At 69.1% G+C, this 54,745-nt stretch carries 53 protein-coding genes and 1 pseudogene (2 of these 54 only partly in view); 26 read left to right on the top strand and 28 right to left on the bottom strand.

Annotated elements, in window-relative coordinates; genetic code table 11:
- Positions 1 to 1,475 carry the 5' portion of a polyamine aminopropyltransferase gene (locus GQ57_RS12515; RefSeq protein ID WP_031400228.1) on the bottom strand. 40 nt of this gene lie to the left of the window's left edge, so the window shows 1,475 of its 1,515 coding nt (coding positions 1-1,475); its start codon is at positions 1,473 to 1,475; the stop codon falls past the left edge of the window.
- Positions 1,476 to 1,596: 121 nt separating this feature from the next.
- Here GQ57_RS12515 and GQ57_RS12510 point away from each other — a divergent pair, with 121 nt between their 5' ends.
- The 6 genes from GQ57_RS12510 to GQ57_RS12490 are packed head-to-tail and all read left to right on the top strand — an operon-like array spanning position 1,597 to position 5,499.
- Positions 1,597 to 1,983, top strand: coding sequence for a DUF350 domain-containing protein (locus tag GQ57_RS12510; RefSeq protein ID WP_031400227.1), 387 nt, complete (start codon positions 1,597 to 1,599; stop codon positions 1,981 to 1,983).
- 27 nt (positions 1,984 to 2,010) lie between these two features.
- Positions 2,011 to 3,045 (top strand): SPFH domain-containing protein, encoded by a 1,035-nt coding sequence (locus tag GQ57_RS12505; protein ID WP_031400226.1) that lies wholly within the window; start codon positions 2,011 to 2,013, stop codon positions 3,043 to 3,045.
- Between the two features lie 9 nt (positions 3,046 to 3,054).
- Positions 3,055 to 4,566, top strand: coding sequence for a DUF4178 domain-containing protein (locus GQ57_RS12500; protein ID WP_034198010.1), 1,512 nt, complete (start codon positions 3,055 to 3,057; stop codon positions 4,564 to 4,566).
- Complete coding sequence (locus GQ57_RS43050) at positions 4,563 to 4,712, top strand: hypothetical protein (RefSeq protein WP_160257521.1); 150 nt, start codon at positions 4,563 to 4,565, stop codon at positions 4,710 to 4,712. Before GQ57_RS12500 ends, GQ57_RS43050 begins: the two co-directional genes overlap by 4 nt.
- Positions 4,709 to 5,092: an adenosylmethionine decarboxylase gene (gene speD, locus GQ57_RS12495; RefSeq protein WP_034198009.1), complete on the top strand. Its 384-nt coding sequence runs from the start codon at positions 4,709 to 4,711 to the stop codon at positions 5,090 to 5,092. Before GQ57_RS43050 ends, speD begins: the two co-directional genes overlap by 4 nt.
- A gap of 26 nt (positions 5,093 to 5,118) precedes the next feature.
- Entirely contained in the window at positions 5,119 to 5,499 is a 381-nt protein-coding gene (locus tag GQ57_RS12490; RefSeq protein ID WP_031400223.1) for a hypothetical protein, read from the top strand.
- On the opposite strand, the gene GQ57_RS38155 is transcribed toward GQ57_RS12490, so the two are convergent.
- From GQ57_RS38155 to GQ57_RS12475, 3 genes are all read right to left on the bottom strand, one after another.
- Entirely contained in the window at positions 5,496 to 6,284 is a 789-nt protein-coding gene (locus tag GQ57_RS38155; protein WP_052001281.1) for a lysozyme inhibitor LprI family protein, read from the bottom strand. The genes GQ57_RS12490 and GQ57_RS38155 overlap by 4 nt on opposite strands.
- A 116-nt stretch (positions 6,285 to 6,400) precedes the next feature.
- Entirely contained in the window at positions 6,401 to 7,288 is an 888-nt protein-coding gene (locus GQ57_RS12480) for a DUF4261 domain-containing protein (RefSeq protein WP_031400221.1), read from the bottom strand.
- 210 nt (positions 7,289 to 7,498) lie between these two features.
- Positions 7,499 to 7,951 carry a type II toxin-antitoxin system RatA family toxin gene (locus GQ57_RS12475; protein ID WP_031400220.1) on the bottom strand — a complete coding sequence of 151 codons (453 nt, stop codon included), beginning with the start codon at positions 7,949 to 7,951 and terminating at the stop codon, positions 7,499 to 7,501.
- Between the two features lie 179 nt (positions 7,952 to 8,130).
- Here GQ57_RS12475 and GQ57_RS12470 point away from each other — a divergent pair, with 179 nt between their 5' ends.
- Positions 8,131 to 9,171, top strand: a complete 1,041-nt coding sequence (locus GQ57_RS12470; protein WP_031400219.1) for a bifunctional nicotinamide-nucleotide adenylyltransferase/Nudix hydroxylase — start codon at positions 8,131 to 8,133, stop codon at positions 9,169 to 9,171.
- A 74-nt stretch (positions 9,172 to 9,245) separates the two neighbouring features.
- Positions 9,246 to 10,679 (top strand): nicotinate phosphoribosyltransferase, encoded by a 1,434-nt coding sequence (locus GQ57_RS12465; protein ID WP_034198008.1) that lies wholly within the window; start codon positions 9,246 to 9,248, stop codon positions 10,677 to 10,679.
- Positions 10,680 to 10,793: 114 nt separating this feature from the next.
- On the opposite strand, the gene GQ57_RS12460 is transcribed toward GQ57_RS12465, so the two are convergent.
- Positions 10,794 to 11,591, bottom strand: coding sequence for a hypothetical protein (locus tag GQ57_RS12460; protein ID WP_152603243.1), 798 nt, complete (start codon positions 11,589 to 11,591; stop codon positions 10,794 to 10,796).
- Complete coding sequence (locus tag GQ57_RS12455) at positions 11,578 to 13,089, bottom strand: aminotransferase-like domain-containing protein (RefSeq protein WP_052001279.1); 1,512 nt, start codon at positions 13,087 to 13,089, stop codon at positions 11,578 to 11,580. The genes GQ57_RS12460 and GQ57_RS12455 overlap by 14 nt, the downstream gene beginning before the upstream one ends.
- Before the next feature lie 126 nt (positions 13,090 to 13,215).
- Between GQ57_RS12455 and GQ57_RS12450 the strand changes: the two genes are divergently transcribed.
- A complete protein-coding gene (locus GQ57_RS12450) occupies positions 13,216 to 14,103 on the top strand; it encodes a DMT family transporter (protein WP_034198006.1) in 888 nt (295 codons plus the stop codon).
- Positions 14,104 to 14,155: 52 nt separating this feature from the next.
- Here GQ57_RS12450 and GQ57_RS12445 read toward each other — a convergent pair whose 3' ends face one another.
- Positions 14,156 to 14,524: a VOC family protein gene (locus GQ57_RS12445; protein WP_031400214.1), complete on the bottom strand. Its 369-nt coding sequence runs from the start codon at positions 14,522 to 14,524 to the stop codon at positions 14,156 to 14,158.
- 77 nt (positions 14,525 to 14,601) lie between these two features.
- On the opposite strand from GQ57_RS12445, the gene GQ57_RS12440 reads away from it, so the two are divergent.
- Positions 14,602 to 15,303: a helix-turn-helix transcriptional regulator gene (locus tag GQ57_RS12440; RefSeq protein WP_031400213.1), complete on the top strand. Its 702-nt coding sequence runs from the start codon at positions 14,602 to 14,604 to the stop codon at positions 15,301 to 15,303.
- Positions 15,304 to 15,341: 38 nt separating this feature from the next.
- Here GQ57_RS12440 and lysA read toward each other — a convergent pair whose 3' ends face one another.
- The gene (gene lysA, locus GQ57_RS12435; RefSeq protein WP_031400212.1) at positions 15,342 to 16,580 is read right to left on the bottom strand and encodes a diaminopimelate decarboxylase; all 1,239 of its coding nucleotides are present in this window, start codon (positions 16,578 to 16,580) and stop codon (positions 15,342 to 15,344) included.
- A gap of 109 nt (positions 16,581 to 16,689) precedes the next feature.
- Here lysA and GQ57_RS12430 point away from each other — a divergent pair, with 109 nt between their 5' ends.
- Together GQ57_RS12430 and GQ57_RS12425 are read left to right on the top strand one after the other, a co-directional pair.
- On the top strand, positions 16,690 to 17,604 hold the full coding sequence (locus GQ57_RS12430; RefSeq protein WP_031400211.1) for a LysR family transcriptional regulator: 915 nt from the start codon (positions 16,690 to 16,692) through the stop codon (positions 17,602 to 17,604).
- Between the two features lie 56 nt (positions 17,605 to 17,660).
- The gene (locus tag GQ57_RS12425) at positions 17,661 to 18,260 is read left to right on the top strand and encodes a GNAT family N-acetyltransferase (protein ID WP_031400210.1); all 600 of its coding nucleotides are present in this window, start codon (positions 17,661 to 17,663) and stop codon (positions 18,258 to 18,260) included.
- Between the two features lie 86 nt (positions 18,261 to 18,346).
- On the opposite strand, the gene GQ57_RS12420 is transcribed toward GQ57_RS12425, so the two are convergent.
- The 3 genes from GQ57_RS12420 to GQ57_RS12410 form a co-directional block, all read right to left on the bottom strand.
- The gene (locus GQ57_RS12420; protein WP_034198005.1) at positions 18,347 to 18,922 is read right to left on the bottom strand and encodes a DUF4142 domain-containing protein; all 576 of its coding nucleotides are present in this window, start codon (positions 18,920 to 18,922) and stop codon (positions 18,347 to 18,349) included.
- A gap of 385 nt (positions 18,923 to 19,307) precedes the next feature.
- Positions 19,308 to 19,931, bottom strand: coding sequence for an HAD hydrolase-like protein (locus GQ57_RS12415; RefSeq protein WP_031400208.1), 624 nt, complete (start codon positions 19,929 to 19,931; stop codon positions 19,308 to 19,310).
- A gap of 17 nt (positions 19,932 to 19,948) precedes the next feature.
- On the bottom strand, positions 19,949 to 20,779 hold the full coding sequence (locus GQ57_RS12410) for a substrate-binding domain-containing protein (RefSeq protein WP_034198004.1): 831 nt from the start codon (positions 20,777 to 20,779) through the stop codon (positions 19,949 to 19,951).
- A 254-nt stretch (positions 20,780 to 21,033) separates the two neighbouring features.
- Here GQ57_RS12410 and GQ57_RS12405 point away from each other — a divergent pair, with 254 nt between their 5' ends.
- The 3 genes from GQ57_RS12405 (at position 21,034) to GQ57_RS12395 (ending at position 22,304) form a co-directional block, all read left to right on the top strand.
- Complete coding sequence (locus GQ57_RS12405; RefSeq protein WP_081894927.1) at positions 21,034 to 21,414, top strand: DUF4087 domain-containing protein; 381 nt, start codon at positions 21,034 to 21,036, stop codon at positions 21,412 to 21,414.
- 138 nt (positions 21,415 to 21,552) lie between these two features.
- Positions 21,553 to 22,029, top strand: a complete 477-nt coding sequence (locus GQ57_RS12400; protein ID WP_081896647.1) for a GNAT family N-acetyltransferase — start codon at positions 21,553 to 21,555, stop codon at positions 22,027 to 22,029.
- Positions 22,030 to 22,082: 53 nt separating this feature from the next.
- A complete protein-coding gene (locus GQ57_RS12395; RefSeq protein ID WP_031400204.1) occupies positions 22,083 to 22,304 on the top strand; it encodes a DUF1653 domain-containing protein in 222 nt (73 codons plus the stop codon).
- A 21-nt stretch (positions 22,305 to 22,325) separates the two neighbouring features.
- Here GQ57_RS12395 and atpC read toward each other — a convergent pair whose 3' ends face one another.
- Both atpC and atpG read right to left on the bottom strand, forming a co-directional pair.
- Positions 22,326 to 22,784 (bottom strand): ATP synthase F1 subunit epsilon, encoded by a 459-nt coding sequence (gene atpC / locus GQ57_RS12390; protein WP_031400203.1) that lies wholly within the window; start codon positions 22,782 to 22,784, stop codon positions 22,326 to 22,328.
- Between the two features lie 11 nt (positions 22,785 to 22,795).
- Positions 22,796 to 23,665, bottom strand: coding sequence for an ATP synthase F1 subunit gamma (gene atpG, locus GQ57_RS12385; RefSeq protein WP_034198029.1), 870 nt, complete (start codon positions 23,663 to 23,665; stop codon positions 22,796 to 22,798).
- Between the two features lie 204 nt (positions 23,666 to 23,869).
- On the opposite strand from atpG, the gene GQ57_RS12380 reads away from it, so the two are divergent.
- The 3 genes from GQ57_RS12380 (at position 23,870) to GQ57_RS12370 (ending at position 27,233) form a co-directional block, all read left to right on the top strand.
- Positions 23,870 to 24,838: a phosphate acetyltransferase gene (locus GQ57_RS12380; RefSeq protein WP_034198002.1), complete on the top strand. Its 969-nt coding sequence runs from the start codon at positions 23,870 to 23,872 to the stop codon at positions 24,836 to 24,838.
- A gap of 11 nt (positions 24,839 to 24,849) precedes the next feature.
- A complete protein-coding gene (locus GQ57_RS12375) occupies positions 24,850 to 26,067 on the top strand; it encodes an acetate/propionate family kinase (protein WP_034198001.1) in 1,218 nt (405 codons plus the stop codon).
- Between the two features lie 107 nt (positions 26,068 to 26,174).
- Positions 26,175 to 27,233, top strand: a complete 1,059-nt coding sequence (locus tag GQ57_RS12370) for an alpha/beta fold hydrolase (protein WP_031400199.1) — start codon at positions 26,175 to 26,177, stop codon at positions 27,231 to 27,233.
- A 24-nt stretch (positions 27,234 to 27,257) separates the two neighbouring features.
- Here GQ57_RS12370 and GQ57_RS12365 read toward each other — a convergent pair whose 3' ends face one another.
- The 3 genes from GQ57_RS12365 to GQ57_RS43325 form a co-directional block, all read right to left on the bottom strand.
- Positions 27,258 to 28,469, bottom strand: coding sequence for a winged helix-turn-helix domain-containing protein (locus GQ57_RS12365; RefSeq protein ID WP_034198000.1), 1,212 nt, complete (start codon positions 28,467 to 28,469; stop codon positions 27,258 to 27,260).
- A gap of 484 nt (positions 28,470 to 28,953) precedes the next feature.
- A complete protein-coding gene (locus GQ57_RS12360; protein WP_031400197.1) occupies positions 28,954 to 30,342 on the bottom strand; it encodes an MFS transporter in 1,389 nt (462 codons plus the stop codon).
- A 96-nt stretch (positions 30,343 to 30,438) separates the two neighbouring features.
- Positions 30,439 to 30,870, bottom strand: coding sequence for a darcynin family protein (locus tag GQ57_RS43325; RefSeq protein ID WP_081896646.1), 432 nt, complete (start codon positions 30,868 to 30,870; stop codon positions 30,439 to 30,441).
- A 78-nt stretch (positions 30,871 to 30,948) separates the two neighbouring features.
- On the opposite strand from GQ57_RS43325, the gene GQ57_RS12350 reads away from it, so the two are divergent.
- Complete coding sequence (locus GQ57_RS12350; RefSeq protein ID WP_034197998.1) at positions 30,949 to 31,578, top strand: TetR/AcrR family transcriptional regulator; 630 nt, start codon at positions 30,949 to 30,951, stop codon at positions 31,576 to 31,578.
- A 135-nt stretch (positions 31,579 to 31,713) separates the two neighbouring features.
- Positions 31,714 to 33,444 carry an alpha,alpha-trehalase TreA gene (treA, locus tag GQ57_RS12345; protein WP_034197997.1) on the top strand — a complete coding sequence of 577 codons (1,731 nt, stop codon included), beginning with the start codon at positions 31,714 to 31,716 and terminating at the stop codon, positions 33,442 to 33,444.
- Between the two features lie 49 nt (positions 33,445 to 33,493).
- Here treA and GQ57_RS12340 read toward each other — a convergent pair whose 3' ends face one another.
- Together GQ57_RS12340 and GQ57_RS12335 are read right to left on the bottom strand one after the other, a co-directional pair.
- Positions 33,494 to 34,978, bottom strand: coding sequence for a carbohydrate porin (locus GQ57_RS12340; RefSeq protein ID WP_034197996.1), 1,485 nt, complete (start codon positions 34,976 to 34,978; stop codon positions 33,494 to 33,496).
- 120 nt (positions 34,979 to 35,098) lie between these two features.
- On the bottom strand, positions 35,099 to 35,368 hold the full coding sequence (locus tag GQ57_RS12335; protein ID WP_031400193.1) for a hypothetical protein: 270 nt from the start codon (positions 35,366 to 35,368) through the stop codon (positions 35,099 to 35,101).
- 1,070 nt (positions 35,369 to 36,438) lie between these two features.
- Here GQ57_RS12335 and GQ57_RS43320 point away from each other — a divergent pair.
- A complete protein-coding gene (locus tag GQ57_RS43320) occupies positions 36,439 to 36,576 on the top strand; it encodes a hypothetical protein (protein ID WP_162836105.1) in 138 nt (45 codons plus the stop codon).
- Positions 36,577 to 36,695: 119 nt separating this feature from the next.
- On the top strand, positions 36,696 to 38,342 hold the full coding sequence (locus GQ57_RS12330; RefSeq protein WP_031400192.1) for an NRAMP family divalent metal transporter: 1,647 nt from the start codon (positions 36,696 to 36,698) through the stop codon (positions 38,340 to 38,342).
- A gap of 118 nt (positions 38,343 to 38,460) precedes the next feature.
- Here the strand turns inward: GQ57_RS12330 and GQ57_RS12325 are convergent, their stop codons facing one another.
- Positions 38,461 to 39,366 carry a helix-turn-helix transcriptional regulator gene (locus tag GQ57_RS12325; protein ID WP_034198027.1) on the bottom strand — a complete coding sequence of 302 codons (906 nt, stop codon included), beginning with the start codon at positions 39,364 to 39,366 and terminating at the stop codon, positions 38,461 to 38,463.
- A gap of 294 nt (positions 39,367 to 39,660) precedes the next feature.
- Here GQ57_RS12325 and GQ57_RS12320 point away from each other — a divergent pair, with 294 nt between their 5' ends.
- Positions 39,661 to 40,494 carry a helix-turn-helix transcriptional regulator gene (locus GQ57_RS12320; protein WP_034197995.1) on the top strand — a complete coding sequence of 278 codons (834 nt, stop codon included), beginning with the start codon at positions 39,661 to 39,663 and terminating at the stop codon, positions 40,492 to 40,494.
- 220 nt (positions 40,495 to 40,714) lie between these two features.
- On the top strand, positions 40,715 to 42,682 hold the full coding sequence (gene asnB, locus GQ57_RS12315) for an asparagine synthase (glutamine-hydrolyzing) (protein WP_034197994.1): 1,968 nt from the start codon (positions 40,715 to 40,717) through the stop codon (positions 42,680 to 42,682).
- 19 nt (positions 42,683 to 42,701) lie between these two features.
- Here the strand turns inward: asnB and GQ57_RS39245 are convergent.
- The 4 genes and pseudogenes from GQ57_RS39245 to GQ57_RS12295 form a co-directional block, all read right to left on the bottom strand.
- Positions 42,702 to 42,884: pseudogene (locus GQ57_RS39245) on the bottom strand (lytic transglycosylase); the annotation flags it as partial.
- 501 nt (positions 42,885 to 43,385) lie between these two features.
- Positions 43,386 to 43,784 carry a winged helix-turn-helix domain-containing protein gene (locus GQ57_RS12305; protein WP_031400187.1) on the bottom strand — a complete coding sequence of 133 codons (399 nt, stop codon included), beginning with the start codon at positions 43,782 to 43,784 and terminating at the stop codon, positions 43,386 to 43,388.
- Positions 43,785 to 44,282: 498 nt separating this feature from the next.
- Entirely contained in the window at positions 44,283 to 46,493 is a 2,211-nt protein-coding gene (locus GQ57_RS12300; protein ID WP_031400186.1) for a xanthine dehydrogenase family protein molybdopterin-binding subunit, read from the bottom strand.
- A 2-nt stretch (positions 46,494 to 46,495) separates the two neighbouring features.
- Positions 46,496 to 46,957 (bottom strand): (2Fe-2S)-binding protein, encoded by a 462-nt coding sequence (locus GQ57_RS12295; RefSeq protein WP_031400185.1) that lies wholly within the window; start codon positions 46,955 to 46,957, stop codon positions 46,496 to 46,498.
- Between the two features lie 180 nt (positions 46,958 to 47,137).
- Here GQ57_RS12295 and GQ57_RS12290 point away from each other — a divergent pair, with 180 nt between their 5' ends.
- Positions 47,138 to 48,061: an AraC family transcriptional regulator gene (locus GQ57_RS12290; RefSeq protein ID WP_034197993.1), complete on the top strand. Its 924-nt coding sequence runs from the start codon at positions 47,138 to 47,140 to the stop codon at positions 48,059 to 48,061.
- A 66-nt stretch (positions 48,062 to 48,127) separates the two neighbouring features.
- On the opposite strand, the gene GQ57_RS12285 is transcribed toward GQ57_RS12290, so the two are convergent.
- Genes GQ57_RS12285 through GQ57_RS43690 form a run of 5 tightly spaced genes read right to left on the bottom strand, consistent with a single transcriptional unit; the run spans position 48,128 to position 54,450 of the window.
- On the bottom strand, positions 48,128 to 50,770 hold the full coding sequence (locus tag GQ57_RS12285) for a glycosyltransferase (protein ID WP_034197992.1): 2,643 nt from the start codon (positions 50,768 to 50,770) through the stop codon (positions 48,128 to 48,130).
- 26 nt (positions 50,771 to 50,796) lie between these two features.
- The gene (locus GQ57_RS12280) at positions 50,797 to 52,200 is read right to left on the bottom strand and encodes a UDP-glucose dehydrogenase family protein (RefSeq protein WP_034197991.1); all 1,404 of its coding nucleotides are present in this window, start codon (positions 52,198 to 52,200) and stop codon (positions 50,797 to 50,799) included.
- A gap of 39 nt (positions 52,201 to 52,239) precedes the next feature.
- A complete protein-coding gene (gene galE / locus GQ57_RS12275) occupies positions 52,240 to 53,229 on the bottom strand; it encodes a UDP-glucose 4-epimerase GalE (protein WP_034197990.1) in 990 nt (329 codons plus the stop codon).
- Positions 53,226 to 54,233 (bottom strand): UDP-glucuronic acid decarboxylase family protein, encoded by a 1,008-nt coding sequence (locus GQ57_RS12270; RefSeq protein ID WP_034197989.1) that lies wholly within the window; start codon positions 54,231 to 54,233, stop codon positions 53,226 to 53,228. The genes galE and GQ57_RS12270 overlap by 4 nt, the downstream gene beginning before the upstream one ends.
- A complete protein-coding gene (locus tag GQ57_RS43690; RefSeq protein ID WP_235215053.1) occupies positions 54,226 to 54,450 on the bottom strand; it encodes a hypothetical protein in 225 nt (74 codons plus the stop codon). The genes GQ57_RS12270 and GQ57_RS43690 overlap by 8 nt, the downstream gene beginning before the upstream one ends.
- Before the next feature lie 22 nt (positions 54,451 to 54,472).
- On the opposite strand from GQ57_RS43690, the gene GQ57_RS43685 reads away from it, so the two are divergent.
- Positions 54,473 to 54,745: the 5' portion of a hypothetical protein gene (locus GQ57_RS43685; protein WP_235215052.1), read on the top strand. It continues 60 nt past the right edge of the window; 273 of the gene's 333 nt are visible here — the first part of the coding sequence; the start codon lies at positions 54,473 to 54,475; its stop codon lies beyond the right edge, outside the window.

The following is a 54,745-nucleotide window of genomic DNA, read 5'->3' as shown; positions in this document are numbered from 1 at the left end:
ACGAGCGGCTGGTCGTTGAGTTCGTTCGGCGACATCGGCAGCGCCGGCATGTCGGCCGGGAAGTGGAACATCTCGACGGCCGTCTGCGCGTCGAGCCAGCGCGTCGGCACCGAGTAGTGCGTCGGGATCGTGAAATCGCGGCGCTTGCCGGCGATCACGAAGCCCCAGTCGCCGAACGACGGCACGTAGCAGTGGTACGGCCAGGTGTTGAGCCCGGCTTCGTGCAGCGTCGCAATGATGGTCCAGTACGCGTGCGGCGCGAAATACGGCGACGTCGACTGGATCACCGCATAGCCGTTCTCCGACAGGTGGCGTGCGAGCAGCCGGAACACGGGTACCGAATACAGCCGGCCGAGCCCGAAGTTGGTCGGATCGGGGAAGTCCACGACGATCGCGTCGTACACGTCGGCGTTCGATTCGAGCCAGCGCACCGCGTCGTCGTTGATCACGTGCACGCGCGGGTCCTTCAGCGAGCCCTGGTTCAGCCTGACGAGCGGCGCGGACGTCGAGAACAGCTTCGTCATCGCGGGATCGAGATCGACGAGCGTGATCTGCTCGAGGTTGCGGTGCTTGAGCAGCTCGCGCACCGCGAGACCGTCGCCGCCGCCGAGCACGAGCACGCGCCGCGCCCACGGCAGCGCCTCGATCGTCGGATGGATCAGCGCCTCGTGATAGCGGTGCTCGTCGCGCGTCGAGAACTGCAGGTTGCCGTTCAGGTACAGCCGCATGTCGTCGTGCCACTGCGTGAGCACGATGCGCTGGTACGGCGTCGTTTCGGAATAGATCGTCTCGTCGCCGTACACGCCGTGCTCGGCCCAGTGCGTGATGCGGTCGGAGAGCGCGAAGCCGGCGACCAGCAGCCCGATCACGAGCGACGCGCGCATCAGCTTGCCGCGCACGTTGCGGATCTCGTCGCGGAACAGGTGGGTCGTCCACAGGGCGACGAATGCGTTCAGGAGGCCGAACAGGAAGCTGGTGCGCAGCAGGCCGAGCCGCGGCGCGAGCACCAGCGGGAAGATCAGCGACACGGCGAGCGAGCCGAGATAGTCGAAGGTCAGCACTTCGCTGACGGTGTGGCGGAAGGCCTGGCGCCGCTGCTGGAACGCGCGCATCACGAGCGGGATCTCCATCCCGATCAGCATGCCGAGCGCCAGCACGAGCGCATAGAGCGCCGCGCGGAACGGCGCGGCGAGCCACGCGAACACCGCGAACAGCAGCGCGGCCGATACGCCGCCGAGCAGCCCGACGAGCAGCTCGATGTCGACGAAGCGGTCGAGCACGTCGTCGTCCTCGACGAACTTCGCGAGCCACGAGCCGATCCCCATCGCGAACAGGTAGCAGCCGATCACCGACGAGAACTGCAGGATCGAATCGCCGAGCAGGTAGCTCGACAGCGCGCTGCTGATCAGTTCGTAGCCGAGCCCGCACGACGCGAGCACGAGAATCGACAGGACGAGCGCGCGCCTATGCAGCATGGCGGGTCCGTTGTGCGGTGCTCGGCAATGTGGATATACTGGCGCGGAATTTTGTCCGTGGGCCCGGTGCGGGTCGGCCGGCGGCGGGGCGGCGAACCGAGCACAAAACCCGAGGGAAAGAATGAATAGTGCCTATCTTTATGCGGTTCATTTACTGTCGGCGTTCGTGCTGCTTCTCGTGTTCGCGGCAGTGTACCTGAAGGTCACGCCGTTCGACGAGCTGGCGCTGATCCGCGACGGCAACACGGCCGCGACGCTGTCGTTCGGCGGCGCGCTGATCGGCTTCTGCCTGACGCTCGCGTCCAGCATCGCGCACAACTCGACGCTCGGCGAGGTCGTGATCTGGGCCGTCGGCGCGATGGCCGTGCAGCTGATCACGTATGCGGCGCTGACCCGCCTGATGCCGGGCATGAATCACGCGATCGAGGATCGCAACGTGGCGATGGGCGGCCTGATGGGCACCGCGTCGCTTGTCGTCGGCATCATCAATGCCGCCTGCCTGACCTGACGCGCCACGCGCTTCGAGGAGACCGACATGAGTCTGGGATCGTTTATCCGCAAGCAGTTCGTCGACGTCCTGCAATGGACGGAAGACACCGACGGCGTGCTGGCCTGGCGCTATCCGATGGAAGACCAGGAAATCCGCTACGGCGCCAAGCTGACCGTGCGCGAGACGCAGGTCGCGATCTTCGTCAACGAGGGCAAGGTCGCCGACATCTTCCAGCCGGGGCTGTTCACGCTGGAAACGCAGACGCTGCCGGTGCTCACCTACCTGAAGAACTGGGACAAACTCTTTCAGTCGCCTTTCAAGTCGGACGTCTATTTCTTCAGCACGCGGCTGCAGCTCGGCCGGCGCTGGGGCACCGCGCAGCCGGTGACGATCCGCGACCGCGAGTTCGGCATCGTGCAGCTGCGCGCGTTCGGCATCTACTCGTACCGGATCGTCGACGCGGGCGCGTTTCATCGCGAGGTCAGCGGCACGCGCGCGCAGTACACGGTCGACGATCTCGAACAGCAACTGCGCAACCTGGTCGTCACCGCGATGAGCACGACGTTCGGCTCGTCCGACGTGCCGTTCGTCGACATGGCCGCGAACCAGTCGCTGCTGTCGCAGCGCATCGCCGAGGCGCTGGCGCCGGTGTTCACGCGCTACGGCCTCGCGCTCGACGCGTTCGCGGTCGAGAGCGTGTCGCTGCCGGCGGAGCTGCAGAAGGCGCTCGACCTGCGGATCGGCGCGGGGATGGCCGGCGATCTCGCACGGGCCACGCAGTACCAGACCGCGCAGGCGATTCCGCTCGCCGCGCAGAATCCGGGCGGCCTCGCGGGCGTCGGCGCGGGGCTTGCCGCGGGCGCGGCGATCGGGCAGGCGATGGCCGGCCAGATCGCGGGCGCCGCGCAACCGGCGCCGGCGGCCCAGCCCGCGCCCGCCGCGCAGCCCGCCGCGCCGGCCGACGGCACCGACTACGTGCAGCGGCTCGAGCAGTTGAAGGCGCTGTTCGACAAGGGGCTCGTGACCGAAGACGAATATTCGCGCGCGAAGGCCGAGATCCTCGCCAAGCTCACCCGGTAAGCGTCGCGCATGTTCAGTACTTCGTGTCCCCAGTGCGGCGCGCAGGTCGAGTTCCGCTCGGCGGCGGCCGTGATGGCCGTCTGTGCGTTCTGCCGCAGCACGCTGCTCAAGCGCGGCACCGACGTCGAGCGGATCGGCGAGCTGGCCGCGGTGCTCGACGATGCGTCGCCGATCCAGATCGGCACGGCCGGGCGCTACGGCAAGCGTACGTTCACGGTGCTCGGGCGCATCCAGATGACCTACGACGCCGGCGCGTGGAGCGAGTGGTATGTCGTGTTCGACGACGGCGCGTTCGGCTGGCTGTCGGATGCGTCGGGCCAGTACGCGGTCACGGTGCGCGAGCCGGACGACACGTCCGGCGGCGCGTGGCCGGCGTTCGGCACGCTGGAGCCGGGCATGCGGATCGACCACGGCGGCCGCGCGTTTCTCGTGTCCGACGTCCGCACCGCACGCTGCACGGGCGGCGACGGCGAACTGCCGTTCCGCGTCGATGCCGGCTGGGAGGCGCGGGTCGTCGATCTGCGGACCGGCAGCGCATTTGCGACCTACGACTATTCCGACGCGGACGCGAACGGCGGGAGCCCGGTCGTCTATTCGGGCGAGGCGCTGGCTTTCGACGCGCTCGCCTTCACGGGGCTGCGCGATACCGACGCCGATACGCGCGAGAAGCGCGGCGCGGAGATGGTGCCGTTCGCATGCCCGAGCTGCGGTGCGCCGCTGTCGTATGCGCCGAACCTGGCCGACTACGTCGTGTGCGGCAGTTGCCATGCGGGCGTGCAGTGCACGGCCGAACAGCAGACGGTGTTCGCCGCGCAGCGCAGGCTCGATGCGGTGAAGGGCGCGCTGGCGCTCGGTGCGACCGGCGCGTTCGACGGCGTGAAGTACACGGTGATCGGCATGATGCGCTGCCGCGTGCCGGGCGATGCCGAGACGTGGGACGAATACCTGTTGCTGAACCCGAAGCGCGGCTTACTGTGGCTCGTGCAGAGCGAAGGGCGCTGGGAGCGCGTGCAGGTGCTCGACGCATGGCCGACGATCGGCGGCGAGGCCGACGTGACCGACGGCGGCAAGACCTACCGGCAGCGCGAGGCATACGACTCGGAGGTCGTGTACGTGGTCGGCGCGTTCAACTGGCGCGTGCAGGTCGGCGATCGCACGCAGATCGTCGACTACGGCTGGCAGAAGGACAAGCTGACGCGCGAGCGCAGCGACGCGGAGATCGTCTGGTCGCGCGCACGGCCGCTGTCGGCCGGCACGCTCGCCGAACGCTTCGGCACGCCGGCGCTCGCGACGGCCGCGGTGGCGACCGGCGCCGCCGCGTCGACGGGCCTGTTCGGCCGGAAAGGCCCGCACAGTTTCGCGCCGCTGCCGCTCGTGTTCAGCGCGTTGCTCGTGATCCTGAACATGGGCGCGCTGTTCTCGTTCAGCGGCCGCTCCGTCTTCGTGCTGATCGGCCTGCTGGTGCTGTGGCTGCCTGAATGGCTGTGGAAGGGCTTTGCGTCGGACGGAGGGAGCACGTGATCCGCTACGTCCTCTACGGCATCTACGGGCTGATCGTCGTCACGCTGTTCAGCTGCGCGTCGATCGGCGGCAGCGGATCGGGCGGCAGCGGCTGGGGCAGTTCATCGGCCCGCAGCGGCTACTCGTCGTACGGGTCGCACAAATGACCGCGCGCGACGGGATCGCGCCGCCGCGCGCGGCGCTCGGCTCGCACGTGCTGGCCGACCTGGCCGGCGTCGACCCGGCGCTGCTGCGCGACGCCGCGCGGCTTGAGGCGATCCTCGCCGACGCGGCGCAACGGGCCGGCGCGCGCGTGATCGGCGCGCATTTTCATCATTTCGGCGGCGAGCACGGCGTGACGGGTGTCGTGCTGCTTGCCGAGTCGCACATCACGATCCATACGTGGCCCGAGCATCGCTTCGCGGCCGTCGACGCATTCATGTGCGGCGCGGCCCGCGCGGCCGATGCGGTCGACGCGATCGCCGCCGCGCTCGGCGCGCGGGCGCAGGTCCGGCAGCAGGTCGAGCGCGGCGGCGCGCCGGCGTGAGCGCGCATTTCACTTCCCCTACCGATATGCACAACAGAATACGATTCACCGCGTTGCTCGGCTTCGCGCTGCTGGCCGGCAATGCTGCCGCCGACGTGCCGCCGAAGCCGCCGGGGCCGGTCGTGACGGTCCACTTCGATTACGACGAGAAGGACGATGCGCGCCTTCATGCGCTGGAACGCCGGCTGGATCGGGCGGTGAAGCAGGCGGGCGCCGGCGAGCTGGGCGAGACCGAGCTGCATCGCGACGGCAACGACGGCTATCTGTACCTGTACGGCGCGAGCGCCGACCGGCTGTACGCGGTGGCGCGCCCGATCCTGAAATCGTCAGGATGGCTGACCGGCATGGAGGTCACGCTGCGCCGTTCGTCCGGCGCGGAAACCTTCCCGCTGCGACGTTCCCGCTAGCGGTCGAACCGGAACGTCGACACGCTGTGCATCGTGGCGTCGTCGGTGCCGATGACGCCCTCCGTATTGACGACGGCTGCCCGCCTGCCGTTGCTCAGCACGGCCCAGTAGCAATCGCCGCCGGCGGCGTGAAAGCCGGAGTCCGGGTCGCTGATGCCGCACGTGATCGTCGCGCGCATGCCGCGCCAGCCGGCGCCGGCGAAGCGCTCGACCGTCTGCGGGATGCCGGGGCCGTTGGTGGTCGTCCAGGAGCCGTCGTCCTGCCGTTCGAAGCCGGCCTTCTGTTCCGCGACCGGCTCCAGCGCGCCGTCGACGATCTCGAACGCGATGAGGTAGTCGCTGCCGTTCATGTTGCGGCCGACGATCGCCACGCAGCGGTCGCCGCCTAGCACGGGGCACGGCTTCTTCACCTGCCGGTTCGCGAGATATTCGAACGAGATGCCGAGCGCCGGATCGCGGTAGGTGTTCCAGCCGGCGTGCTTCACCTGCTTCAGCGCCGCGGTGCGGTCGCGGTAGGCGGTCGAGATGCATGCGGCGTCGGCGCACGCGTCGCGCCGTGCGAGCCATGCGCGTTGCGACCGGATCACGGCCGGCGGATCGGCGGCGAGGGCGAGCGTGTCGTCGTAGGCGCCCGACAGCGCGTTGTCGGTCGATACGAGCGCCTTGTCGGCGCAGATCAGGTGCTCGGTGCGCGTCCTGGCGCGCGTGCAATCGATGCCGCCGGCGTGGGCCGGCAACGCCAGGCCGAGCGCGGCCAGCACGAGACAAAGGCGAATGCCGAACATCGGCGGCTCCTCATCGGGTTCGAACGGCGGCCGTCGCGCGGCCGCAAGGCGATGCCGCGGCGCACGCGGTGCAGGCCGCGTCGCGCACCGGGGCGATGCGGCGCGGCCGGGCGCGATCAGCGATTGATCTCGTCCGCCGAGATCAGCTCGGCCACCAGCACCGGCGCGGGCCCCTGCAGGTAGTACTCGTGCTCGAGCGGTTCCCGCAGCCTCATGAACGTTTCCGCGCCGATCTGCATCGTTTCGCCCGCATGCATGCGGGCGCCGCTTTCCAGCAGGTAGTGCATCACGTTGTTGAAGATGCCCGAATAGCGTTCGCCTTCGTGATGGCCCTGCGCGAGCGCGGCGAAATCGGGCAGGCCGAACACGTCGGCGCCGTAGGTGCGCATCCACACGCCCTCGACGCCTTCCACGTCGTACTTCACGAAGCCGCAGAAGAACAGGTTCAGCGGGATCGCGCGCAGCACTTCGAGGCTTTCCTCGCCGAGTTCCTTCGCGTTGAAGATGCCGGCCGGCAGCGACGTATGCGCGTGCTCGTTCAGCACCGCGAGGCCGTTCTGTTCGGCGAGCGCGCCGGCCACCGCCGCCAGCGCGACGTACTGGTCGAGCGGGTTCGCTTCGTGGCCGGCGTAGTAGAGGATCACGTGGCTGCGGCTCGCGCGCACCTGCTGCTTCAGGTCCTGCCCGTAGTGGGCGGGCGCGACGCACGCCTCCAGCGCTTCGGCCGGATAGGGCGCATCGAAGCCGACCAGCCGGACGACATGGTTGCCCCAGCCGGCGAGGCCGAATACCTGCTCCAGCGTCGGCTCGGTTTCGACGCGCGCCTGCTTCATGCTCGGATGGTAGGCGCGCAGCGCGGCGGTCAGCGATGCGATATCGACCTGCAGCGGGCCGTCGAAGACGACCGTCACGCTCAGCGGGTGTTCGATGTCGGATGCCGCGACCAGCGCGGCGGTGTTGTCGGGTTCTTCCTTGCGGCCGAAGAATCGGGAAATCAGGCTCATGGGATCGTGTTGGTGTCGAAGCCGGTCAGGGGGCGTGCCCCGTTCTCTCGGTCGGGGCCGGCCGTCGGGGTGACGGCCGCCGCTAGTTTCCACGGGTTCGGCGAATCTGGCAAATGCGCGGCGCGCGCCCGACGGTGCGTTCGGGCGGCATTCGGGCCGCATTCGTGCAGCGGCGTCGGCACGCGGGCGCATGCCTCGCGGCAGCGCCGGTCAGCGCGGCAGGGCTTCGGTTTCGGCCCAGCGCTTGAACGAGTCGAGACGCCGGCGCGTCTGCACGAGATAGAACGCGCCGATCAGCGGTTCGAGCAGCCAGCGCAGCCACGCCGGCTGCACGCGGAAGTTGTACGTGAACTTCACCTCGGTCGTGCCCGGCGTGTGCTCGGTGAAGTTCCAGCTGCCGCTGAAGCGTTCGAGCACTTTCGGCCCGTCGACCATTTCGACGGCGGCGACTTGCGGCGGACGGTACGAGATGTAGCGCGACACCATCGTCGCGCCCGACTGGCTGCGACAGAACGCATCGACGCCGACATCGGCCGTCATCCCGTCGAGCAGGTAGGCGTCGGCGAGGAAGCTGTCCCACACGAGCCGCCGCGCGTAGTCCTGCGACCACGTGAAGAGGCGCCTGCGATCGACGCCGACGGTCCGGCTGACTGAGATCCTCATGATGGCGGGCGCATGCGCGGATTGGGATGCCGTCGAGTGTAACCCGCGCGGGCCGTGCATTTCGTCAGACTTGGTCAAGTCGGGCGCGGGCCCGGTTGACGCCCTCCGGGATTTCCCCTAGGATTCTCGTCAATCCTTCGGGAAAGACCCGAAGCGTTTCCATCTCTTGAGGGAGCCTCATGAGTACGCAACAGAACCGGCGCTTCGACGCGCTCGTTTTCATTGGTCGTTTCCAGCCTCCGCATCGTGGTCACCTGAACGTGCTGAAGTCGGCACTGAGCCGGGCCGAGCGCGTGTGCGTGCTGATCGGCTCGACCGACAAGCCCCGCACCGTCAAGGATCCGTTCTCGTTCGACGAGCGCCGCCAGATGCTGGCTTCGCTGCTCGACGCGCCCGAACGCGGCCGCGTGACGATCGCGCCGTTGCAGGATTCGACCTACAACGACGGCGACTGGGTGCGCTGGGTGCAGGATGCCGTCGCGTCCGCGCTCGGCGACGTCGCGCAGCGCAAGGTCGGGATGATCGGCCACGAGAAGGACGCCACCTCGTATTACCTGCGGATGTTCCCGCAATGGGAATTCGTCGATGTCGACGCGACGGAAGACATTTCCGCCACCGAGATCCGCGACCAGTATTTCGCCGAGCGTTCGAACAGCTTCGTGCAGTGGGCCGTGCCGGAGCCGGTATACGGCTGGCTCGAGCGCTTCCGCACGCAGCCGGAATTCGCGCAGCTGAAGTCGGAAGCCGAGTTCATCGCCGCGTATCGCAAGGCATGGGCGGCCGCACCGTATCCCGTCACGTTCGTGACGGTCGACGCCGTGGTCGTGCACTCGGGGCACATCCTGCTCGTGCGCCGCCGCAGCGAACCGGGCCGCGGCCTGTGGGCGCTGCCGGGCGGGTTCGTGAACCAGGACGAGCGGCTCGACGCGGCCTGCATTCGCGAGCTGCGCGAGGAAACCGGCCTGAAGCTGCCGGAGCCCGTGCTGCGCGGGTCGATCAAGGATCGCCAGGTGTTCGATCACCCGACGCGCTCGCTGCGCGGCCGCACGATCACGCATGCGTGCCTGTTCAACTTCCCGACCGGCGAGCTGCCGCGCGTGAAGGGCAGCGACGACGCGGACAAGGCGCGCTGGGTGCCGCTGAACGAATTCGCGCAGATGCGCAACGTGATGTTCGAGGATCACTTCGACATCGCGTATCACTTCCTGGGGAAGCTGTAATCCGCTGATTCCCCGCATTCCGGTCCGCCGCGACAGACGCGGCGGCATTCCAACGGCCTAGAGGAGCTCTAGCCATGCAACACGATTCCGGCAGTTTCGCCGCGGTTCTCGCCAATCCGATCCTCAACACGGATTCGTACAAGGCTTCCCACTTCCTGCAATATCCGCCCGACGCATCGGCGATGTTCTCGTACGTCGAATCGCGTGGCGGCCGCTACGACCGCACGCTGTTCTTCGGCCTGCAGATGCTGCTGAAGACGTATCTGAACACGCCGGTCACGCACGCGATGGTCGACGACGCGCGCGATTTCTTCACGGTGCACGGCGAGCCGTTCAACGAGGCCGGCTGGCGCTACATCGTCGAGCGCTACGACGGCCGTCTGCCGGTGAAGATCCGCGCGGTGCCCGAGGGGTCGGTCGTGCCGGTGCACAACGTGCTGATGACGGTCGAGTGCGACGATCCGCAGGTGTTCTGGCTCGCGTCGTATCTCGAGACGATGCTGCTGCGCGTGTGGTATCCGGTGACGGTCGCGACGCGCAGCTGGCACCTGCGCCAGACGATCCGCCGCTTTCTCGAGCGGACCGACGACGATCTCGCGCAACTGCCGTTCAAGCTGCACGACTTCGGCGCGCGCGGCGTGTCGAGCGCGGAATCGGCCGCGATCGGCGGCGCGGCGCACCTGGTGAGCTTCATGGGTTCGGACACGGTGCTCGGCGTACTGGCCGCGAACCGCTTCTATCGCGAGCCGATGGCCGCGTACTCGGTGCCGGCGGCCGAGCACAGCACGATCACGTCGTGGGGGCGCGAGGGCGAGGCCGACGCGTACCGGAACATGATCCGGCGCTTCGGCTTGCCGGGCGCGATCGTGTCGGTCGTGTCGGACTCCTACGATCTGTTCGCGGCGCTCAACCTGTGGGGCGGCGAGCTGCGGCAGGCCGTGCTCGATTCGGGCGCGACGCTGGTCGTGCGCCCCGATTCGGGCGACCCGGTGACGATCGTGCTGCAGACCGTGCGCGCGCTCGACGCGTCGTTCGGCTCGACCGTGAACGGCAAGGGGCGGCGCGTGCTGAATCGCGTGCGCGTGATCCAGGGCGACGGCGTCGACGAGCTGTCGATCGAGGCGATCCTGTCCGCGCTCGACGACGCGGGCTATGCGGCCGGCAACGTCGTGTTCGGGATGGGCGGCGCGCTGCTGCAGCAGGTGAATCGCGATACGCAGCGCTTCGCGATGAAGTGCTCGGCGATCCGGCGCGGCGGCGTGTGGCACGACGTCCGCAAGGACCCGGTCACCGATCAGGGCAAGCGGTCGAAGAAGGGGCGGCTCACGTTGCTGCGCAATCGCCGCACCGGCGAGTATCGGACCGTGACGCTGCCGGTTGCGTGGGACGACCGGATGGTCGAGGGCGAGTGGGACGAGGCGCTCGAAACGGTGTTCGATACGGGGCGCCTGCTCGTCGATACGTCGTTCGCGGACGTGCGGGCGAGGGCGCACGCCGGGGAGCGGTGATCCGCCGCCGGGCGCGGCGCGGCGGCAGGTGCCGTGCTCCGGCGAGGCGGGCGTTCGGTCGCGACGCCGCGCGCGATTCGCGCGAGCGGCGCGCGCCGGACGCCGTCGCGCCGATCAGCCGCCCGGCAGGCCGCAACTGCCCTTGCAGAACATCAGCCCGAACGGCGCAATCGCATGCCGGACGGATTCGCCTGCCCGGTTGAACGGCGCTTTCATCGTCTTGATCGCCTTTCCGGTCGCGGTGTCCGGAACCCGGACGATCACGTTGCTGGTGGTGGTCTGGCCGATCGAGAAGGGATCCATGCCGTCCCGCTTCGCGCGCGCATCGAGCGCGGCGTCGTCCAGCGGCGCTTCTCTCGTGCCGTTCATCGGCACGTTCTTGCACAGGATGTCGTCGCCGGAGGCGGCCGAAAACCCCGCGCCGTGCAACGCCTGCCGTTCGTTCGATGAAAGCCCGGGATCGAGGTGTCCGAAGCAGATCACCAGGTGGGTGCTGAACGAGGTTGCGGTTGCATCGGCCTGGATGTCGGAAACATAGGGCCGCCAGGCCATGTCCGGGTTGCCGATCGCCCGCAGGTCGGGGGTCACGCTGTTCGCGCTTCGAAACGTGTAGGTATGCGAATAAGTGCTCATCAGCAACGTCTTGCCGTCATGGCCGAGGAAGGTGGGCCCTCGTGCCTCCTCGACATATTCGTTGTGGTCCGGGTATTCGATGACGTTCTCGGCGATCGCGTGCGAGGCCGGGATCAGGGCGGCCAGCAGCAGGAGTGTCTTGACGGGATTCAGTGGCATTGTTCGTACCTTCCGATGCGGGCAGGCGGCATCGTGCGATGGGTGGTTTCGGCCCGCACGTCCAGGGTGCGGGCCCGCAGCGCGACAGGACGGGCGGCGCGCCGTCCTAGGTCGCGCCATGCGGATCGAATGCGAACGCGTCGCCCCGACCGGGCAAGGTTCCCTCGTCCGGCGAAACAGGCCGAGGCGCATCGGTCGACGCCCGTGCCGCCTCCATCGCCCGCGCCAGTGCGTCGAACACCGCCGGCCCCTTGCAGCGCGACACGTTGAAGCGCAGGTACGACGTCGCGCTGCGCGACGCGCTGAACACGTTGCCGGGCGCCAGCACCACTTCGTGATCGAGCGCGTGGCGCGCGACGCGCGCGGCGTCCAGCCCGTCGGGCAGCTCGGCCCACACGAACAGCCCGCCGCGCGGCTCCGTCCAGACCCGGAGCCCGGCGCGTGCGATGCGCCGGATCGTTTCGCCCATTGCGTCCGCGAGACGCGTGCGCAGGCTGTCGACGTGGCGCCGGTAAGTGCCGTCGACCAGCAGCCGGTGCACGACGTTCGCGCCGATCTGCGCGTGGCCGAACGACGTCGCGAGCTTCAGGTCGACGAGCGCGTCGATCCATTCCGGGCGCGCGGCGACGTAGCCGCAACGGATCGCGGCCGACAGCGTCTTCGAGAAGCTGCCGATCGACACGACGCGCGACAGCCCGTCGAAGGCGGCGAGGCGCGGTGCGGGCGTGCTCTCGAAATCCGCGAAGATGTCGTCCTCGACGATCAGCAGGCCGTGCTCGGCCGCGAGCGTCAGCAGCCGGTGCGCGACGGGCGCCGCGAGCGTCGCGCCGGTCGGGTTGTGCAGCGCCGAGTTGGTGATGTACAGGCGCGGCCGATGCTCGGCGAGCACCTGCTGGAAGCGTGCGAGATCGGGGCCGTTCGGCGTGTACGGCACGCTGACGATCCGCGCGCGGTGCGCGCGCAGCAGCGCCTGGAAGTTGAAGTAGCACGGATCGTCGAGCACGACCGTGTCGCCCGGCTCCAGCAGCAGGCGGCAGACGAGATCGAGCGCGTGCGAGCCGCCGTCGGTCACCATGATCTGCGCGGGTTCGGCCTGGACGCCGTGCTGCGCGAGCCGCCATGCGAGCTGCTGGCGCAGCGCGGGCAGGCCGAGCGGCGTCGCGTAGTCGGTCAGCGCGTCGGGTTCGTCGCGCGACACGGCGCGCAGCGCGCGGCGCAGGCTCTCGTCCGGCAGCCACGACGGCGGCAGCCATCCGCAGCCGGGTTTCACCGACGTCGGCGCCGCCTCGAGCGACTGGCGCGACAGCCACAGCGGATCGAGCTCGCGATCGAGGCGCGGGCCGAGCGAGGCGAGCGTGAGCGGCGGCGCGTGGCCCGACACATAGAAACCCGAGCCGCGCCGCGCGACGAGCACGCCTTCGCTCGCGAGCCGCTCGTATGCGTCGACGACCGTCGATTTGGACACGCCCAGCCCGTCGGCCATCATCCGGATCGACGGCACGCGCGCGCCGGGCATCAGCGCGCGGCTCGCGATCCGCGCACGCAGGGTATCCATCACGGTTTCCACGCGCGTGCGCGACGCGGCGGGCGGAACGGGGGGCGGGGCGGCCTGGCTCATGGTGAAGAATGAACTGTACGGCCGGTTGTCCAGTACAGTTTGTCCGAATTGTATTGGGCTGTAGCTTACGCGCTTTTCGCGGGCGGCGGATCATCGGTGATCCCCTTTCCCCGTTCAGGAATTCCCGTGCAAAAGACGACCGACGGATGGCTCAGCGGCCTGCTGGGCGTGATCATCTTCAGTGGCTCGCTGCCCGCGACGCGTGTCGCGGTGCAGGGGCTCGACCCGCTGTTCCTCACGTTCGCGCGTGCGACGATCGCCGGCGTGCTCGGCCTGCTGTTGCTGGTCGCGCTGAAGCAGCGGCGGCCGACGCTGGCCGAGGCCGTGTCGCTGGTCATCGTCGCGCTCGGGGTCGTGGTCGGGTTTCCGCTGCTGACGGCGCTCGCGCTGAAGCACGTGACCTCCGCGCACGCGATCGTATTCGTCGGGCTGCTGCCGCTTTCGACCGCGCTGTTCGGCGTGTGGCGCGGCGGTGAACGGCCGCGGTTGCCGTTCTGGATCTTCTCGATCGTCGGCAGCGGCGCGGTGGCCGCGTTTGCGCTGCGCAACGGCGGCCAGGCGTCGGTGGCCGGCGACGCGCTGATGCTGGCCGCGATCGTCGCGTGCGGGCTGGGCTACGCGGAGGGCGCGCGCCTGTCGCGCCAGCTCGGCGGCTGGCAGGTGATCTCGTGGGCGCTCGTGCTGTCCCTGCCGCTGATGCTGCCGCTCACGGCGCTCACGTGGCCCGCGTCGTTCGCCGGCGTCGACGCCGGGGCGCTGTGGGGGCTCGCGTACGTGTCGCTGTTCAGCATGCTGATCGGCTTCGTGTTCTGGTACCGCGGGCTCGCGCTCGGCGGGATCGCGGGTGTCGGCCAGTTGCAGCTGCTGCAGCCGTTCTTCGGCCTGCTGCTGGCGGCCGGGCTGCTGCACGAGACGGTGCCGCCGTCGATGGTCGCGGTGACGGTCGTGGTGGTCGGCTGCGTGGCGGGCGCGAAGTACTTCTCGAAGATGGTGCCCGTGCAGCGCACGGGGTGACGTGCCGCACGGGGCGGCGGGCGGGCGCCGTCGCCGGCCCGCCGCGCCGGGCTCATTCGTCGGGCGTGCACACCCGCAACCGGTGGCCGTCCGGATCGAGCGCGACGAACGTCAGCCCGAACACCGCCGCCGTCGGCGCCTGTTCGAACGGCACGCCGAGCGCGCGCCATGCGTCGTACAGGCGCTGCACGTCGCGATCGTCGTCGACGATGAATGCCAGCTCCGACCGGTGGCCGGCGCCGCCCGATACGAAATCGCGTGCATGGGTCGACCACAGCCCCAGCGTCAGCCCGCTGTCGAACGTGAATGCCGCATAGGTCGGAAACGCGGCGACGGGCGGGCGTTCGAACAGGCGCTCGTAGAACCGCGCGCTGCGCGTCGGGTCCTCGACATACAGAAGAACGAGATTCGGGGAGATCATGCGGGGCCGTCCTGGTATCGATTAAGATGCGTTCCATTCTACGAACGGATGCTGTCAGAAAATGGCAGCATGGAACGATGACGCGTGCCGAACGATTGCTCTCGCTGCTGCAGGTGCTGCGGCGTCACCGCCGCCCGGTGAGCGGGCGCGTGCTGGCCGGGGAACTCGGCATCAGTCTCCGTACGGTCTATCGCGACATCGCGTCGCTGCAGGCGCAGGGCGCGGATATCGAGGGCGAGCCGGGCGTCGGCTATGTGCTGCATGCCGGGTTCATGCTGCCGCCGCTGATGTTCTCGCAACCGGAACTGGAGGCGCTGATGCTGGGCTTTCGCTGGGTCGGGAAGTTCGCGGATGCGCAGCTCACGGCGGCCGCCGCCGACGCGCTCGCGAAGATTTCCGCGGTGCTGCCGGCCGACCTGCGCCGGGAGATGGAATGCATGACGTTGCTCGTCGGCCCGCGCACCGTCGAGGATCGGGAAACCGTCGACCTGGGCGGCGTGCGCACGGCCATCCGTACCGAAAGCAAGATCCGGATCCGCTATGCGGGCGAGGGCCGGCGCAAGGCCGACGAACGGATCGTCTGGCCGTTCGCGCTCGGCTATTTCAATGACGTGCGGATTCTGGCCGCGTGGTGCGAGCGCCGGAACGATTTCCGGCATTTCCGCACGGATCGGATCGTCGCGCTCGAGCGGCTGGATGTGCGCTACCCGCGGCGGCGCGCGGCGTTGCTGAAGGCGTGGCGCGCGGCGGGCGCCGATGTGCGGGTGGCGGTGAGGTAGCGCGAACGGGGCGCGCGCCCCGTTTCACGCTGCACGCGTTACTCGAACGTCTCGAGCGCGAGCAGTTCCGCGATCGTCTGCCGGCGGCGAATCAGCCGCGGCGTGCCGCGATCGACGAGCACTTCCGGCGCGAGCGGCCGGCTGTTGTAGTTCGACGACATCGATGCGCCGTACGCGCCCGCGTCGTGCAGGAACAGCAGGTCGCCGATCTGCGGCTGCGCCAGCGTGCGGTGCGTGACCACGCCGCCCGCGTCCTGCGTGAACACGTCGCCCGATTCGCACAGCGGCCCCGCGATCGCGAGATCGACCATCGGCCGGCCGGCGGGCAGCGAGCCGTCGTGCGCGTGCACGGACACCGCGTGGTAGCTGCCGTACATCGACGGACGCATCAGGTCGTTGAAGCCCGCGTCGATCAGCACGAAATCGTGCTTCGGGCGGCGGTTGACGGCCTGCACTTCGGTGACGAGCGTGCCCGCCTCGGCGACGAGGAAGCGGCCCGGTTCGATCTCGATGCGCACCGGGTGGCCGAGATGCCGCTCGATCCGCTTGCGCGCCGCGTCCCACTGGCTGAAATAGTGGCCGACGTCCACGCGCGGCTCGCCGTCGCGATACGGGATCGACAGGCCGCCGCCGGCCGAGATCGCGTCGATGTCATGGCCGAGCGACGTGACGAGATCGACCATCGCGTCGCACACCTGCGACAGGTGGCCGTAGTCGACGCCGGAGCCGATATGCATGTGGATGCCGACGAGCTTCAGCCCGTACTGGCGCACGATCTCGATCGCGCGCGGCACGTCGTCGATCCAGATGCCGTGCTTGCTCTGCGGGCCGCCGGTATTGGTCTTGTTGCTGTGGCCGTGGCCGAAGCCGGGATTGACGCGCAGCCACACACGGTGGCCCGGCGCATGCTCGCCGATGCGCGCGAGCATGTCGAGCGAGCCGGCGTTCACGGTCACGCCGTGCGCGAGCACGGCCGCGAGCGTCGGGCGGTCGATCAGGTCGGCCGTGAACACGACGCCTTCCGGCTCGCCGGCCGGGCTGAACCCGGCCGCGAGGCTGCGCTCGATCTCGCCGAGCGACACGGCGTCGACGCACGCGCCTTCCTCGCGCATCAGCTTCAGGATATGGATGTTCGAATTCGCCTTCTGCGCATAGCGGATCACGTCGAACTGGCGCAGTTGGGCGATGCGGTCGCGGATGACGTCGGCGTCGTACACCCACAGCGGGGTGCCGTATTGCTGCGCGAGCGCCGCGAGCTGGCGGGAATCGAGGGACATGGCGGATGAGTCGGGTCGAATGAACGGATGACGTGAATGATGCGCCTGATCCGCTATACAGTAAAATGCCTGGTTGTCTGGATTCTATTCATATCTGATATAGCCGATCATGCTCACGCACCGCCATATCGAGGTCTTTCGCGCGCTGATGGTCACCGGCAGCACGACGCGCGCGGCCGAGATGCTCTACACGTCGCAGCCGACGATCAGCCGCGAGCTTGCGCGGATGGAGCAGGTCGTCGGCTTCGCGCTGTTCGAGCGCACGCACGGCCGGCTGCGGCCGACGATGGCCGCGCTCACGCTGTTCGACGACGTGCGGCTCGCGTATGTGGGGCTCGAGCGCGTCGCGGCAACCGCCGCGCGGCTGCGCGAGTTTCGCGACGGACAACTGTCGGTGATCGCGCTGCCGGCGTTTGCGCATGCGATCCTGCCCGGCGCGTGCCGGCGGTTTCTCGGCGCGCACGCGGGCGCCAGCGTGTCGGTGGCGACACAGGAGTCGCCGGTGATCGAAGAGTGGCTGACCGCGCAGCGTTACGACCTCGGGCTGACCGAGCGCGACGTCGCGCCGGCCGGCACCGTGCTCGCGCCGCTGCTCGAAGTGGACGAAGTCTGCGTGCTGCCCGACGGCCATCCGTTGCTCGCGCGGGACGCGATCGACCTGCTGGATCTCGCCGATCGCCCGTTCGTGAGCCTGTCGTTGAACGATCCGTACCGCATCCTGATCGACGAGGCGTTCGCGCAGCTCGGCGTGGCGCCGCGCTCGGTCGTCGACACGCCGTCGGCCGTGTCGGTGTGCGCATTCGTGCGGCAGGGGCTTGGCGCCGCGATCGTCAATCCGTTGACCGCGCTCGATTTCGTCGGGCGCGACCTGCACGTGCGGCCGCTCACGCGGTCGTTTCCGTACCGCGTCAGCATGATCGTGCCCGAGCATCGGCCGAAGAGCCTGCTCATCGATGCGTTCGCCGACGCGCTGCGCGGTGAGGCAAAGGCGATCCGCCGCCGTCTCGCCGCCCACCTCGGGTAGCGGCACCGTATGATGGGCGTTTCGCTGCCAACGCCGTCACTTTCCGGACTTCCGCCATGACCGACGCCTCGCCTTTCCCCGAACAACCGACCCTCGCGGGGGAGCGCATCGAACTGCGGCCGCTCGATGCGTCCGACCGGCAGGCATTGCTCGATGCCGCCGCGGACGGCGAGCTGTGGAACCTGAAGGTCACGGCCGTGCCGGACGCGGAGACGATCGACGCGTATATCGATACCGCGTTGCAGGGGCGTGTGGCGGGCACCGTGATGCCGTTTTCGATCGTCGACCGGGCATCGGGCCGCGTGATCGGCAGCACGCGTTTCTGGAAGATCGATCTCAGGAACCGCAAGCTCGAGATCGGCCATACGTGGCTGAGCGAATCGGCGCAGCGCACGCGTGCGAACACGGAAGCGAAGTGGCTGCTGCTGACCTATGCGTTCGACACGCTGCGTTGCGTGCGCGTGCAGTTCACGACCGACGAGCTGAACGAAAAATCGCGCGCGGCGATCCTGCGGCTCGGTGCGAAGCAGGAAGGCATCGTGCGTCACGAACGGATCATGCCGGACGGTCGCAAGCGCAATTCGGTGCGCTTCAGCATCATCGACGACGAGTGGCCGGAGGTGCGTGCACGGCTGGCGGCGAAGCTGGCGACCTGAACCGTGACGCGTGGCGTGCGCCGCGCGGCCGGAAGGCGCGCGGCGACGGACGCCACGCCGCGCACCACGCGCGACGCCGCAGCCGTTTACTGCGCCGATGCGAGGTGGTGGCGTTCCGCGAGTGTCTGCGCGTCGGCGTAGTGCTTCTGCAGGATCGGCAGCGACCGGCGCGCGACTTCCTTCAGCTGCGTGTCGCGGCCCGATGCGATTTCGGCCTGGAATGCCGAGATCGCCTTCTGCTGGCCGGCGAGCGCCACCTGCTCGATATAGGCCTTGTCGAACTCGGCGCCGCGCAGGCGCTTGATGCCGTCCAGCACGGCGGCGTCGGGGTCGTTGGCCGGCACGTCGACGCCGCGCGGGCTCGCCGCGCGCAGCGCCTGGATGATCCTTTCATCGTCGGCCGACACGCGTTGCGCGAACGCCTTGACCTGGCTGTCCGACGTGCGCGAATCGGCGATGCGCGCCGCGTCGTGCTGCGTCGACACGGTTTTCGTGCCGTCGGCGACGAAGGCCTGGTCGGCTTCGTGGAGGCGCGTCGCGGCGGCCGGCGCCGGTTGTGCGGTTTGCGCAGTTTGCGCAGTTTGCGCGGTCGCCGTCACGGCGACGAGAAGCAGGCCGGCAGCAGACAGCGCAAGGCGCGAGACATGGGGAAAGCGGTGCATGGGACCTCCTTTCGATCGGGGCTCGGGTTGAACGGCGGATCGGGCGATCCGCCGCCGGGCGGAAAACCGGGCGTGCCCGGGCCGGATTCGACCGCCGCGCTGCCGCGGAGCCGGTCGAAGTGCGTTCCGGTCCGACCGATTCTAGGAGCGCGTTCAGGCAGCAGGTGCAACCGTGCTGTGGCTTGTGTAACGATTGGTAAGACGAATCGATGCGCCCGCTCGCCGACAGGTATCGGGTACCGGTCGCCCACGGGATGGCGGAAATTCTTGCGTGCGTGCCTGCGCCGGGCGCGACGCGCGCATGCGTCATCCGCGCTTCATCGCGTTGCCGCCGCGTCGTGAGAAGAAGCGGAGCGCCCGTGCGGGGAAAATGCGGACGAACGCGTCACACGCGCTCGAGCAATGCGTCGAGGGAGGGCAGCAACGGCGTCGCGCAATGCGCCTGCAGCGCGTCGGGCGCGGTGTAGCCCCATGCGACACCCTGGAATGCGATGCGCGCGCGGCGTGCCGCGTCGGCGTCGCGGATTTCGTCGCCGACATACAGCACTTCGTCGCCGCGCACGCCGGCCTCGCGCACGAGCGCGCGCAGGCGGCGCGCCTTGCCGAACAGCGGAATGCCGCACGCGAAGGTATCGACGCGGCCGCTGGCGCGCGGGCCGAGCCGGTCGCGCACGATCTCCTCGGTATTCGACGTCGCGATCGCGATGCGGATGCCGCGCGCAGCGAGCGCGTCGAAGGTTTCGCCGACGCCGGGAAACAGCCGCACCTGGGCGACGCGCGGCCGCATCAGGCGGCGCATGTCGATCGTCACGCGCGGCACTTTCCACATCGGCACCTCGAGCGCGCGAATGATGTCGCGCGCCGACATGCCGCGCAGCGCCGGGCGCAGCTCGGGCGTCGCGTCGCGAAAGCCGTGCAGGCGCGACGCCTCCGACAGCGCCGCGAGAAAGCTGTCGAGCGAATCGGCGAGCGTGCCGTCGAAGTCGAAGGCGACAAGGCGGTAAGGCATGACGGGGCGCGGCGGGTTCATGGGGTGGGCGAGGTCGGCACCGGATCGAGGCCCGTCGCCTGCACGGCCGGCTGCGCCTGCGGCGACGCGAGATAGTCGAGCAGCTTCTTCGCCTGCGCCGGATGCTCGGCGCCGACCGGAATCCCGCCCGCGAAGCGCGTGACCGACTGCACGGATTCCGGCACCTTGCCCGCATACGTGACGCCCGGCACCGGCAGCAGCTCGCTGACCTGCTGGAAGCCGATCTCGTAGTCGCCGTTCGCGACGACCGATGCAACCGGAATGCGCGGCACCTTCGTCGCCTTCGGCTTCACCTGGGCCTCGACGCCGAGCTTCCGGAACATTTCCTGCTCGATGTAGACGCCGCTCGCGCTGTCCGAATACGCGACCGATTTCGCGCGCAGCAGCACGTCCCGCAACTGGTCGACCGTACCGATGTCGGGCTTCGGCGCGCCGGCGCGCACGACCATGCCGATCCGCGAATCGGCAAGCTCGACGCGCGAGGCGGGAATCACCTTGCCTTCCTTGACGAGCCGGTCGAGCGCGTAGCCGACCATGATCAGCACGTCGGCTTTCTCGCCGTTTGCGAGGCGGTTCGGAATCGCTTCCTTCGACTGTCCCATCGACGGGCCGGAGATCGTGTCGAGCGTGTCGCCGGTGGCGGCCGTGTAGGCGGGGCCGAGCTGCGTGTAGGCGGCCGTGAAGCCGCCGGAGATCATCACGCGCAGTTCGGTTGCCGCGGCCGGCAGCGCGACGCACACGAGCGAGACGGCGGCAAGCCGGAGCGCGGCGCGGCGCGCGCGGCGAAGGCGGGGGGCAGGGGCGGCGAGGGCGGCTCGGTCGCGCATCGGGGTGTCTCCTTGGGGGCGGTCGTGGTCGGGGTGCGCGCTGCGGCGCTGTCGGCGCGCACGGGCTACATGATCCACCGAAATGCGGATGCGGGTAAGCGGGCCAGCACGCCGTGCCGGAATCCGGCGGCGCGCGCCTCGTGCGCCGCGTTCGCGGGACCGGGCGGCGCGCGACGTGCGGACGAAAGCCCGGTATGCTGTCCGGCGCCCGCGATCGCGGTTTGCCGACTTCTCTTCCTGTCCGGATCGATGCAATGAAAATCACGCGTGCCGCTTGTGCGATGTGGATGCTGGGCGCGGCCCTGGCGCTGACGGCCGCGACGAACGCGGCGGCCGCGCCGGAGCGGCGCTGCGGCTGGCTCGAGAATCCGACGCCGGCCAACTGGTGGCTGGACGACAAGGACAGCAGCTGGACGCTGTCGACCATGGGCAACCCGCCGGTGCCGGGCCTCGACGAGATGCCCGACATGTCGACGAAGGGATGGGTCGTCACCAACGCAGGCGGGCACGGCTACGGCTGCGCCTGTCTCGACCTCGAAATCGATCCGCGTACGCACGAGGTGACGCGGATCGTGGCGGCCCGGCCGCTGCCGCTCAAGCGCTGCAAGGCGGACCGGGCGCTGCGGGCGCCGTGAGCCGGGGCGGGCCCGGGCGGCGGGCTCGCGGCGTTGCACGACGGTCCGGCGGCGCGACGCCTGCCCGCCAGGTGCCGACGGGCGCGTGGCGCCGCTTGTAGCCGGGCGCGCGGCGCGGTATCGTCGACGCTTCGACCGATGCGACCCCAACCGGAGACCGACGTGCCCGCCGACACCCCCGCCACCCCCGCCACGCTCAGATTTTCCACCGACAAGCGCGAACTCGACGTCGATGTGATCTTCGACTTCCTGCATCGCGATGCGTACTGGTCGCAGGGTATTCCGCGCGAGGTGGTCGAGCGGGCGATCGAGGGCTCGCTGTGCTTCGGCGCGTATGTCGGCAACCGGTTCGTCGGGTTCGCGCGGCTCGTCACCGATCACGCGACGTTCGCGTATCTGTGCGACGTGTTCGTGCTGCCGGCCGAGCGCGGCAACGGCTACGGCCGCGCGCTGATCGACCACGTGTTCGAGCAGGAGATGGTGCAGGGCCTGCGTCGCATCATGCTCGTGACGACCGATGCGCACGCGCTTTACCGGCCGGTCGGTTTCGGGCCGTCCGCGAATCCCGAGCGGCTGATGGAGATCCGCCGTCCCGACATCTACGCGAAACGCTGACGCACAGCGCGTACAATGCGCGCTTTCCGTTTTTTGCCGTAGAGAAGCGCATCATGACCGAACAGGAAGCCGAACAGCTCGCAACGCATCGCCACTACAAGGGCGGGCTGTATCGTTACATCGGCGTTGCCCGTCATTCGGAAACCGGTGAATCCGTGGTCGCGTACGAGCACCTGTGGCCGCATGTGCGCGGGCTGTGGGTGCGTCCGGAAGCGATGTTCAACGGCAACCTCGAAGACGGCACGCCGCGCTTCCGGAAGCTGCGCGGCGACTGACCGCGCGCGGGCGGCACGGCCCTAGCCGGCGCCGCCCGGCGTATCGCGCGTAGTGTGCTGCCGCATCGCCATCGCGAAGAAACGCCGGATCTCGTCCATCAGCTCCGTGCGGGCCGACGCGAAATCGAATGCGCGCCGGTGCTCGGGCGCATGTTCGCGGCGCCAGTCGTCGGCCGCGCGTCGCGCCTCGCGCGCCCGCAGGTCGTCGAGCTCGGGCGTGCGCAGCGCATGATCGGCGATCAGCGTCACGCCGTCGCGGCTCACCTCCAGCAGGCCGCCCGCGACGAGGAGGCGGCGATGCGGGCCGCCCGGCGCCTCGACCACCGTCACGACGCCCGGCCGCAACCGCGTGAGCAGCGGCGCGTGGTGCGGGTAGATCCCCAGCTCGCCGCTTTCCCCCGGCGCGACGACGAAATGCGCGTCGCCGGAGAACAGCACATCCTCCACGCTCAGGATGTCGAGTTTCATCGACGTTTCCACGATTCCCTCCGTCAGACGGCCGCCGCGCCGGCGACGATCTCGCACAGCTCGGTGGTGATCTGCGCCTGCCGCGTCTTCTGGTACAGGTGGCGCAGGTCGCGCAGCACGCGATCGGCGTTCTCCGTCGCGGTCTGCATGCTGAACATGCGCGCGCATTGTTCGCACGCGTAGTTTTCCACGACGGCCTGGTAGAGCGTCGCCTCGACATGGCGCAGCAGCAGCGTGTCCACGGCCGGTTTCGGCGCGGGCTCGTACAGGTAGTCGGACGCCTCGGCGTCGCCGGCCGGCGCGCCGGGATCGAGCCCCGCGAGCGGCAGCATCGCGTCGATGCGCGGTTCGTAGGCGAGCGGGCTCGTCAGGCGGTTGTAGGCAATGTGCACCTCGTCGAGCTCGCCGTTGACGAACCCCGTGAGCGGCACGAGCAGCGCGCCGAGCAGCGGCTCGAAATGCGGTTCGGCGGCCAGGCCGCTCGCGCGCGCCGTGACGGTCGCCCCGTGGCGCATCAGCGGCGCGAGGCCGCGCGCGCCGATCACGCTCAGCTCGCAGGCCACGCCGGCCTGGTCCCAGCGCGCCAGCGCATCCACGCATTCGACCAGCAGCCGCGTATTGAGCGGGCCGCACAGCCCGCGATCGGTGCTGACGACGATCAGGCCGACGCGGCGCACCGGCGCGCGCCGCGCCATCAGCGCGGACAGGTGGTCGGGCCGGTCGCGCAGCACGCGTTCGACGATGTCCCGGATGCGGGTCGCGTAGGGCCGGAAATCGCGCGCGCGCCGCTGCGCGCTCGCCATCTTGGTGCGGGCCATCATCTCCATCGCTTTCGTGATCTTGCGCGTGGACGACGTACTGGCGATTTTCGAGCGGATTTCTCGTATGTGCATGGCAGGCCGGCGAAGCGGGGCGCCCGGGTCGCCGGCGCGACGGCGGCGCGACGGGCGGCCGGGCGTGTGGTCCGCGGCCATCGAAGTGTCATCGCGCGATTTCATGCTATCGGGACTTCACCTGAAACGATTGACGAGGGTCAAACGATGGCCTTCCGTCACGCATGAGAATCCGTTCACGTAATCCTTTCGAAGGGGCGTTCGATGACCGAGGTCCGTCAGCATCAGAAATACGACGCGCTGATTGCGCGTTGCCGTGCGCTGCGTCCGGTGACGGTCGCGGTCGCGCATCCGTGCGACGAGGTATCGCTGCGGGCGGCGGTCGACGCGGCCCGGGCCGGCCTCGTCGTGCCCGTGCTGGTCGGCCCCGCGGCGCGGATCGCGGCGCTGGCCGCGACGCTCGACATCGACCTGTCGGGCTACCGGCTCGTCGATGCGCCGCACAGCCACGCGGCGGCGGCGCTGGCCGTCGGGCTGGTGCGCGCGGGCGATGCGCAGGCGCTGATGAAGGGCAGCCTGCATACCGACGAGCTGCTCGAGGAAGTCGTGCGCGCCGATACGGGGCTGCGCACCGCGCGGCGCCTGAGCCACGTGTTCATCATGGACGTGCCGACCTACCGCAAGCCGCTGTTCATCACCGACGCGGCCGTCAACATCCACCCGACGCTGGAGCAGAAGGCCGACATCGTGCAGAACGCGATCGATCTCGCGCACGCGCTCGGCATCGACCGGCCGAAGGTCGCGATCCTGTCGGCGGTCGAGACGGTCAGCTCGAAACTGCCGTCGACGCTCGACGCGGCCGCGCTGTGCAAGATGGCCGAACGCGGCCAGATCACCGGCGGGCTGCTCGACGGGCCGCTCGCGTTCGACAACGCGATCAGCCCCGAGGCGGCGCGGCTCAAGCATCTCGGCTCGGCCGTCGCGGGCGACGCCGACGTCCTCGTCGCTCCCGATCTCGAGGCCGGCAACATGCTCGCGAAGGAGCTGACGTTTCTCGCGAACGCCGATGCGGCCGGAATCGTGCTCGGCGCGCGCGTGCCGGTAATCCTGACGAGCCGCGCGGACAGCGAGCGCACCCGCCTCGCGAGCTGCGCGGTCGCGCTGCTCGTCGCGGAGGCGGCGCGTACCGGGGGCGTGCCGGCGCAGGCTGCCGCCGCCGCGAACGCACAGTGACGGGGGCCGCGATGCGACATCCCGTTCTCGTGCTGAATGCCGGCTCGTCGAGCCTCAAGTTCTCGGTGTACGACACATGCGCGGACCGCTCGCTCGACGCGGGCGTGCACGGGCAGATCGAAAGCCTGCATGCCGCGCCGCATCTGTTCGTGGCCGACGCGCACGGTGCGACGCTGGCCGATTGCCCGGTGGCCCGGCCGGGGCATCATGGCGCGATCGAGGCGCTGCACGCATGGTTCGCGGACCACGTCGGGCGCGAGGCCGCGTTCGACGGCGTCGGGCACCGGGTTGTGCATGGCGGCCCGTATTTCACCGCGCCGGTGCGGATCGACGCGCAGGTGCTCGAACGGATCGCATCGCTGTCGCCGCTCGCGCCGCTGCACCAGCCGCATCATGTCGACGCGATCCGCGCGGTGAGTGCGGTGGCGCCCGATCTGCCGCAGGTCGCGTGCTTCGACACCGCGTTCCATGCGACGATGCCGGCGCTCGAACGCGAATTCGCGCTGCCGCGCGCGCTGACCGAACAAGGGATCGTGCGCTACGGCTTTCATGGGTTGTCCTACGAATACATCGCGACGGCGCTCGGCGCGCTCGATCCGGCATGGACACAGCGCAGGACGGTGGTCGCGCATCTCGGCAACGGCGCGAGCCTGTGCGCGCTCGCTCAGGGCCGCAGCGTCGCCACGACGATGGGCTTCACGGCCGTCGACGGCCTGCCGATGGGGACGCGCACCGGGGCGCTGGACCCCGGCGTGATCCTGTACCTGCAGCGTCACGACGGGCGTTCGCTCGACGAGGTCGAGCAGCTGATCTATGCGGAATCTGGCCTGCTTGGCGTGTCGGGCGTGTCGAGCGACATGCGCACGCTGCTTGCGAGTGACGCGCCGGCGGCCGCGCATGCGGTCGAACTGTTCGCGTATCGCGTGGCCCGCGAGCTCGCCGCGCTCGCCGGTACGCTCGGCGGGCTCGATACGCTGGTGTTTACCGCCGGCATCGGCGAGCACGCGCCGCGCGTGCGCGAGCTGATCTGCCGCCGGGCGGCGTGGCTCGGCATCGCACTCGACGACGCGGCGAACGCCGCGAACGCCGCGAACCGCGCGGTGATTTCGGGCGATGCGTCGCGCGTGACGGTGCGCGTGATCGCGACCGACGAGAACCTGATGATCGCGCGACACACGCGGCGCGTGCTGGACGACGCGACGCTTCCCGCCCTGTCTCCCACCCTGTGAGCCTTTCGATGAAATCGAGCGACCTGTCCACGCAATCCACGCAATCCACGCCGTCCACACCCTCGACCCCGTCCGACCGCGCCCCCGCGTTGCCGATCTTCTGGCCGATGGCGGCGGCCACCGCGATGTTCCAGCTCGGCTCCGAAATCGCCGCGCGCAACCTGCGCTTCCTCGCCGAAGAGGAAAAGCTCCATATCGAGCCGCATCCGGCGCTGGCGTCGGCGAATCGTCCGCTGCTGGAATTGCGGACGATGACGTTCCGCGATTACTCGGTCGAGCCGGCGCACGGGCTGCCGACGATCGTCGACGCGCCGTACGCGGGGCACAGCGCGATGATCGCCGACTACCAGCCGGGGCAGAGCCTGATGCAGACGCTGCGCGAGCACGGCGTGACGCGCCTGTACCTGACCGACTGGCGCTCGGCAACCGAGGACATGAAGGATCTCGAGATCGACCAGTACCTGGCCGAACTGAACGTCTGCGTCGACGAGCTGGGCGGCCGCGTGAATCTCGTCGGCCTTTGCCAGGGCGGCTGGATGTCCGCGATGTACGCGGCGCGTTTCCCGCACAAGGTCGCCAGCCTCGTGCTCGCGGGTTCGCCGATCGACACCGATGCCGGCGACGGCCCGATCAAGCGGATGGCGCACGCGTATCCGACGTCGTTCTACGAGGAGCTCGTGAAGATGGGCGGCGGGCTGATGCGCGGACGCTTCATGCTGCGCGGCTGGAAGAACATGCATCCCGACCAGCACTACCTCGCCGAGCACGTCGACCTGTACGAACACATCGACGATCCCGACTACCTGCGCAAGCGCGAAGCGTTCGCGAACTGGTACGAAAGCCCGATCGACCTGCCGGGGCGCTGGTACCTGCAGGCGATCGTGCAGATCTTCAAGGAGAACCGCTTCGCGAAGGGCGCGTTCGTCGCGCTCGGCCGCACGCTCGACCTGAAGAACGTCACGTGCCCGGTCTACCTGCTGGCCGGCGAGACCGACGACATCACGACGCCGGAGCAGGTATTCGGCGCGCAGGATCTGGTCGGGACGCCGAAGCAGCAAATCACGCGGCAACTGGTGCCGGGCGGGCACATCGGGCTGTTCATGGGGTCGCGCACGCTGCGCGATGCGTGGCCGGGCATCGCGGACTGGATCGCCGCACGGCGGTAGCGCGCGGCACCCGCCGGCCGGCGCCTACGCGCCGGCCAGCGCTTGTTCCAGCGCGGGCGGCGCATGCGTGACCGCGACTTCAGGCGTGCCGTGCCACGCCGCGAGCTTCTTCACGGCCTTCGCGACGTCGGCCGCGAGCCCCGTGCCGAACCGCACGCCCGGCTCCACGTGCACGGCCTTCAGTTCGAACGTGCCGAGCGAGCGGTGCGCCTTCGCATCGATGCGGCCGACCAGCCGGCCGCGATGCAGCACGGGCAGGCAGAAATACCCGTAGCGCCGCTTCGGGCCGGGCGTATAGCACTCGATCGTGTAGTCGAAACCGAACAGCGTCGACGCGCGCCGCCGGTCCCAGACGACCGGGTCGAACGGCGACAGCAATGTCGTGACCGTCGAGCGCAGCGTGTCGGCTCCGGCGGCCGGCAGCCACGCCGCGAGCGAGCGATGCACGTAGGCCGGCTCCTTCCAGTCGTCGACCGCCACCGGGATCAGGTCGCCCGCGTCCGCGAGCTGCTCGAGTTCCGCGCGGTACGAGCGGCGCGGCAGCCGGTAGTAGTCGGCCACCCAGTCCGCGCGCACGACGCCGAGCGCGCGGCACGTATGGTCGAGCAGCGTCGGCAGCACGGCGCTGCGCGGCGGCAGGTCGCGCGCGTCGTCCCAGCCCGGCAGCACGCGCTCGCGCACGTCGTACACGCGCTGGAAGTTGCGGCGTTCCGACACCATCAGGTCGCCGGTCGTGAACAGCACCTCCAGGTGCCGCTTCTCGGGCTTGCGATCCCACCAGCCGTTGCCTTTCGCGCCGTCCTCGCGGGCGAAATCGGCCGATCGCACGGGGCCTTCGTCGCGAATCCGCGCGAGCAGCCGCTCGATGTCGGGACGGTTCCGTTCATGCCAGTCGGCCGCGTATTTCCAGCCCATCCCCGACGGGTCGAGCATCTTGTAGCGCATCAGGCCGAACTGCTCGACCGGCAGGAAGCACGCTTCGTGCGACCAGTATTCGAACAGGCGCGCCTCGGCGAGATGTTCGTCGAGCCACTGCGGCGCGAACGCGCCGAGACGGCTGAACAGCACGAGATACGGGCTGCGCGCGACGACGTGAATGGTATCGATCTGCAACTGCGCCATCCGGCGGATCGTGTCGAGCACGTCGGCCTTGGTGGCCTTGCGGCGGGGCGGCGTCAGCAGGCCCTGCGCGGCGAGATGCAGCGCGCGGGCGGCGGCGGGCGAGAGCGTAAGCATCGGAGGGCGGGCGGGAGTGATGGTCGGGAACCACTTTAGCGCGAAAGCGGCCGATGTGCCGGCGCAACGTGTCTGACAATGGTTGACAGATGCGTTGCGCAAGTTTCCCTATAGTTCACTCCATGGCGCGACGAACTGAGCGCGCAACGATTCCGCTTCCGACGCACATACGTCCATGGCACGCACGAAGCGAATCCGGGATTCTCAACCCCCATCGGGAGACCCGGAGCCCTGAGCGGACATCCATGCGGCTGTGCACCGGCCCCGTGTGGATGTCCGCTGATTTTTTTGTTTTTCCGGTCATTCCCCCGCCGCTGCACGGCACGTCATGCCGTCTTCCTTTCCCGATCCCGTTGCGCCCGATACCGATGCCGATGCCGCCAGCCCGGCGTGATGCGTCGAGCGAGCCGGCCGCGGCTGCCCGTCCGGGCGGCGCAACCGGCCGGCGAGACGGCGAAAACGATGCCCGCCGCGCGGGCACATCTTATTGCCGCTTGCCGCGCGCGACTTCGTCGCCGGCGCCGGGCGGCAGCCGCCGCGTGATCGGGATCGACGCGAACGAGCACAGTCCGACCACGACGAACGCGGGCCAGAAATCCGACCACACCATCGTCTGGTGGCCCTGCAGCCAGTGCGACACGTGCAGCACGAGGCCGGCCACCGTCACGCCGAGGCCGAGCGACATCTGCTGCACGACGCTGCCGAGGCTGGTCGCGCGGCCCGCGTCGCGCGGCGAGATGTCCGCGTAGATCATCGAGTTCAGGCTCGTGAACTGCAGCGCGGGGAAGATGCCGCCGACGAGCACGACCAGCCAGATCGCCCAGGTCGCCATGCCCGGATGGAACACGCCGTACGCGGCGATCGCGAGCCCGGCGAACGCCGCGTTGTAGATCAGCACGGTGCGAAAGCCGAAGCGGCGCAGCGTATGCGTGGCGGTCGAGCGGCTCACCGCGCCGCCGAGCGCGGACGCGCACGTGATGAGCCCCGAATGGAACGCGGTCATGCCGAGGCCTTCCTGCAGCGCGAGCGGCAGCAGGAACGGCACCGCGCCGAGGCCGATCCGGAACAGCGACCCGCCGACGACGCTCGCGTGGTAGGTCGGGATCTTCAGGAAACTGAGGTCGAGCACCGGGCGCGTCTTGCGGCGCGCGTACGGCACGTACAGTGCGAGCAGGACGGCGCCGGCCACGCACATCAGCAGGGCGTTCGAGCGCGACGTGAGCGCGCCGTCGATCAGCGTGAGGCCCATCAGCAGCAGCGCCGCGCCGCTTGCCGACAGCAGGAAGCCGAACCAGTCGAGCGGGCCCGGGTCGGGCTCGTGCGTGTTCGCGATGTGCTTGCTCGCGAGATAGATCCCGTAGAGGCCGATCGGCACGTTGATGAAGAAGATCATCCGCCAGTGCAGGTAGGTCGTGATGAAGCCGCCGACGAGCGGCCCGACCGTGGGCCCGAACAGCGCGGGAATCGCGAGGTAGTTCATTGCGCGCACGAGATCCGAACGCGGCACCGCGCGGAAGATGATGATGCGGCCGACGGGCACCATCATCGCGCCGCCGACGCCCTGGATGAAGCGTGCGAACGTGAGTACGCCGAGGGAGCTGGACGCCGCGCACATCAGCGAGCCGACGACGAAGATGCCGATCGCGGTGCGGAACACGGCGCGTGCGCTGAAGCGGTCGGCCAGCCAGCCGCAGATCGGGATGAACACGCCGAGCCCGACCACGTAGGCCGTGATCGCAATGTTCAACGTGACGGGGCTGTGCCCGAAGTCCCTCGCCATCGCGGGCAACGCGGTGACGATGATGTTGGCGTCGACGCTTTCCATGAACAACGCACAGGCAACGATGAGCGGTGCTAGAAAGACGGGCGACATGGGCTGGGCGCGCGGTAAAGGCGTCATTATGCCCACAATGTGACCGTTGCGTCACGCGTGACAACAGTTGTTCCGCATGTTGCAACAGTCGTCCTTTCAAGCGGCGGCGTGAAAGGAACGACTGCGCAGTCGCAGCTCATGAACCGCGTCTGCATGCCGAGTGGGCCTGGCCGGCGGACAGCGCGGCCAGGCCGTCGTTGCGCGCGCGGGCGTCCTCTCCTCGACGTCCGGCAGGATCTCGGCGATGTCGACGTAGCGATCCCGGAACGGCGTCTCGCGCAGTGTCTCGACCACGCGTTCGGACGTGTGGTGATCCTGCTCATCCCGGACCCAGAGGTCGGTCAGGCACGCCGAGTAGAACCTGGTGTCGCGGAAGCGCAGCGACACGCACTCGCCATGCGTCTTGAGGATCGGCTCGACGTGTTCGCGCAGTTGCCGGAAGCGCTCCGGCACGGGGAGGCCGAGCCATTCGGGGCGCATGTCCACGCGCATGAAACGGTGAGCAGGGGGCGAAGCTTGTCGAGTCACGTGGATTTCTTTTGACGGTGTGGAGAGGCGTTTCTAGAATATGAGCGCTTGCTCATGTTTGAGGCCGGCATTCCCGCCATGACCGAATCGTCTTCGCGAATTCCGCTTTCCCCCCGCAAGGCGCCGCGCCAGCGCCGCTCGGCGGCTACCGTCGACGCGATCGTCGAGGCGGCGGCCCGCGTTCTGGAGCGCGACGGCTTCGACGGTTACACGACGAACGCGGTCGCGGCGCTGGCCGGCGTGAGCATCGGCTCGCTCTATCAATACTTCCCGAATCGCGATGCGTTGACGGTTGCGCTCGTCGAGCGCGAGAGCGCGCACCTGCTCGACGACGTCGGGCATGCGGCCGCGCTGTCGTCGTGCGGCGACGCGCTGCGTGCACTGGTGCGCGCGGCCGTCGCACACCAGATGCGCCGGCCGGTGCTCGCGCGGCTGATCGACTTCGAAGAAGCGCGGCTGCCGCTCGGCGCGCGCACCGCGCGCGTCACCGATCGTATTCACGCGACACTGCGGCATGTGCTCGCGCTGCACGATGCACCGCGCGTCGTCGCGCCCGACATCGTCGCGCACGACCTGCTCGCGATCGTGAAAGGGATGGTCGACGCGGCGGGCGCGCGCGGCGAGACCGATGCCGATGCGCTCGAGGCGCGCACATGGCGGGCCGTGCGCGGTTATCTGCGCGAGTCGCGCGCGCCGAAACTTGCCTGATGCGCGGATTTCGTGCGACAGTCGGAGCCACTTGCACCATGACATGACGCGTATCGATCGAGGGCCATCGAGACGAACGCGCGCGCGAACGGGACCTCGTGCCATCCACTCGTCGTCGAAAGGAGGGGACACGTCATGACGTCACGTCGTGCCGCATCGATCGCATCGTGCTTTCCGGCTCGCTTCCCGATTCGTCCCGCGCGGCTCGCGCCATGTGTGCGCCGGGCCGCTGCGCTGGCCGTCGCGTGGCTCGCGCTGGCCGGCTGCGCCGCGCGGGCCGATGATGTCCGTCAGGCGGCGGACCGGCCGGCTGTTCAGGCGGCCGCCGCGACGGCCGCGTTGGCACCCGCCGCCCCGGCGTCGGGCGCGCTGCTGCCGCCGCCGAGCCGGCTCTACGGCGACCTGTTCGTCGCGGTACAGGCCGCGCGGATCAATCCCGACCAGAAGACCTTCGTCGACGCGATGCCCGATACCGATCCGGCGACGCTCGTCCGGCTGTATCGGCAACAGGCATCGCAGCCGGGCTTCTCGCTGAAGACGTTCGTCGGCCGGCATTTCACGCCGCCCCCGGAGGGCGGCGTGACGCCGCCGCCGAACCAGACGCTGCGCGAGCACATCGACTGGCTGTGGCCGCGGCTCACGCGCACGAGCGCGACGGTGCCGCCCTTCGATTCGCTGATTCCGTTGCCGAAACCGTACGTCGTGCCGGGCGGCCGCTTCCGCGAAGGCTACTACTGGGATACCTATTTCACGATGCTCGGGCTGCAGGTGGCGGGGCGCGAGGATCTCGTCGACGACATGCTCGACAACTTCGCCCACCTGATCGACACGATCGGGCACATCCCGAACGGCAACCGCACGTACTATGCGAGCCGCTCGCAGCCGCCGTTCTTCGCGTACATGGTCGCGCTCGCCGCGCAGGCCGAAGGCGACGGCGTCTACCGGACCTACCTGCCGGCGCTGCGCAAGGAACACGCGTACTGGATGCAGGGCGAAACCACGACGCCGCGCGGGCAGGCCGCGCGTCACGTGGTCGCGATGCCCGACGGCGCGATCCTGAACCGCTACTGGGATGCGAGCGACACGCCGCGCGACGAGTCGTATCTCGAGGACGTGACGACCGCGCAGTCGGCGCCGGGGCGCGCGGCGAGCGACGTATACCGCGACCTGCGCGCGGGCGCGGAGAGCGGCTGGGACTACAGCTCGCGCTGGTTCGGCGACGGCAGGACGCTCGCGACGATCCGCACGACGTCGATCGTGCCGGTCGACCTGAACAGCCTGATGTTCCATCTCGAGACGACGATCGCGAAGGGCTGCGCGATCGCGCGTGACGCGGCATGCGTGACCGATTTTTCGGGGCGCGCGGCGCGGCGTGCGGCCGCGATCAACCGCTATCTGTGGAACCGCGGCGGCTACTACGGCGACTACGACTGGACGTTGCGCAAGCCGCGCGACGGCATGACGGCGGCCGCGCTGTATCCGCTGTTCGCGGGCGTCGCGTGGCCGGCGCGCGCGAAGGCGACCGCGCGCGCGGTGCGCGGGACGCTGCTGCGGCCGGGCGGCCTCGCGACGACGACCGCGAACACCGGGCAGCAATGGGATGCGCCGAACGGCTGGGCGCCGCTGCAATGGATCGCGATCGAAGGGCTGCGCCGTTACGGCGAACCGGCGCTCGCGAAGGAGATCGGCACGCGCTTCCTGGCCGGCGTGCAGCATGTGTACGCAACCGAAGGCAAGCTCGTCGAGAAGTACGTGGTCGAGGGCGCCGGCATGGGCGGCGGCGGGGGCGGCGAATATCCGCTGCAGGACGGCTTCGGCTGGACCAACGGCGTCACGCTGAAACTGCTCGAACGCGACGGCGAGTGACGCGCGAGCACGCACGGGCCGTGCGGCCCGTGCGTGCTCGCGGCTTGCGTCAGAACGTGATCGTCGTGCGCACGCCGACCACCGTTTCGTCGCCGATGCGCGCGCCGGCCGCGTTCGGGTTCGGGATGCCGCCGCCCGGACGGAAGAAGTGCTGCAGGTCGGCCTGCAGTTGCCACCACGGCGTGACCTGGTACTGGTAGGTCGCCTCGACGACCGTCTCCGCGCGGCGCACCGGATAGCCGGGCGTCGTGTAGACGCCGGTATCGCCGTCGAGGCCGCGGGCATGCGAGCCGATCTTCGCGTAGCCGACCGCGAGGCCCGCGACGTCGTTGTCGCGTCCGGCGAACGGCGCCTTCAGCGTCACGCCGGCATTGGCCGCGAAATCGACGGTATTGCGATCGCCCGGCGCGCCCATCACGCGCGCGAACACGCCGACCGAGCGCGGGCTGTCGGCCGACGGCCGCCACACCATCTGATCCGCGACCGCATAGAAACTGTAGTTGCCGCGATGCGTCGCCGGAATGCCGTTGCTCGCCGGATTCGCGAGCGACAGGCCGTCGGTGCCGTAACGCGGATCGTTCGTGTTCTGCGACTGATACCAGAAGCCGAGCTTGTAGGTGCCCGGCAGGCCGGCCGGCTGCGGCGCCTTCGGATCGGCGGGCGGCGCGTTCAGCGCGTACTGCACTTCGCCGATCACGAATGCGCCGCTGCGCAGGTTGAAGTTGGTGCCGTGCGCATTCAGCGCCTGCGCGTCGCCGTCGGTGCGGCCGGCCGGGTTGCCGTCGAACACGCCGACCAGCGCGGTCCACGCGTCGGCCGGCTTGACCCGCAGCCGAACGCCGAGCGACGACAGCGGATACGCGGGGCCGCCGGCCGGCAGGTCGGTCGACGGCAGCACCGGCCAGCCGAATGTGGCGTTCATGAACGTCGCCGCGTTCTGGCTCACCACGAATTCCTGGTCGACGCTCTGCTGGCCGACCTTCACGTCGACCTTGCCGTCGAGCAGCGACTGCTGGTACCAGAGTTCCCACAGGCGCGTGGTCGAATTCGCCTCGATGCCGGTGGCGGTCTGCAGCGTCTGCAGATTGCGCTGCGTGAGGTTGGTGCCGTGAATCTGCAGCCCCGACACGTTGAACGTGCCGCCCGGCAGGCCGACCGCCTTGCCCGTGTCGACGTTGAAGCCGAACTGCGTGAGCCCCTGGTAGGCGCCGCCGCGATGCGTGCCGCCCGACGTGTTGTACAGGTACTCGCTGGTTTCCTGCAGGCTCAGCGTGATGCCGTGATCGCCCAGCACGTCGCGCAGGCCGCCCATGTTGCCGAGCAGATTCGAGCGCTCCCAGAAGCCGGTGGGGGCGGGCGCGGCAGCATCGGCGGCCTGTTGTGCGGGCGCGGCGGCGTCGCTCGCGCCGGCCGCCGGCGCGGTTGCGGCCGACGACGACTGGGCGAACGCGGGCGCGGCGGCGAGCGACAGCAGGACCGTCGCGAGTGCATCGAGGCGGAGCTTGCGCGGGACGGGTTCGAGGTAGTTCTTCATGTGGGTTCCGTGGGTGGTTTATTTAGTTAAGCTAACGAAACAGAAACGTGGGACGGACGGTACGGCGGGGAGATCGCGCGGCGGCGCCTGGCGCGTGGCGCCGCCGCGCGAGAGGGAGGCTTACGGCAGCCAGCCGCCGATGCGCCACACCTGCGCGAAGCCGAGGCGCGGCGCGGCCGAGCAGAGTAGCGCGACGAGCGCGACCGCGGCCGCCATCGCGGCGACCAGCAGGCAGTCGAGCGGGCGGGGCGCGGCCGGCACGTGGGCGAGTGTCGCGCCGCGCCAGTTGCTGAGCGCATGGGCGAGCGGCGAGAGGCCTGAAACGAACGAGCGGTCGCATGCGACGTGCACGATGCGCTTGAGTCTGACCGCGAACGATTGAAGAAACATGACGCTGCCTCCGTCCGGTCCGGCGGATGCCGGACGACGTGATCGAGCGCGGACGCACGATGCGGCCTGCGATCGGAGGGTGGAACGTAGTGGAGCGTGCGACGGACGAACCGGCGATGGCCGGTCCGGAAGGAAGCGCGCTAACCCGACGAATGCGAGCTAGCGGCGAAAGACATGCGTCTGGCTGCTATCTCGCGATGGCTTGGCCGGCCTGAACCGGCATCGAACTGCAACTAGAGCATGTGTCCACGGAGGGACTCCTGTGATGAATTGCGGCGGATTGTATTCGCGTAATTTGCTGCAGCGCAAGTAAAAAACGCATAAAAAACGATGCGCGTCGTGCGCGCGCCCCGGCGGCCCTTGCCGGCGCGGGGCCGGCGGGGAATGCGGCGGCGGGAGGGGCCGAACCGTTGCGCCGGCGCAGGCGGCGATGCCGCCGTCGCGGCGCACTGAAAGGTTGCGGCGCGCCGTTTCAAGGGCAAATCTTTCAGTGTCGTGAAACGCGAAATTTATTTCGAGAAATGGGGTTTCGAGGGGTTGACTTCACTTTCGGGGCGTCCATAGAATCCGCCATCTTCACTTTTGGGGCCGCCGCCTTGGACGCCTGCAGTAGTCGATCTTCGAACGAAATTTCCGCCTGAGCGACCGACGTCCGCGCCTCATCGAGCCGCCGTTTGTCTCCCAGGCAAACGGTGCGCGCAGCAGTATTCCGCAGTCACTTCCTACGTGCACCCTGATTCGCGCCGGTTAGCGTGATGCGTTTGCGCATGCGCTGTCCGGTTCCACCGCCGCCTGGCAGGCGGCCGCGTTCGCGCACGCCTTGTTCAGGCATCGCGAATGCCGGCCCGCAGGCCTGACGGCGGTCAACCGTGTTCTCCCGAACACCGCATAGGAGCCGCCATGAACGACAGTGACAGTTGTCCCTTATGCCCATCGCACGCACAGACCCTTTTGAACCCGGGTCGCAGGGACAATCCGGCCGACTAGCCTGACACGTCGTTCAGGCCCCGGACTGGCCCCGCACCCATCACGCGGCCGGCACGCCTGCCGTCGCCGCACGGAGCCAGATCATGAACTTCGGCCTTCTGCTGTCGAATCTCCCGCACGTCGCTGAATCGCGCAACCACTACGACGCGATGCTGACGCTCGATGCACGTCCGCGGGTGTTCACCCGCCTGATGAACCAGCTGAAATCGTTGATCCACTGAAACGAGAAGCGCCGAGCGCGCCTCGGCATGCGCACGCGTGGCCGCCGTCGGGCGGCCGCCCCGCGTGCATTCCAAGGTCAGGCGCTCATCAGATAACCCTTAGCCGTACGGAATAAATCATGTCCACACCATCCAACGTTTCTCCACCGATCGCCGTCGAACGCAGCGCCGTGCTCGACGAAGCCCACCTGGGCGACATCCGCGGTGCGCTCGGCACGATCGCGCGTCACGACACGGGGGCGCGCGGCACGTGGTGGGCGCGTCTGCGCACGCTGCTCGCGATCCTCGGCCCGGGCCTCATCGTCATGGTCGGCGACAACGACGCCGGCGCATTCGGCACCTATACGCAGGCCGGCCAGAACTACGGCACGACGCTGCTGTGGACGCTGCTGCTGCTCGTGCCGGTGCTGTACGTGAACCAGGAAATGGTGCTGCGCCTCGGCGCGGTCACGGGCGTCGGCCATGCCCGCCTGATCTTCGAGCGCTTCGGCAAGTTCTGGGGCGCGTTCAGCGTGATCGACCTGTTCCTGCTCAATGCGCTCACCATCGTCACCGAGTTCATCGGCATCACGTTCGTGCTGGATTTCTTCGGGCTGCCGAAGGTGGCCGGCGTGTGCGTGGCCGCGGCGTTGACCATGGCCGCGGTCAGTACCGGGGATTTCAGGCGCTTCGAGCGGTTCGCGATCGTGCTGTGCCTGCTGAGCCTGCTGCTCGTGCCGGTGCTCGTGTCGATCCATCCGCCCGTCGCCCAGATGACGCGCGACTTCTTCGTGCCGAACTGGCCGGCGCACGCGAAGCTGTCGGACGTGATGCTGCTCGTGATCGGCATCGTCGGCACGACCGTCGCGCCGTGGCAGCTGTTCTTCCAGCAGAGCTACGTGATCGACAAGCGCATTACGCCGCGCTTCATGAAGTATGAGAAGGCCGACCTGTGGATCGGCATCGCCTTCGTGCTGGTGGGTGCGGTCGCGATGATCGCGTTCTCGGCCCAGCTGTTCGCCGGCCACCCGGAATTCGGCAACTTCACCGACGCCGGCGGCGTGATCGCGGGCCTCGAGAAGTATGCGGGCCGCACGAGCGCGACGCTGTTCGCGGTGGCGCTGCTCGACGCGTGCATCATCGGTGCGGCCGCCGTGTCGCTGTCGACCGCGTATGCGATCGGCGACGTGTTCAAGATCCGTCACTCGCTGCATCGCAACGTGTCCGACGCGAAGGGTTTCTATCTCGTGTACTTCGGCATCGTCGCGGCCGCCGCGGCGCTGGTGCTGATCCCGGGCAGCCCGCTGGGCCTGCTGACGGAAGCCGTGCAGACGCTCGCGGGCGTGCTGCTGCCGAGCGCGACCGTGTTCCTGCTGCTGCTCTGCAACGACAAGCAGGTGCTCGGGCCGTGGATCAACTCGACGAAGCTCAACGTGTTCACGGGCGCGGTGATCTGGGTGCTGGTGATGCTGTCGATCATCCTGACCGCATCGGTGATGTATCCGGACATCAGCGGCGAGGCCATCCTCGACGTGCTGGTGGGCGGCAGCGTGTTCGCGATCGTCGGTTATCTCGCGACCGTGCTGATCCGTCGCCACAAGCGCGTCGTCGAACCGGGCGTCGACCGTTCGCTGCGCGACACGTGGCGCATGCCGCCGCTCGACACGCTCGAGCCGCAGAAGATGACGCTGACGACGCGCGTGTGGATGACCGTGCTGCGCGGCTATCTCGTGATCGCGGTCGGTCTCGTGATCGTCAAGGTCGTGCAGATGACGCTGCTGAAGTAACGCAAGGTTTTCCTGGAAGCGGCGCCGGACCCGGCACCGCGCCGCAACCCGCCCATGCCGGCCCGCGAGGCCGGCATGGGCGTTTACGGATGTGCTCGGCGCAAGCGCCGCGCGACGCTCAGATCAGTTCGAGCTTCGACGTCAGGTACGTGAGCTGGATCCGGTTCGCGACGCCGAAGCGCTTGCGCAGCTTGCGCAGATGGTAGTCGACGTTGTGCGCGCTGGTGTCGAGGCGCCGGCCGATCTCCTTGTCGGAAGCGCCTTCGGCGATGCCGAGCAGCAGTTCCTGCTCGAACGGCGTGAGCCCGTTCACCGCGCGCTCGCGCGACGTCGCGATCAGTTGCGGCGACGCGAACTTGTGCACCGACAGCCCGATCGACAGCGCCTGCTCGATCGTCGCCGGCGTGATCCATTCGCGCGTGCGGCGCGGCGCGGTGAAGCTCATGAACGCATGCAGCCGCGTGCCGGGCACGGCCATCGAATACATGATGCCGCTGCACATCCCGTCGTCCTGCATCGTCTGCAGGAAGCCGTCGAGCGCGGCCGGCGTCGCACGCGGGCCGTCGCCGCGCTCGCGGTGTTCGCGGCGCAACTGCTGCAGATCCCAGACGACCGGCATGTTGCACACGCGCGCGCCGAGGGTGCGCGGATCGACGTCGTGATGGCGGTGCCGCACGTAGTCGCCGCGATAGGTGGCCGGCGTGAACGCTTCGTGCAGGTAGAGACGCTCGATCCGGTCGTGCGCGAATTCGAGCGCGAAGTACGCGAACGTCGCGAAGCCCGTCAGGTGCAGCAGGCTCGCGACGATACGGCTGCGTTCGGCCGTGCTCTGCGCATGCGTGAGCGTATCGGCGACGCCGAGCCTCGGCGCGTGCGGCTGCACGTCGTGGCCGCGCTGCACGTCGTCGCACCACACGACCTGCACGGGACGCTCGCGCAGCACGTCCGCGCCGGCGTCAGGCCCGGGCGGCGTACGGGGAAAGGTTGCGGCGACCGCTTCTTCATGCACTGCAATATCGGACATGAGCCATCCCTCGGAATCGACGCGCATCGCCTGGCGGCGGCCATATCGTGTACGGCATTCGCGGCGGTGCGATCGCGCATCGTTGTGTTCTGCGCCGATCGTCATCCCTGACGAAACGCGGGGGCATTGTACAAAAATGCCGGTGTCCGCGTAATATGCCGTAATACTAAGGTCGGTGAAGGATTTTCGAAAGATTTCCATTCGCACACACATAACGACGACCGGAAAAACCATAAAGAAAAGACCAGATCGTGGCGGGGCGCAGTTCACATATTGGGAAGGGGCGGGCTCCACATGACTCATGCTGACGACGCGCCACGCGTCGAATGGTTTTCACAAGCCGACATCGCGGCGGCGGCCGCTCATTCGAGCGACTCTCACGCAAGCGAGCGCGACTTTTTTACCGGCATCCAGATAACGCCCGGTAAAAGCGACCTTGAACCGGTCGATTTCGCGCAATGCCATGCGCGATTGCGGCAAATCGGATTCAGTACGCTCGGCTACGGCGCTCATGAAATGATCGGGCGGCGCATCCTGCGCGCGCATCTGCTGCGCGACCTCGCGCCGGCGACGTTCATGCAGCCGTTCATCGAGGGCATGCTGTACGAGAGCGATCCGCGCTTTGCACAGGTTCGGCAGAGCGGCTTTCCGGTCGCGTGGCGGCTCGACGAGATCGAGTCGGCCGCGCAGGGCAACGGTGACCGCAAGCTGCTGGCGCTCGCCGGCCACCTGCGCGCGCACGCGATGCACAGCGGCGTACTTTTCGGCCTGTCGGCGCCGCGCTTCGACCTGCGCGTCGCGGTGAACGTGACGTCGGAGACGCACGGCACCGAATGGATCGACGATCGCGTGATCGGCGGCGCGCTGTCGGTCAGCCTGGCCGTGCATCGCGTCGCGCTGCCGTTTCTCGAGGCGCGCATCGCGCGCATGCGCGGCTTCGCGCTCGGCGACGAGCAGCAGCAGGTGCTCGACCGTCTCGTGCACGGGCTGTCCGACCAGGAGATCGCGAGTGCGCTGCGCACGTCGCTGCACAAGGTCGGCCACCACATCCGTTCGCTCGAAAAACTCTTCAACGTGCAGAACCGCGCGCAGCTCGCGTATCTGGCGGCGCGCCGGCTGCCGTCCTGACGCGTTCCCGCGCCTGCCCGCCGCTCCGCGAGGCGGTTGCCGGCGCGGAGCGGCGGGCTGCGCACGCGACGCGGCGCAGTGTTTTTTAGTGCGCGCCCGCATTCACCCGTGAATTATTGCTGATTTATTTCTTCGTAACATGGCTCGACCGTCACGCCGGACGGCCGGCCGCGAGGTTGCGCCCCGCGTGACGGAACAGTCAACAGGGGCGAACACATCAATGTGCGGAATCGACGGCTTTTTGAATAGCGTCGCCTTCGATGAGGAGACAGCGCGCGGCACGCTCGCGCGCATGACGGCGAGCCTCGCGCATCGCGGGCCGGACGGGCAGGGCATCTGGGTCGACCCGGCGGCCGGCATCGCGCTCGGCCACCGGCGGCTCGCGATCGTCGACCTGTCGGTGCAGGGCCGACAGCCGATGGCCTCCGCGTGCGGGCGCTACGTCATGGTCTTCAACGGCGAAATCTACAACCATCGCGAACTGCGCGCGGAACTCGAGCGCGCCGGACGCGCGCCGGCATGGCGCGGCCATTCCGACAGCGAGGTGCTGATCGCGGCGATCGTCGCGTGGGGCGTCGACGCGGCGCTGCGGCGCGCGACCGGCATGTTCGCGTTCGCGCTGTGGAATCGCGCGTCGCGGGTGCTCACGCTCGCGCGCGACCGGATCGGCGAGAAGCCGCTCTATTACGGCCGGATCGGCGATGCGCTCGTGTTCGCGTCCGAGCTGAAGGCGCTGCGCGGCTTTCCGGGCTTCGGCGGCGCGATCGATCGCGACGCACTGTGCCTGTACCTGCGCCAGTCGAGCGTGCCCGCGCCTTATACGATCTATCGCGGCATCCGCAAGCTGCCGCCCGGCACGTATGTCCAGTTCGAGCATGCGCGCGACACGCCGCGCCTGCGGGCGTACTGGACGCTCGAACAGGCGATCGCGGACGGTCGCGCGCAGCCGTTCGAAGGCAGCGCCGACGAGGCCGCCGGCCAGCTCGACACGATCCTGCGCCGGGCCGTCGCTCGGCAGATGGCGGCCGACGTGCCGCTCGGCGCGTTCCTGTCGGGCGGGGTCGATTCGTCGGCGATCGTCGCGCTGATGCAGGCGCAATCGGCGGCGCCGGTCGACACGTTCACGATCGGCTTCCATGAAGCCGGCTACGACGAAGCCGGTTACGCGAAGGCCGTCGCACGCCATCTCGGCACGCGCCATACCGAGCTCTACGTCACGGCCGACCATGCGCTCGGCGTCGTGCCGAAGCTGCCGTCGATCTACGACGAGCCGTTTTCCGATGCGTCGCAGATCCCGACCTTTCTCGTGTCGGAACTGACGCGCCGGCACGTGAAGGTGAGCCTGTCCGGCGACGGCGGCGACGAGCTGTTCGGCGGCTATACGCGCTACTTCCTCACGCCGCGCCTGTGGCGCAAGCTGCATCGCGTGCCGGCGGCCGTGCGCGCGCGAATCGCCGCCGCGCTGCACGCGTTGCGGCCCGATCATGCCGACCAGCTCGCGGCCGTCGCGCAGGGGGCGTGGGGCGGCGTGGAGGCGCGCGAGTCGGCGGCGCGCATCGGCGATCGCCTGCACAAGCTCGGCCACGTGATGACGGCCGAGAGCCGCATCGGGCTGTACCGGCTGCTGATGTCGTCGGTGCATCACCCCGAGCGCCTCGCGCTGTCGGGGCAGGAGCCGCCGACGCCGCTCGACACCGCGGCCGCGTGGCCCGCTCATCTGAGCTTTGCGGAACAGGCGATGGCGATCGACACGCTCACGTACCTGCCGACCGACATTCTCGCGAAAGTCGATCGCGCGGCGATGGCGGTCAGCCTCGAAACGCGCATGCCGTTCCTCGACCATCACGTCGTCGAGTTCGCGTGGCGCGTGCCGGCGAAGGTGCGTTTGCCCGAAGGCCAGTCGAAGGCGCTGCTGCGCCGACTGCTCGACCGCTACGTGCCGTCCGCGCTGATCGACCGGCCGAAGCAGGGCTTCTGCGCGCCCGTCGATCACTGGCTGCGCGGCGCGCTGCGCGACTGGGCCGAGACGTTGCTGCGGCCGTCGCGGCTGCGCGAGGAAGGGTTCTTCGATGCGGGCGCGGTCGAGCGCCTGTGGCGGCAGCACCAGGCCGGCCGGATGAACTGGCAGCACCCGTTGTGGACGGTGCTGATGTTCCAGGCGTGGCTGGAGACGCAGCGCGCCGCATGACGCGGCGCGCCGCGCGTCGTCACTGATCGAGGCAGCGCATGCAGCGCCGCTTCGCATCGGCCGGGCGCACGCCGCGACACATCGTCATGACGGGCCGCGCATGGCACGAAGGCGGATCGGCGGAGGCCGCCGGCAACGCTGGCCGGTGCGCGCGCTCGGGCGGCGTGGTCGCGACGGCGTCCATGCGTCGCTGGCGTGCGGGCGGCGCGGCGGGGTTGCCGTCCGGCTGGTCCGGCGCCGTCGACGCGATCCGAGGCGCGGCGTCCTGCGTCGCGTGCGCGACGGAAGGGGCGGCGCATGCGAGCGCGGCCAGTGCGTACAGGCAGGCGACGGCGGTTCGCGAACCGCGCAGGCTCAGGGTCATTCGGGATGTTCCGGGTCCGGTGGCGCGGCGCGCGTGCGGCGCCTGCGTCGATTGTACGGACGGCGAGGGCCGCGCGCGGGGCGGCCCTCCGTAGCCGCGCGCCGTGCCTGGCGGCGGCGTGCGCCGGGACTACGAAGCGGGGCGGAAGGGCGGGCGCGGCAGCGGGCGGCCAAATGCGACCGCCGCCCGGAGGCGGCGGTCGGGGCGCGACTGGCTGGCGGGTCGGACGGAGTGCAGGCCGGATCCGGCTGGCAGGCCGCGAACTGCTGCGGATTCGCGCAGCAGCGTGGGGGGGAGCGTTGCCGCCGCGCCGCGAACGCGCGGCGCGCGGTTCAGCCGTCACGCGTAGTCGGCCGCCATCGCGGCTTGCGGCGCGGCGCGCATGACCGGCGCGGCTTCGTGGCGCTCGACGTGCGTCATCGCCGCACCGAACAGCACGAGACGATAGCCGACCGCGTAGATCGGGATGATCCGCAGGTTCTTGTCGTGATCGAGCTGCAGCTTCGAACGGATACGCGAAATATGGGTGTCGAGCGTGCGCGACGACACGCCGAGTTCACGGCCCCACACGGCTTCCTGGATCGCCTGCCGCGGCACGATCTTGTTCATGTTGTCGAGCAGGAATTCGACGACGTCGAATTCGCGCGGCGTGACTTCGACGACTTTGTTGTCGATTTCGATCGTGCGTCGCACGAAGTTGATTTTTATATTGTCGATGTAAAGGTATTTGCAATCCATGGTGGCCCTCGCATGTCCGTAAAGGAGTGTTTGCGAGTCATGTGCAGCAACTTTCGGGCCAGGGGGGGAATCGCCAGGTCGCGACGCCGGGCGACACGGCGCGACACGGGCACGGGCGGTGCTGCGGCCTTGTATTTAAACGAATCTTCAACGGGCGGCGCGGGACGAAAACTGAAGGGGTCGGAACATCATTGAAGGATTGTTACGTAGCATCCGGCCGGCGACGTTACGGGCGTTACGTCCGGCGTAACGTGCGGGGGAGGCGCGCCGTGACGCGGCTAACAGGCGCGTGGCGCGGCGGGCGGATTCAACCCGGCGTCGAGAATCCCGCATGAAGCCCGAAGGCCGGCATGCGACGCCCGCCGGGATAGAGGCGGGCGCCGCATCGGGTGATTCGGCGGATATCGTCGCGTGCAACACGACGCGACGCCGGGCCTTTCCCGCCGTATCGGGAAGCGCCGGCCGCGGGACGTCCCCGTTCCGCGGCCGGCGAGCCCGTCAGGCCTTCGCGTCGTCCGCCGAATCGAACGGCAGCACGTAATGCCGCTTGCCCGTCGCCGCGAAGATCGCGTTCGCGACCGCCGGCCCGACCGGCGCGACGCCCGGTTCGCCGACCCCGGTCGGCGCTTCGGCCGACGGCACGATATGCACCTCGACCCGCGGCATCTCCGCCATCCGCAGCACGTGGTAGCCGTCGAAGTTGCGCTGCTCGACGCGGCCGTCCTTCAGCGTGATCGCGCTATGCATCGCCGCGCCGAGCCCGAAGCCGATGCCGCCCTCCATCTGGGCGGCGACGATGTCGGGATTGATCGCGATCCCGCAGTCGACCGCGCACACCACGCGTTCGACCTTCACCTTCCCGTCCGCGTCGACCGACACCTCGGCCACCTGCGCCACGTAGCTCTTGAACGCCTCGGCCACCGCGATGCCGCGCCCGCGGCCCTTCGGCAGCGGCGTGGCCGGGTCCCAGCCGGCCTTCTGCGCAGCCAGGTCGAGCACCGCGCGCATGCGCGGCTCCTTCGCGAGCAGGTCGCGGCGGAACGCATACGGATCCTTGCCTGCCGCATGGGCGGCTTCGTCGATGAACGCCTCGACCGCATACGCCGTGTGCGAACTGCCGACCACGCGCCACCACAGCACGGGCACGCCCGTCTTCACGGTCGCGAGTTCGACCGACACGTTCGGCACCGCGTACGGCAGGTTCGCCGCGCCCTCGACCGACGTCGCGTCGATGCCGTTCCTGACCATGAACGCCTCGAACGGCGTGCCCGCGAGGATCGACTGGCCGACGATCCGGTGGCGCCAGCCAACCAGCCGGCCGTCGGCGGTCAGCCCCGCGTCGAGCTTGTGGAAGTACATCGGCCGGTAGAAGCCGCCCTGGATGTCGTCCTCGCGCGTCCACTGCAGCTTGACGGGCCGGCCGTCCGCGCCGAGCGCCTTCGCGATCGACACGGCCTCGACCACGTAGTCCGACCACGCGTTCGCACGCCGGCCGAAGCTGCCGCCCGCATACAGCGTGTGAATCTGCACCTGCTCGGGCTTCAGCCCCGCGATCCGGGCCGCGTTGGCCTGGTCGACCGTCTGGAACTGGTCGCCGGCCCAGATCTCGCAACGGTCGGCCGTCAGCATGACGACGGCGTCGAGCGGCTCCATCGGCGCGTGCGCGAGATACGGAAATTCGTAGGTCGCGCCGATCTTGCGCGCCGCGCCGGCGATCGCCGCATCGGCGTCGCCGTCCCTGCGCGCCGACGCGCCCGGCTGGTCGGCGAGCTGCCGGTATTCGCGCATGATCTCGTCCGAGCCGCGCTTTTCGGCGTGTGTCTCGTCCCATTCGATCTTCAGCGCGTCGCGACCTTGCTTCGCGGCCCAGAAGCCCGTCGCGACGACCGCGACGCCGCCCGGCACCTGGACGACCGACACGACGCCCGGCACGGCTTTGGCGGCCGTCGCGTCGAACGACTGCACCGTCGCGCCGAAGCGCGGCGGGCGCTGCAGCAATGCGACGCGCAGGTCGGGGAAGGTGGCGTCGAGCGTGAAATGCGCGGTGCCGTTCGATTTCGCCGGCGCGTCGACGCGCGGAACCCGGTGCCCGATCAGCCGGAACTCGGCCGGCTGCTTCAGCACGACCCGCTCGGGCACCGGCAGCTTCGACGCATCGGCGACGAGCGTGCCGTACGCGGCCGTCCTGCCGCTTTTCGCGTGGGTGACGACGCCGTCGGCCGTCGTCAGTTCGCCGGCCGGCACCTGCCAGCGGGCCGCCGCGGCCGATACCAGCATCGCGCGGGCCTTGCCGCCCGCTTCGCGCAGTTGCTGCCACGAGTTCGCCATGGCCGAGCTGCCGCCGGTGCCCTGCATCGTGCCGAACGCGAGGTTCGCGTAGCGCTTCGCATCGGCCGGCGCGCTTTCGACGCGCACGCGCGACCAGTCGGCGTCGAGCTCCTCGGCGACGATCGTCGCGATGCCCGTATACGCGCCCTGGCCCAGTTCGACGTGCTTGGCGATGACCGTGACGGCGCCGTCGGGCCTCACGCGCAGGAACGCGTTCGGCGCGAAATCGCCGGCGGGCGCGCTCGCGGCGAGCGCGCGGCGGCCGAGGCCGGCCCATTCGAAGCCGATCGTCAGGCTGACGGCGGCCGTGGCGCCCGCGGCCTTCAGGAACGTGCGGCGCGACGCATGCACCGACCCGGTGTCGTCGAGTTCGATCGTCATGGTCAGGCTCCCAGCGTTGCGGCCGCGTCGTGGATCGCCGCCCGGATCCGGGCGTAGGTCGCACAGCGGCACAGGTTGCCGTTCATCGCGGTATCGATGTCCGCGTCGGTCGGTTTCGGGTTCTGTTCGAGCAGCGCGGTGGCCGACATGATCTGGCCGGACTGGCAGTAGCCGCATTGCGGCACCTGCAGCTTGACCCAGGCGGCCTGCACGGCCTGTGCGGGCCTGCTCCGCAGGCCCTCGATCGTCGTGACGTGCTTGCCCGCGATGCCGGCGAGCGGCAGCACGCACGAGCGGACGGCCTGGCCCTCGAGATGCACGGTGCACGCGCCGCACTGCGCCATGCCGCAGCCGAATTTCGTGCCGGTCAGTCCCGCGTGTTCGCGAATCGCCCAGAGGACGGGCATCGACGGATCGGCGTCGAGCGTGACGTTCTTGCCGTTCAGGACAAACGAGATAGGCATGTTGGTTGTCTCCGTGGGGAATACCCGGCATGCGCCGGGTTAGCGGCAGTGTGCGCGGGCGGCCGGTCTTTGCGTCTACCCAATCCTGCAAATTTCTTGAACAATCCTGCAAATCCCCGCTGCGTCGCGGGCGGGTTCGCTATGCTCCCGCGATATGGGGAAATCAATCGAGGATGTGTCATGGACATGACCGATATCGCGGCATCGCGCGAATCCGGGCGGCGTGAGCTGGCGTCGCTGATCGGCCGTTTCGCGCCGGCGGACGGCTCGCATTCGACGGCCGTGCCGGGCCTGATGCTGCACCGGCACGCCCGGCCGGTCGATCTCGGCTGCGGGGTGTCGCGGGCGGCGCTCGTGATCGCCGCGCAGGGCGCGAAGCGCGTGATCGTGGCCGGGCAAGCCTATGAATACGACACGCACAATTGCCTGATTACCTCGATCGACTTGCCGATCCTGTCGCGCGTGACGCGCGCGTCGCCCGACGCGCCGTACCTGTGCCTGTCGCTGACGCTCGATCCGCAGCGCATCGTCGAGCTGGCGGCCGAAATGCGGCTGCCCGAGCCCGAGGCGGGCCCCGAAGGCGAGGGGATCGCGCTCGCCGAGCTGACGCCGCCGCTGCTCGACGCCGCGCTGCGGCTGCTGCGGCTGCTCGATACGCCGGCCGACATCCCGGTCGTCGCGCCGCTGATCGAGAAGGAACTGCTGTACCGGCTGATGACGAGCGGGCAGGGGACGCGGCTGCGGCACATGGCGATCACGGGCAGCCAGACGCACCGGATCGCGCGCGCGATCGAATGGATCCGCGATCACTTCGCGGAGCCGATGCGCGTCGACTCGCTCGCGCAGGCCGTCAACATGAGCGTGTCGTCGCTGCACCACCATTTCAAGCACGTGACGACGCTCAGCCCGCTGCAGTACCAGAAGCAGCTGCGGCTGCACGAGGCGCGGCGGCTGCTGCTGCGGCAGGGCGGCGACGTCGGGTCGGTGGCCGCCGTGGTCGGCTACGAAAGCGCGTCGCAGTTCAGCCGCGAGTACAGCCGGCTGTTCGGCGCGCCGCCGATGCGCGACGTCGTGCAGTTGCGCAAGCGGGAACTGCTCGGCTGACGGCGCGACGGCGGCGCGTCGTCGCAGCCGCCGCCGCTGTGCCGCGCGCCGAGTGCCGGCCGCCGGTCATTTCGCGACGACCGTCGTCTGCAGGAACGCCGGCGGAATCCGCCAGTCCGGCACATAGTGCGCCGGCCACGCGCCGGGCGTATCGACCGAATTGAAATAGACCACGGCCTTCAGCAGCGGATAGCGCCACAGCGACCGCTGGAGTTCGGCGAGCGCCTCGCGCTTGTGCGCGCTCGACCCGTCGACGCCGAGTTCCGTGACCATGACCGGCAGCCCGTAGTCGGTCACCCGCTCGTACTTGGTCCGCAGGATGCTCGTGGCGGAAGCATGGCTGCTGACCGGCCAGATCGCGCAGCGCGGGCAGTCGAAGACGGACAGGCCGATCTCGTCGACGTATTCGCGGCCCGGGAAATAGTCGTCGAGATTCCGGTTGCCGGCCGGCGACCACACGAAGCGGATCCGGTCGGTCATCGCGCGGCACGCGGTCACTACGCGCCGGTAGGCGTTGACGTAGGCCGGCGCGTCGCCGACGGCCCACGGATAGCGTCCCGTGTCGGCCTCCATCTCGTGGCCCCAGCGTACGAATACGGAGCCCTTCAGGGCGGCGAGCGCCGAGCAGGTGTCGGCGATCCGCGTGTCGTAGCGGCCGTGCGCGATATCCTCGAGCAGCGCGCCCGGCCGCGTGCCGCTGGCCGCCCACGGCTCGACGGTCACGATCAGCGAACGGTTGCGCGCCTGCGCGCTCCGGTAGGCATCGTCGATTTCCACCTGGATGTCGGGCGCGTTCCATGACACGAACACATGATCGAACGCGAGGCCCTGGTCGGCCGCGAGGGTATTGTCGGGATCGTACGCGCCGAGCTCGGGCTGCTTCACCGGTTCGCCCGGCGCGGGGGCGGCCACGGCCGGCAATCCCGAGCGCCACATCATCGCCTGCCAGCCCCTCGGCGCGCGCAGCCCGATGCCCGACAACAGCATCGCGAGCGCGATCGCGAACAGCGCGTTGCGCACGGGCAGGCGGCTGAAGAACATCTGCCGGAACGCCGACGCATCGAGCCCCTGCTCGCGGCCGTGGTTCACGGTGACGACGGCCGCGATCAGGAGATACAGGATGCTCGTCAGCGTCGAGAACAGATAGAAGCCGGCGGCGTTGCGCGGGTTCTCCACCGTGACGACGGGCAGGCTGCAGAACAGCGAGATCAGCAGGTACGGCGCGACGACGCGCAGCGGCGCGTCCGTTTCGATCGCGCCGCCCTTCGGCGTGACCTTGAACGGAAATTCCTTGCCGCGCGCGCAGTCGAACAGCGCCGACGCGCAGCCGAGCACGACCCACGGCCAGCGCGCGAACACGAACGACAGCCCTTCCCAGGACAGCAGTTTCGTATTCAGCGGGCGGCACGACTGCGTCGTATGCGTGGCCCAGCTCACGACGCACAGGAGCAGCGCGGTGAGCGGCAGCGCGTAGGCGAGGTAGGTCAGGTAGTCGACGTGCGCCCAGACGCGGCCGGTGAACAGCGCGACGACCGGAATCACGACGCCGCCCGCCATCGCGAGCGCGCAAAGCGGGTACCACATCTGGCAGAACAGGAACTGCGCCTTCAGCTTCAGCGGCAGCCCCGTGAAATAGCGGCGCGTGTAGCGCAGCATGATGATCATCACGCTCTTGGACCACTGGAATTCCTGCGTGGCCAGATCGGCGAACGTGCGCGGCCCTTCGCCGTTCGCGATCGCGTTCAGCGCGTGCATGCCGCGCCAGCCGCGCGCATTGAAGATCATCGTGGTCGAGTGATCCTCGGCGAGCTCGGGCCCGAGCCCGCCGATCTCGCGCAGCGCGCGGCAGCGCACCGCATAGTGCGAGCCGATGCACAGCGGCGCGAGGCCGCCCGCATAGCCGGCCTGCATCGTGCCGTGCAGCGGCCCCTCGACGTTGACGCGCCCGCGTGCGCTCCAGCTCGACGCCGCGTTGCTGTCGCAGATGCTCGGCGCCGACACGTAGCCGACTTCCGGATCGACGAACGGCCGCAGCATCTCCTCGAGATAGGTGCGGGTCGGCACGTGGTCCGCGTCGAGCTGCGACACGAAATCGTAGTTGTCGTAGCCGTAGGTGTCGTAGAAGTACGCGAGGTTGCCTTCCTTGCAGCGGGTCCGGCGCGGCCAGCTGGCGCGGTGGTACGCGGCGACCCCGCGCCGTGTCGACACGAATACGCCGTGTTCGCGGCACCAGTCGAGCGTTTCGGGCGACGGGTCCTCGTCGGCGAGCCACGTATCGTGCGGGTAGGTCTGGTCGAGCATCGCGAGCAGCGTCGTGCGGACGATCCCGAACGGCTCGGACGGCGCCTTGGTGACGACCATCGCGACGCGCCAGTCGCGCGGCACCGGCAGCGCGGGGTTCGGCACGACCGCCGAGCGGATGATGCAGATGAAGTAGCCGGGAATGAAGGTGGTCCAGAACAGCACGAAGCAGTTGACGCCGAAGCGGAACGCGTCGACGTAGTGCTCGTCGCGCAGCCACCAGCGCCAGAAGACGGCGAGCGCGGCGAACCAGCACAGCGCGAGGACATGGAATACGACGCTGCTGCCGTTGTCCATCAGCGGGACGACGAGCGGGACGTCCGCATGCAGCGATCCGGTGCGATCGGCCTGCGTGTCGGCGGTGTCCGGCGCAGGGCCGCCGGCCAGCGACGCAACCAGCTTCTTCATGGTGTTCTCCCGTGGAGGTAGGACCATCATTCCTGAAGCAGGCCGCGCGGCGGCCGGGGATCCTCGCTTGCGTGCCGCGGTTCCGGCGCCGGGTCCGCCGGCGCGCGCTCGCCGCACGAGCAGCCCACGCGTTCGTAGCGGCGAAAGCCGCTGTCGACGGCCAGGCGTTCGCTGAACAGGTTGCGCATGTCGAGCATCACCGGATCGGCCATGTGATCCGCGAGGTCGGCGAGATCGAGCGCCTCGAACGCCTTCCATTCGGTCATCACGACGACGGCGTCCGCGCTGCGCACCGCGTCGATCGCGGAGCCTTCCATGAACACCTGCGGCAGCAGCCGCGACGCTTCGTGCGGCCGGGCCGGGTCGTATGCGCGGATGTGCGCGCCCGCGCCGACGAGCAGCTGGATCACGTCGATGCTCGGGCTTTCGCGCACGTCGTCCGTCTGGCCCTTGAAGGTGAGGCCGAGCACGGCGATGCGCTTGCCCCTGATCGTGCCGCCGCAGGCTTTTTCGATGCGGTGCAGGATCTGCTCCTTGCGCAGCGCGTTCGCTTCGATCGCCGCGCTGACGATGCGCAGCGGCACCGCGTACTCGGAGGCGGTCGCCTTCAGCGCGCGCGTGTCCTTCGGGAAGCACGAGCCGCCCCAGCCGGGGCCGGCCTTCAGGAACGACGCGCCGATGCGCCGGTCGAGGCCCATGCCGTTCGCGACCAGCTCGACGTCGGCGCCGACCGCTTCGCACAGATCCGAGATCTCGTTGATGTAGCTGATCTTCACCGCGAGGAACGCATTCGCCGCGTATTTCACGAGCTCCGCCGTCTCGATCCCGGTGGCGAACACGAGATGGCCCATGGCTTCGAGCGGTGCGTAGATGGCCTGCATGATCTCGACCGCGCGCGGATGCTCGGCGCCGAACACCACGCGGTCCGGATGCATGAAATCGTCGATCGCCGACCCTTCGCGCAGGAACTCCGGATTCGACGCGATCGCCGGGGCGACGCCGTCCGGCGCGCAGCGCTCGACGATCTGCTGGACGATCCGGTTGGTGCCGACCGGCACCGTCGACTTCGTGACGACGACCGCGAACCCGGTCAGGTTCGACGCGATCTCCCGGGCGGCCGCCTCGACGTACTGCAGGTCCGCGCGATCGGTGCCCGGCAGCGTCGGCGTGCCGACCGCGATGAACACCGCGTCGCGGTCCCGCACGCTCGCCGCCAGATCGCTGCTGAAGCGCAGCGTGCCGCGTTCGACGGTGCGCGCGACGACGGCGTCGAGGCCCGGTTCGTAGATCGGCATGCGCCCTTCGTTGAGCGCGTCGATCTTGCCGCGATTGTTGTCGATGCAGACGACGTCATGCCCGAGATCCGCGAAGCACGCGCCGCTTACGAGCCCGACGTAGCCTGTGCCAACGATGGCGATCCGCACATTCATGGTGGTTCCCCTGACGGGCGTTCCGTGAAGCGTGCCCGGTTATTTTCCCGATTCGACCTGCAACGCCTTTTGAAACCACGCCGCGGCGTGTTCGACCATGTGCTCGATCGTGGTGAACCGCGGCCGCCAGCCGAGCACGAGCGCGGCCTTGGTCGCGTCGGCGTACAGCTCGGGCGGGTCGCCCGGGCGGCGCGCGACCTTCACCGTCGGCACGCCGCGCCCGGTCACGGCTTCCACGGCGCGCAGCGCGTCGAGCACCGAGGTCCCCCGGCCGGTGCCGAGATTCAGCGCGACGCTGTGGCCGCCGCCGCACAGATAGGCGGTCGCCTTCAGGTGCGCGTCGGCGAGGTCGCTCACGTGCACGTAGTCGCGAATCGCCGAACCGTCGGGCGTCGGGTAGTCGGTGCCCATCACCTGGAACGCGTTGCCTGTGCCGAGTGCCGCGCGGATCGCGAGCGGCAGCGCGTGCGTTTCCGGTTCGTGGCACTCGCCGATCTCGCCGTCGGGGTCCGCGCCCGCCGCGTTGAAGTAGCGCAGCGCGACCCACTTCAGCCCGTACGCGCGCTCGAAATCGGCGGCCATCCGCTCCATCGCGTACTTGGTGAAGCCGTACGGATTGATCGGCATCTGCGGCGTGCGCTCCGAGATCGGCAGCCGGTCGGGGATGCCGTACGTCGCGCACGACGACGACATCACGATCCTGCCGATGCCGGCCGCGTGCATCGCGTTCAGCAGCGTGCAGGTGCCCGTGACGTTGACCGTGTAATAGCGCTCGGGCGCCAGCACCGATTCGCCGACGTAGGCGAGCGCGGCGAAATGGATCACGACGTCGGGCCGGTACGTCGCGAACGCCTTCGATAGTGCGTCGCGATCGAGAATGTCGGCCGCGACGAGCGGCCCCCAGCGCACCGCGTCGCGATGGCCCGTCGACAGGTTGTCGTAGGCGACCGGCTCGTGTCCCGCCGCCGCGAGCGCCTTGCAGGTGTGGCTGCCGATATAGCCGGCGCCGCCCGTCACGAGCACTTTCATGCCGCTGCCCCGGTCACGTGCCGCACCGGTTCGAGCCACAGTTCGCGGCTGAAATAGTCGACGGTGCGGCGCAGGCCTTCGCCGAGATCGACGCTCGGCCGCCAGCCCAGCTCGGTCGCGGCGATCGAGATGTCGGGCCTGCGCTGGTGCGGGTCGTCGATCGGCAGCGGCCGGAAGACGATCTCCGAGGTCGAGCCCGTCATCGCGAGCACTTTCTCCGCGAGCTCGAGCATCGTGAATTCGCCGGGGTTGCCGAGGTTGACCGGCGTGCCGATGTTGCGCTCGGCGCTCATCAGGCAGAAGAAGCCGTCGATCAGGTCGCTGGCGAAGCAGAACGAGCGCGTCTGCCGGCCGTCGCCGTAGATCTCGAGCGGCGCGCCGTTGAGCGCGCCGACGATGAAGTTGGACACGACGCGGCCGTCGCGCGGCGACATCCGCGGCCCGTAGGTATTGAAGATGCGTGCGACGCGCACATCGATCCCGTGCGTGCGGTAGTAGTCGTAGCACAGCGCCTCGGCCGCGCGCTTGCCTTCGTCGTAGCACGCGCGCGGGCCGATCGTGTTCACGTTGCCGCGATAGGTTTCCGTCTGCGGGTGCACGCCGGGGTCGCCGTAGATCTCGCTGGTCGACGCCTGGAACACGCGCGCGCCCGTCTTGCGCGCAAGCGCGAGGCAGTGGTTCATGCCTAGCACGTTCGTCATCATCGTGTGGACGGGATCGATCTGGTAGGTGGGCGGCGACGCCGCGCACGCGAGATTCCAGATCTCGTCCACCTGCAGGTGCGGCAGCCCGAGCGACACGTCGCCCTTCACGAACTCGAAGCGGCCGGATGCCTTCAGGTCGGCGACGTTGAGCTTGCGCCCCGTCAGCAGGCTGTCGATGCACGTGACGGACGCGCCTTCCATCACCAGGCGTTCGCACACGTAGCTGCCGAGAAAGCCGGCGCCGCCCGTCACGAGGACGCGCTGACCGGCGCGCGTTTCGAGCGCGACCCTGTCATTCATGGCTTTCCCCTTCGTCGTTCAGCGCCGGGAGCCCGGCGTCGATCTGCTCGACGGCCGCGCGCACGCGCTCCATTCCGCTGCACGGGCAGCGTTTCGGCAGGCGCCGGTTCGCATGTGCCGAAGTCGACGAGGCGCCGCGACAGGCGCTCCGGTTGCGTTGACAGCCCCGTTGCTGCTTGAACGACGCAAGCGTCGATCGATCAGAGGTGATCTTCATCGCCGTATCCCCGAGATGCCGATTGACGAGCGGGCCGTCGCCCGTATTTTTTTGCCGTGGCGCGCCGCTCGATGAGCGGTGCATCAGGCAATCGGCATGCCAGCGGCGGCGCAGCGCCGTTGTGCGCGCGCACCATCGCGCGATCGCCGCGCGCCGCGCGGGCTTCTGTTTCACGCATGAATCGTGGGGACAGGAAAGCGACGCGCCCGATTGCCCGGGCGCGCCGATTCGATCCGATCAAACGCGCGATGAATCAGGCTTTTACGGGATGAACCTCGTCATGAAATACATGAGG

Origin of the sequence: Burkholderia sp. MSh2 (assembly GCF_000731655.1) — a bacterium.
Classification (GTDB): Bacteria; Pseudomonadota; Gammaproteobacteria; order Burkholderiales; family Burkholderiaceae; genus Burkholderia; species Burkholderia paludis.
Note: the sequence above shows the minus strand (reverse complement) of the source record. Positions and strands in the feature narration are given on the sequence as shown.

What these genes read in the sequence shown, in the direction of transcription:
- GQ57_RS12505 (WP_031400226.1), top strand. Translation starts at nt 2,011, where the DNA reads ATGAGTCTGGGATCGTTTATCCGCAAGCAGTTCGTCGACGTCCTGCAA.
- GQ57_RS12500 (WP_034198010.1), top strand. Translation starts at nt 3,055, where the DNA reads ATGTTCAGTACTTCGTGTCCCCAGTGCGGCGCGCAGGTCGAGTTCCGC.
- GQ57_RS12410 (WP_034198004.1), bottom strand. Translation starts at nt 20,779, where the DNA reads ATGCGCGACCGAGCCGCCCTCGCCGCCCCTGCCCCCCGCCTTCGCCGC.
- GQ57_RS12365 (WP_034198000.1), bottom strand. Translation starts at nt 28,469, where the DNA reads ATGCTTACGCTCTCGCCCGCCGCCGCCCGCGCGCTGCATCTCGCCGCG.
- GQ57_RS12280 (WP_034197991.1), bottom strand. Translation starts at nt 52,200, where the DNA reads ATGAATGTGCGGATCGCCATCGTTGGCACAGGCTACGTCGGGCTCGTA.
- asnB (WP_034197994.1), top strand. Translation starts at nt 40,715, where the DNA reads ATGTGCGGAATCGACGGCTTTTTGAATAGCGTCGCCTTCGATGAGGAG.
- GQ57_RS12430 (WP_031400211.1), top strand. Translation starts at nt 16,690, where the DNA reads ATGCTCACGCACCGCCATATCGAGGTCTTTCGCGCGCTGATGGTCACC.
- GQ57_RS12400 (WP_081896647.1), top strand. Translation starts at nt 21,553, where the DNA reads ATGCGACCCCAACCGGAGACCGACGTGCCCGCCGACACCCCCGCCACC.
- GQ57_RS12395 (WP_031400204.1), top strand. Translation starts at nt 22,083, where the DNA reads ATGACCGAACAGGAAGCCGAACAGCTCGCAACGCATCGCCACTACAAG.
- GQ57_RS12285 (WP_034197992.1), bottom strand. Translation starts at nt 50,770, where the DNA reads ATGAAGAAGCTGGTTGCGTCGCTGGCCGGCGGCCCTGCGCCGGACACC.
- GQ57_RS12475 (WP_031400220.1), bottom strand. Translation starts at nt 7,951, where the DNA reads ATGAGGATCTCAGTCAGCCGGACCGTCGGCGTCGATCGCAGGCGCCTC.
- GQ57_RS12425 (WP_031400210.1), top strand. Translation starts at nt 17,661, where the DNA reads ATGACCGACGCCTCGCCTTTCCCCGAACAACCGACCCTCGCGGGGGAG.
- GQ57_RS12295 (WP_031400185.1), bottom strand. Translation starts at nt 46,957, where the DNA reads ATGCCTATCTCGTTTGTCCTGAACGGCAAGAACGTCACGCTCGACGCC.
- GQ57_RS12320 (WP_034197995.1), top strand. Translation starts at nt 39,661, where the DNA reads ATGACTCATGCTGACGACGCGCCACGCGTCGAATGGTTTTCACAAGCC.
- GQ57_RS43690 (WP_235215053.1), bottom strand. Translation starts at nt 54,450, where the DNA reads ATGAAGATCACCTCTGATCGATCGACGCTTGCGTCGTTCAAGCAGCAA.
- GQ57_RS12340 (WP_034197996.1), bottom strand. Translation starts at nt 34,978, where the DNA reads ATGAAGAACTACCTCGAACCCGTCCCGCGCAAGCTCCGCCTCGATGCA.
- GQ57_RS12300 (WP_031400186.1), bottom strand. Translation starts at nt 46,493, where the DNA reads ATGACGATCGAACTCGACGACACCGGGTCGGTGCATGCGTCGCGCCGC.
- speD (WP_034198009.1), top strand. Translation starts at nt 4,709, where the DNA reads ATGACCGCGCGCGACGGGATCGCGCCGCCGCGCGCGGCGCTCGGCTCG.
- GQ57_RS12375 (WP_034198001.1), top strand. Translation starts at nt 24,850, where the DNA reads ATGCGACATCCCGTTCTCGTGCTGAATGCCGGCTCGTCGAGCCTCAAG.
- GQ57_RS12420 (WP_034198005.1), bottom strand. Translation starts at nt 18,922, where the DNA reads ATGCACCGCTTTCCCCATGTCTCGCGCCTTGCGCTGTCTGCTGCCGGC.
- GQ57_RS43320 (WP_162836105.1), top strand. Translation starts at nt 36,439, where the DNA reads ATGAACTTCGGCCTTCTGCTGTCGAATCTCCCGCACGTCGCTGAATCG.
- GQ57_RS12380 (WP_034198002.1), top strand. Translation starts at nt 23,870, where the DNA reads ATGACCGAGGTCCGTCAGCATCAGAAATACGACGCGCTGATTGCGCGT.
- GQ57_RS12460 (WP_152603243.1), bottom strand. Translation starts at nt 11,591, where the DNA reads ATGGCGCGACCTAGGACGGCGCGCCGCCCGTCCTGTCGCGCTGCGGGC.
- GQ57_RS12290 (WP_034197993.1), top strand. Translation starts at nt 47,138, where the DNA reads ATGGACATGACCGATATCGCGGCATCGCGCGAATCCGGGCGGCGTGAG.
- GQ57_RS12305 (WP_031400187.1), bottom strand. Translation starts at nt 43,784, where the DNA reads ATGGATTGCAAATACCTTTACATCGACAATATAAAAATCAACTTCGTG.
- GQ57_RS12330 (WP_031400192.1), top strand. Translation starts at nt 36,696, where the DNA reads ATGTCCACACCATCCAACGTTTCTCCACCGATCGCCGTCGAACGCAGC.
- GQ57_RS12405 (WP_081894927.1), top strand. Translation starts at nt 21,034, where the DNA reads ATGAAAATCACGCGTGCCGCTTGTGCGATGTGGATGCTGGGCGCGGCC.
- GQ57_RS12440 (WP_031400213.1), top strand. Translation starts at nt 14,602, where the DNA reads ATGACGCGTGCCGAACGATTGCTCTCGCTGCTGCAGGTGCTGCGGCGT.
- GQ57_RS12350 (WP_034197998.1), top strand. Translation starts at nt 30,949, where the DNA reads ATGACCGAATCGTCTTCGCGAATTCCGCTTTCCCCCCGCAAGGCGCCG.
- GQ57_RS12360 (WP_031400197.1), bottom strand. Translation starts at nt 30,342, where the DNA reads ATGTCGCCCGTCTTTCTAGCACCGCTCATCGTTGCCTGTGCGTTGTTC.
- GQ57_RS12445 (WP_031400214.1), bottom strand. Translation starts at nt 14,524, where the DNA reads ATGATCTCCCCGAATCTCGTTCTTCTGTATGTCGAGGACCCGACGCGC.
- GQ57_RS12370 (WP_031400199.1), top strand. Translation starts at nt 26,175, where the DNA reads ATGGCGGCGGCCACCGCGATGTTCCAGCTCGGCTCCGAAATCGCCGCG.
- GQ57_RS12480 (WP_031400221.1), bottom strand. Translation starts at nt 7,288, where the DNA reads ATGAGCCTGATTTCCCGATTCTTCGGCCGCAAGGAAGAACCCGACAAC.
- GQ57_RS12415 (WP_031400208.1), bottom strand. Translation starts at nt 19,931, where the DNA reads ATGCCTTACCGCCTTGTCGCCTTCGACTTCGACGGCACGCTCGCCGAT.
- atpG (WP_034198029.1), bottom strand. Translation starts at nt 23,665, where the DNA reads ATGCACATACGAGAAATCCGCTCGAAAATCGCCAGTACGTCGTCCACG.
- GQ57_RS12465 (WP_034198008.1), top strand. Translation starts at nt 9,246, where the DNA reads ATGCAACACGATTCCGGCAGTTTCGCCGCGGTTCTCGCCAATCCGATC.
- treA (WP_034197997.1), top strand. Translation starts at nt 31,714, where the DNA reads ATGACGTCACGTCGTGCCGCATCGATCGCATCGTGCTTTCCGGCTCGC.
- GQ57_RS12510 (WP_031400227.1), top strand. Translation starts at nt 1,597, where the DNA reads ATGAATAGTGCCTATCTTTATGCGGTTCATTTACTGTCGGCGTTCGTG.
- lysA (WP_031400212.1), bottom strand. Translation starts at nt 16,580, where the DNA reads ATGTCCCTCGATTCCCGCCAGCTCGCGGCGCTCGCGCAGCAATACGGC.
- GQ57_RS12455 (WP_052001279.1), bottom strand. Translation starts at nt 13,089, where the DNA reads ATGAGCCAGGCCGCCCCGCCCCCCGTTCCGCCCGCCGCGTCGCGCACG.
- galE (WP_034197990.1), bottom strand. Translation starts at nt 53,229, where the DNA reads ATGAAAGTGCTCGTGACGGGCGGCGCCGGCTATATCGGCAGCCACACC.
- GQ57_RS12470 (WP_031400219.1), top strand. Translation starts at nt 8,131, where the DNA reads ATGAGTACGCAACAGAACCGGCGCTTCGACGCGCTCGTTTTCATTGGT.
- GQ57_RS12335 (WP_031400193.1), bottom strand. Translation starts at nt 35,368, where the DNA reads ATGTTTCTTCAATCGTTCGCGGTCAGACTCAAGCGCATCGTGCACGTC.
- GQ57_RS12325 (WP_034198027.1), bottom strand. Translation starts at nt 39,366, where the DNA reads ATGTCCGATATTGCAGTGCATGAAGAAGCGGTCGCCGCAACCTTTCCC.
- GQ57_RS12270 (WP_034197989.1), bottom strand. Translation starts at nt 54,233, where the DNA reads ATGAATGACAGGGTCGCGCTCGAAACGCGCGCCGGTCAGCGCGTCCTC.
- GQ57_RS38155 (WP_052001281.1), bottom strand. Translation starts at nt 6,284, where the DNA reads ATGTTCGGCATTCGCCTTTGTCTCGTGCTGGCCGCGCTCGGCCTGGCG.
- GQ57_RS12490 (WP_031400223.1), top strand. Translation starts at nt 5,119, where the DNA reads ATGCACAACAGAATACGATTCACCGCGTTGCTCGGCTTCGCGCTGCTG.